A 57671-nucleotide genomic window follows, 5' to 3' on the forward strand; every position below is an offset into this window, starting at 1 on the left:
GTTCGTTATTTCCAATACAACCGAATCAGGATTGAAATATACGTATGCGGACTATATCGAGGGTGAACCCGTCCAATCATTTCCGGGGAAATTAACGGTTTTCCTGCATCAGCGATATTTGAAATTTGATGGTGATCCATCCAGAGGTTTGATTCATCTGCCATGCGAGCTGCTTGAAGGCAATGGTGATGTGCTGCGCAGTTGTGTCCTCCGTCATAGTAAGGATTATGGGTATTCGGATGGCTTCCGTTCATGGATCGAGAACCATAATCACTTCCTGAACAATCTGGTAGATCGAATCGTAACAGGTGCGCCGACCCAGGAGGAAGCCGATTCCCTGACGAATCGCTGGGGGTATGAGGACCAGTTGATTAATACGGCAGAGCCATATCATTTTTGGGCCATTCAGGGTGATGAATCATTGGACAAAAAACTTCCTCTCAAGCAGGCAGGTCTCAATGTACATTGGGTGAAAGATCTGAAGCCTTTTCAGGTACGCAAAGTTCGTATTTTGAATGGGGCGCATACCTTAATGTCATCTCTAGGCATTCTGCAAGGCAAGCAACATGTGAGAGAAACGATGGAAGATCCACATTTTGGCACATGGATCAGGGAAGCTGTGCATCAGGAGATCGTACCTGCTCTGGATATGCCCGATCATCAGCTGGACCAGTATGCAGAAGAAGTGTTCGAACGGTTCCTTAACCCATATATTGATCACAAATTGCAAGATATTTCTTTGAATACGATCGGAAAATTCAAGGTGCGTGTGCTGCCAACACTTCTGTCTTACGAGCAAAATCAGGGAAGTTGGCCAGAACGTTTAATTCAAGGGTTTGCTGGATTATTGTGTCTCTATCGTCCGGTAAATACGCCAGAAGGTTACAAGGCACAACGACTGAATGGAGAGGACATTTTGCTGCGGGATGACCCGGATGTCCTGGCTACTTTGGCTGCACACTGGGACGGTTATGACACGCTTAACAGGGATCAGAACCAACTGGATAACCGGGTAGCGGCTGTGTTGTCAGATACCCTGATCTGGGGCGAAAATCTGGATGCAAGAGAAGGGCTGCGTGCAGCACTTGTTCGTGAAATCGGATTGTTGGAAGGTGAAGGGAAATGAACACAACAAGTACAATCAATGACTGGATTGCCATTCAACCACAGGATGATGTCATTATAGCGCTTCGGGATTATGCGAAAGGAGAATGCATTACCCTGCCAGACGGTGTTTCTTTTACCTTGCTGGATGACGTGCCCAAAGGGCATAAGATTGCTGTGCATACCCTGGCACCGGGTGATGATGTGATGAAGTATGGTTTCTCCATCGGGATTGCCCAAGAGCAGATTGAGCAGGGAAGCTGGATTCATAGTCACAACCTGAAGACGGGTCTGCACGGATTGCTTGAATATGAGTATCAGCCGGGCGCGCAGGTTCAGACGGACATGCCTCCGGAACATCTGCGCTCATTTGATGGATATTTGCGCCCCAATGGTGACGCAGGTATTCGTAATGAGATCTGGATTGTGAATACGGTTGGATGTATCAATAAAGTTTGTGAAGCTTTGGCACGTATGGGGCAGTCCCAGTTTGGAAGCCGGGTAGATGGTGTATTTCACTTTCCGCATCCATTCGGGTGTTCACAGCTTGGTGATGATCTGAAGTATACACAACAGTTGCTGGCCTCCTTGGTGGAGCATCCGAATGCAGGAGGCGTGCTCGTCATCGGTCTGGGCTGTGAGAACAATCAGGTCGATGAATTCCGTGAGTGTATTGCTCCGGAATACCGCGGTAAAGTACGGTTTCTCAAAGCACAGGAAACGGATGACGAGCTTGAGGAAGGGCTTCGACTGATGGAAGAACTTGTGGAGATCGCTGAACATGAACAACGGCAGCCGCTTCCGCTCAGTAAACTTAAAATTGGTTTGAAGTGTGGCGGTTCCGATGGTTTATCTGGCATTACAGCCAATCCGCTGGTCGGTGCAGTTGCTGATATGTTGGTTGCTGCCGGGGGTACGGCTATTCTGACGGAAGTTCCGGAGATGTTTGGTGCGGAGACGATCTTAATGAACCGGGCTGCCAATGAGCAGGTATTTCACGATTTGGTGGACCTCGTGAACGGCTTCAAGCAATATTTTGTGAACCATGGCCAGAACATCTATGAGAATCCTTCACCTGGGAATAAGGCTGGTGGCATCACAACGCTAGAGGAAAAGTCACTTGGATGTACGCAAAAGGGAGGACGTTCTTCCGTAGTCGACGTTCTACGTTATGGCAAACGTGTAACTCAAACCGGTCTGAACATTGTAGAAGCACCGGGTAATGACCTGGTATCTGTAACGGCACTGTCTGCGGCGGGTGCACATATTGTGCTCTTCACAACAGGGCGGGGGACTCCCTTCGGAGGTCCGGTACCTACCGTCAAGATTGCGACCCAATCCGATCTGGCGAATCGCAAAAAACACTGGATTGACTTCAACGCAGGCCAGCTGTTGGAGGGGCAGACGATGGATGAGGTGAAAGTGCAGTTGTTCAGCCAGCTGATTGACATTGCTTCAGGACGGTCACACACACTCAGTGAGCAGCATGGATTCCGGGAGATTGCCATATTCAAGGATGGCGTAATTCTCTAAATCCATTGTCGATGGGGGCTGTTGATCGTCTGGGTTACATTATATGGTGAACCACAGCCAATTCCGGTTGAAATTTGCACTACAACCGGGATTGGCTTTATTTAGATTCCACGGATGCCAAGCGCTTTGGAGATGCTTGATAATGCTGCAGGTGAAGCATGTTGTTGTAGTTGCACAATCAATAGTTCACGTGCCTCTTCTATGCTGCCTTCATATGGCTTAATGCCGTGACGTTCCATCCAGTGACCAGCAGTCTCGTATGCGGAGCTGTTCCAGGCGACTTTGCCTTCTGCGAGCCCTTCTTTTTCTTTGGTGCCACTGATCACAATGGCTGCACAGCCCTGAAGGTCCAGAAGTCCACGGTCAAATGTTTTTTTGTCCTCTTTTGCCCCGAAACCGGCTTGTGATCGCAAGGCACGCCCATCGATGCCTTCTTGTTCTGCAACTAACGCATGAAGTTTGAACGCTTCACGGGAGAGTAGACCCGCTTCATACTGTTCCTTGATGGTTCTGGAATCGGCAAGCAGTCGGTGTACCCAAGGGAAGTATTCAGATGAGACAAGAAGCGCTTTCTTTTTGACAAATTTTCCATATGCAGCAATGCCCTCTTCAGCCAGGCGTGAACGCCATAACCAAGGATCGAATTCATCATCCTTGTGCCAATGTTCTTTGGGGGTTAGCGATGACAGAGAAGGATAATCGGCAAATAGTGGTGCCAGAGGCAACAGCCCTATAGACTGGATACGCTGTACTGCTTCTTCGTACGTTATAACGGCTTCATATGTCATGATATCAGTAGGCTCCTTTTTGTGTGTAGTCAAGCTACGACTTGGTTGAAGCAAGGTATCTCCGGCTCACTTCCTCGGCATGCTGACGAATCTCACTGCGAAGTTGGAGAGGTTCAATCACTTCGGCTTCACGTCCTAATCGGTAAAAGAATCGTACGGCCCAGTCCCATTCCCCTGGTGGACAAAGGAATGATAATTCCCAGAGATCCGGGGCAATTTCAGTCATCTTTTCACCAATATGCTCGTCCTGTTCAGCTTCAATCATTCCCCGATAACTCAGTTGTACCTTAACCAGGGTTGGCGGCTGTTCTGGAGGGGTCGGCTTACTCTGCTGTTGCTCTGCCTGTTCATTAAGCATCTGTGCATCCTGTGGTTCGATCGCTTTGACTTCGATAATTCGGTCAACCCGGAACAGCCGTTGTTCAACATGTTCGAGGGAATATGCTTCACAGTACCAGAAGCCAGAGGAAGCATATACCCGTGTGGGACAGATATGCAACCAACGCTGACGTGATGCGGAGCGATACAGCACACTAAGCCACCCGTGTTCGGGTATACATGCCAGCAGTGCGTCCAGATGAGGAAGAATGTAATTGCGGTCTGGAATATGATGATGCAGTTGTTTGAGCATGGGATCAATTCGCGACATAATATCATCCGGAATGATAGCCTTAACTTTGTTCATCAGGGTCCAGCGTTTCTCATGAAAGGGTGTGTCGGCGTAGCGACTTAGACCTTCAAGAGCGAATAAGAGCGTCGCTGCTTCTACCGGGTCCAGCTGTAATGGGGGTAATACGTAACCCTCCATAAGACTGAAACCGCCTCCCGGACCGGAAATGGCAATAATGGGCACATTCATCTCGGAGAGGGATTGAATATCCCGAAGAATCGTGCGACGGGAAACCTCAAATTTCTCACCTAATGAGTGTGCCGTTTCGTGACCATGCTGTAATGCCATTACAATGGCAGCAAGCCGATTTGTTCTGTTCATGTCAGCCACTCCGTTTCGATCTGCGCCGCCGGAAAGTGATGTCGTAGTATATTTCAATTGTAACAACGAATAAGTGACATCATGAGTGTCACCAATTTTTCAACTGTTCATTATTTTATAATGGATCAGCATCAGGATTCACAAGCATGTTCCGGCAGGCGTTGTTAAAATGTGTTTCTCGTCCAATTCGCTTTGCATACTGATATTTCCTTCTATCAAAAAGACCACAGATCATGCCAAAAACCCGTATCCGGTGTAGACGGATACGGGAAGTAGCAGCTTTTGGCTTACAGAAGACGATAAAGGTCTGAAATCTATACCAATATCCTCGCTGAAGACAATAACAAGTATAAAAGGAATGAATATGTGACACTTTGTATCGCGGGAATTTCTATCACATTATATTATTCCGAATGATTTCAATTAAGCGAAATCGCTTATTTCATTTCGAGCAATTGCACTCCACGGGCTTCAATCTCAACACTTCCCGAAAGCTCACGATTGGTGAGCAGATCATGTGCCTTAGCTGTTCCCAGATCATAGGATTGTGTGGTTGCGTTATGGTTCATGACAAACAGGTAGGGTTTGCCGTCTTTGGTTCGTGCGCTTACTTCAACACCTTCTGGTGTCTCAAGCAAGGATTCTACGTTCTTGGCTGCTGCAAGCTGTCCCAGCAAACCATCCAGGAAGTGCTCATCCGGGTCGGATGCAACGTACCAGGCTTCACCTTGACCAAAGGTATTACGTGTCACAACAGGCATGCCTTTATAAAAGTCGTCTCCATACTCCGCAATGATTTCGGCTCCTTCACTGTGCAGCAGGTCACACAGCATACCGCACCCATACTCTCCTTGAAGATCACCGTAGGTTTCTTTAAGGACAATGCGGTTCTTTTGCTCAGGAAGCAGGGCATCAATCTCTTCCACCCAGATTCCGAGCAGTTTACGAAGTTCTCCCGGATATCCACCTGTGGTCACGAGATCGTTCTCGTTGACAATGCCGCTGAAGAAGGTCGTCAGGAATGTTCCACCTGCTTCAACATACTTCTCCAGTTTGGCGGCAAACCCTGGTTTAACCATGTAAAGAACAGGGGCAAGGACAATGTCGTATTTGCTCATATCCGTATCCACACTGACGATATCTACCTGTATGTTGCGGCGGAAGAAGGCTGCGTAGTATTTATGGATCTGATCCACATAGTTCAGGGCAACCGTAGGTCCGCTTGATTTTTCGATGGCCCACCAGTTATCCCAGTCGAACACAATGGCTACTTTGGATTCAACAGATGCATCCAGCGTGGTATCTCCAAGGATCTGCAATTCCTTGCCCAGCTCAGCGACTTCGCGGAATACACGTGTATTCTCATGCCCAGCATGCTCAATAACTGCACCGTGATACTTCTCACAGGCACCAATGGAGCGGCGAAGCTGGAAGAACATGATGGTATCGGCCCCGTGCGCAACAGATTGATAACTCCACAGACGCATGACACCTGGACGTTTCAGTGAGTTATACGGTTGCCAGTTCTGCTGACTTGGTGTTTGCTCCATCAGCATGAACGGTTGACCATCCTTCAATCCGCGCATAAGGTCATGAGCCATTGCCGTGAAGCTGACGGGTGTTGCGAGACCAGGATAACTGTCCCAGGAGACGATATCCAAATATTTTGCCCATTTGAAATAGTCTAATTGCTTGAAGAATCCCATCAGATTGGTAGTAACAACGGAGTCCGGAATATGTTTTTTGATCGTATTGTATTCCAATAGATAACAATCCAGCATGCTGTCGGAGTTGAAGCGAGAGTAGTCCAGCGAGATTCCCTGGAACGTTGAATTGTTGTTACCCCAATGTTCGCTCAGGTTGCTTGGTAATACAATTTCGTCCCAATCGTAGAAGGTATGCCCCCAGAAATTCGTATTCCATGCTTTGTTGACCTGTTCCAGAGTCTGATAGCGTTCTTTCAGATACACGCGGAACGCTTTCTCACAGTTGTCACAGTAGCACTCACCGCCATATTCGTTGGAGATGTGCCATACGAGAACCGCGGGGTGATCCTTGTATCGTTCGGCCAGTTTATCCGCAATCTTCTCAGCGTATTTGCGATAGGTCGGGCTGTTGGGACAGGAATTATGGCGCCCACCGAATTTTCGTTTGCGTCCATCGGCATCTACACGAAGCACGTCTGGATATTTCTTTGCCATCCAGGCCGGATGGGCAGCAGTGCTTGTTGCAAGGCATATATAGACACCGTTTTCATGTAAACGATTAATCAGTTGGTCGAGTTCTTCAAAACGGTAAGTAACTTCATCAGGCTGAATCAGTGCCCATGAAAATACGTTGATTGTGGCAATATCAATGCCTGCCAATTGGAACATGCGCAGGTCTTCAAGGTGGGTTTCGTGATCCCACTGTTCCGGGTTGTAATCGCCCCCGTAGAACATTTTGGGCAGTTTGTTACTAATCAATGTGTTCACCTCTTGTATAAGAATAATCCTATACTATATGATACATATGACTTTTAAAATATAATAAAAGTAATGACTCATATAAGAATACGGAAGTTTACTTCAACTTATACCCAAGGAGGCATCCCATGTTTATCTCCCCCCGACATCAACGATATTTCATGACGTCACGTGATCAGCCGTTGCCCCTTTATATTGAGAGCCTAGGTTATAACGGCAATCAGGAGAAGGTGTCCAGACCTGTGGGGTATCCCTGTTACCATTGGCTTCAGACAGTAAAGGGAGCCGGAGAATTCAAGTTTGCCGGGTCCACGGTCGTACTTGGGGAAGCATCAGGTATTTTGCTGCCGCCAAATGAACCGCATGAATATGTGCGCGCCCAAGGAGAGTGGGAGACATTCTATATTACATTTGGCGGTTCCCAGTGTCCGGCAATCTTGGAGTCACTTAGTCTGGGTGAAGCAGCGTTGCATCAGTGGGAGCAGAGCAGTCCGTTCAATGATTACGGCCAGGAAGTGCTGGATTCGATCAGAAGTGATCAGGATTTGTCGGGACTCGAGGCGTCAGCGGATATATATCGATTTCTGATTTTGCTCAAAAAACATGGCATGACCGGCAATCGCTCTTCGATCTCTCATGCTGTGGAGAGACTCGCTCCGCTCATTGCATTCATGGAACAGCATTATGCGAATCCTGAGATTGGTCTCGAACATATGGCTGACGTCACGGGGATCTCATCCAGACATCTGAACACCTTGTTCAAGCAGTCCTTTGGCATGACAGCCTACAGTTATTTCATTTTGCTGCGCATTCGCAAAGCCAAGGAAATCATGACCGGGGATACCGCCCTGACGATTAGGGAGACTGCAGTTAGGGTAGGGTTTCGAGATGCTAGCCATTTTGTAGCAACTTTTCGCAGGATTGAGGGGGTAACTCCTGAACAGTTCCGTAATTTGTACTAACATGTACCCAAATGATCAAAAAGTGATGCCAGGAAGGTATTGATGCGTTAGGGTCATTACCGTTATGATGGTATCGATTCCTGAGATTCGAAAACGTTTAAACGGACCCATGTATCCGTTCTACTTGGAGAGGATGATTGAAGATGACAACAACTATACCCTTATGGGATCATGCTGCACCTTATGCATCCCAGGGTCATGAAGACGAGATGCCACATTTGATTCCATTTATTCAGCCCGGTTCCGAGAGCGCTGTCATTGTATGTCCAGGGGGCGGCTATGGATTCTTGGCTGATCATGAAGGTGCTCCAATAGCGGAATTGTTGAACCGTGCAGGTATAAGTGCATTTGTCCTGAATTATCGGGTGGCGCCTCACCAGCATCCTGCACCGATAACAGATGGTCAGCGTGCCATACGTTATGTTCGTGCTCATGCTGAGCAGTATGGCATCAACCCTGCTAAGATTGCAGTACTTGGTTTCTCCGCAGGCGGACATCTCACAGCAACACTGGGAACGCTGTATGACGAGGGACAACCGGATCATGAGGACCTCATCGAACGCCAGAGTTCACGCCCGGACCGAGTTATTCTCTGTTATCCGGTCATTACGATGGAGTCCTATGGACATGCCGGTTCCCGTGAGAATTTGCTTGGGTCGGACGCCTCTGCCGAGCAGATCAAGGCTTTCAGTGCGGAGCAGCAGGTAAGAGCGGATGCTCCTGAAGCGTTCATCTGGCACACCAGCGATGACCAGGCAGTGCCTGTAGAGAATAGCTTGCGTTACGCACTTGCATTGGGTGCGCATGGCATTCCCTATGATTTGCACGTTTTTGAGAAAGGGTCACATGGACTTGGATTGGCTGAGGACAACCACGCGGTTCGGGTATGGTCAGATCTGTGTCTCACATGGCTCAAGAATCAAGGCTGGTAATCACTGATTGGATAACAACTTAACGGTCTGATTAATCAATTATTCTTATATTAGCGCCTTGGAGCGAAGGAGAAAATAACGATGAAATTGCAAAAAAATGACAAACTTCTGTTTATCGGGGATTCGATTACAGATTGTGGTCGGGAACATCCTGTAGGCGAAGGTAGTTCCGGTCTGGGACATGGTTACGTAGCGCAAGTCTATGCCCTCTTGCGGTCCATCTATCCGGAATTGATGTTGCGTGTCCAGAATGTGGGTAATGGTGGAAATACGATTCGTGATCTGAAACAGCGTTGGGATCGTGATGTGCTTGACCTTAAACCGGACTGGCTGACAATCATGATCGGTATTAATGATGTATGGCGTCAGTTCGACAACCCATTGTCAACAGACTCACATGTGTTTCTTGAAGAATACGAATCCACATTGCGTGAACTGGTGGCTTCGGTTCGTCCCAACCTGAAAGGTCTGGTGCTAATGACACCTTATTATCTTGAGGCTAATCCTGAAGACCCGATGCGGGCAACGATGGATATCTACGGAGAAGCGGTACGCAGGGTAGCGAATGAGTATGATGCGGTGTATGTGGATACACAGGCTGCATTTGCTCCATTTTGGGATCATTTCTATACGTCTGTGCTGACTTATGACCGGGTACATCCGGATGCAACGGGCCATATGGTACTGTCCAAAGCATTCTTGGATGCCATCGGATTCGAATGGTCAGGCGGCGTCAAATCTGAATAAGGACGTGATGGCATGAGCGACGTAACTGTAGCAGTACAAACCCCGGCATTACTGGGGGAAGGTCCAAGCTGGGATGCGGAGAACAATCGATTGTTGTGGGTAGATATTGAAAGCTTCAAGGTGCATGTGTATGATCCAGCTACAGGGCAGGATCAGGCTTATGATGTCGGTGAACATGTCGGGGCTGTTGTTCCCTATCGTGGTGACGAAGTTGTGGTTGCTTTACGCAGTGGATTCCATACGTATCACTTGCTTACGGGTGAGCTGCAGGCCATTGAAGACCCTGAACAAGATAAGGATACCAATCGTTTTAATGATGGAAAATGTGATGCGAAGGGCCGCTTCTGGGCAGGCACGATGAGCATGAATAATGAGAGCAAAGCCGGATCGTTGTATTGTTTGGAGCAAGGGCAACCCGTTCGCACAATGGTGCAAGGTGTGTCTACATCCAACGGTCTGGGCTGGAGTCTGGATCGGCAGACCATGTATTACATTGATACCCCGACACGTTCTATTGACCGATTTGATTTTGATTTGACGGCAGGTACGATACAAAATCGGACAAGTGTCATTCACATACCGGAGGAATTCGGTTTTCCGGATGGGATGACGGTTGATGGTGAAGGCATGCTGTGGGTTGCGCACTGGGGCGGAGGAAGAGTCACTCGTTGGAACCCGCATACATCAGAACTGTTGCAACAGATCGAGGTGCCGGCAGATCAGGTAACATCATGCTGTTTTGGTGGACCGGATCTCGAAGAGTTATACATTACAACAGCACGTATAGGGATTAAGGAAGAACGTCTGAAAGAGACACCGGATGCGGGCTCACTTTTTGTCATCAGACCGGGAGTTAAAGGGCAGGAGACTCACACTTATGGTAGCCAGAAATAAACAGGTTCCAGTCATGTAGTGAACCTTAGTGAACCTCTGCCTGGTTTGCCAGGAAAGAAACGATTCCATTTTTTAATCTTATATAAAATGTCGAAAGGTGCTGTTCTAACAGCATCTTTTTTTGTTGCATAAACGAGTTTAAACACTGAAAATATTTTACAAAAATCGGAATTTCGACAGAGGGGTTTGGTGATTGCCAGCGAATGTTATTTATTGAAAGTATTATCCAGATAACCGCGAATCAAGAACAATTATGTAAGCGCTTAACATTATGACTGGAAGGGGGTGAGGCTTCTTGTATCAAGGGATGCATTGATTCGTCTGGCACGCCATCATCAGCACGATGAGACAGCGGGGATAGACCGAAATGCAGTAACGAAGTAGAAGAGGAGGATAAGTTGATATGAGAACGTTTATGGGGAAATTGCGAATGATGAGCCTGACGGTTGCCGTAGTAACCGCCTCGCTGGGAGGACTTGCTGGAACGACAGTGGCGGCACCAAGTGAAGCCTATGAGTGGAAAAATGTGGTGACGGGTGCAGGAGGCGGGTTTGTACCGGGCATTATTTTCAACGAGTCGGAAAAGGATCTAATCTATGCCCGTACGGATATCGGGGGAGCCTATCGCTGGAATGCGGCTGACGAGAGGTGGATACCCTTAACGGATTTTGTCGGCTGGGATGACTGGAACAAGAATGGTGTGGACGCACTGGCTACGGACCCGGTTGATCCCGATCGGGTGTATATGGCAGTTGGGACGTATACGAATTCTTGGGACCAAAATAATGGCTCCATCTTGCGCTCTACGGACCGGGGAGATACATGGCAGACCACAACACTTCCGTTCAAAGTGGGCGGCAACATGCCGGGACGTTCAATGGGAGAACGCCTGACCGTGGACCCAAATGATAACAGTATTCTGTATTTCGGTGCACGAAGTGGTCATGGGTTATGGAAAAGTACCGATTACGGTGTGACCTGGAACGAAGTCACAAGCTTCCCGAATCCGGGAAATTATGTGCAAGACCCTTCGAATGAATATACCAGTGACATCGTGGGTCTGGCATGGATTACATTTGACAAAACAACAGGTTCGGCAGGGCAAGCAACCCAGACAATCTATGTGGGTGTTGCGGATAAAGATCAAAGCGTATATCGCAGCACAAATGGCGGCCTGACCTGGTCAGCTGTTGCTGGTCAACCTACAGGTTATATTCCGCATCATGGTGTGTTTGATTCAGACGGAAGCCTCTATATTACGTACAGCGATGGTGTTGGACCCTATGATGGGGCAAAAGGTGACGTGTGGAAACTGAATACGTCTACAGGTGTCTGGACCAACATCAGCCCTGTTCCAAGCAGCAGCACGGATAATTATTTTGGATATGGCGGATTGGCTGTTGATGCACAGAATCCCGGTACATTGATGGTTGCGACATTAAATTCCTGGTGGCCGGATGCCACCTTGTTCCGCAGTACAGATGGCGGAGCGACTTGGACACGCATATGGGAATTTGAAGGATATCCGAATCGGAAGTTACGTTATACACAGGATATTTCGGCAGCGCCATGGCTCACATTTGGCACCAATCCTGCTCCACCCGAAACAACCCCAAAACTGGGCTGGATGATCGGTGATCTGGAGATTGATCCGTTTGATTCGGATCGCATGATGTATGGAACAGGTGCTACGATCTATGGAACGAAGAATCTGACAGACTGGGATGATGATGAAAAAATCAATATTTCAGTGATGGCGAAGGGGGTTGAGGAGATTGCCGTACTGGATCTGGTCAGCCCGCCAAGTGGTGCACATTTGATAAGCGGATTGGGAGATGTCTCCGGATTTCGTCATAACAATCTGGACCAGGCTCCAGCTACCATATTTACGAGCCCGAACTATCCTTCCACAGAAAGTCTGGATTTTGCAGAGTTAAGTCCAAATACGATGGTTCGCGTAGGTAAAGCAGATTATGCTGCTGATCCAAATGCAAAATCCATTGGTTTGTCCAGTGACGGAGGTACTACGTGGTATAAGGCCAATGCAGAACCTGCCGGCACAACCGGAGGAGGGACCGTAGCCATCTCTGCGAATGGTAACCGACTCGTATGGAGCACATCAGATAAAGGCGTACATTATTCGACTGGCGGCAATTCATGGACGGCAAGTACGGGCATACCTGCACAGGCAAAAGTGATTTCGGATCGTGTCAATCCAAACAAATTTTATGGATTTGCAGCGGGTAAAATCTATGTGAGTGTGAATGGTGGTGCTACTTTCACGGCATCATCTGCGACCGGACTTCCAATGGAAGGAAATGCCGATCTGGATGCCGTTCCAGGTGTTGAAGGCGAACTCTGGTTTGCAGGTGGTAGTGAGGAAGAAGGTCCTTACGGATTATGGCATTCCACGGATTCAGGAGCGACATTCACAAAGCTTGCGAATGTAGAGGAAGCAGACAGTATCGGATTTGGTAAAGCGGCCCCTGGGCAGAGCGTTGTTGCGTTATACACGGTTGCACAGATCGATGGAACACGTGGATTCTTCCGCTCCGATGACGGTGGTGCCAATTGGGTTCGTATCAATGATGATCAGCATCAGTATGCTCGTGTAACCACAATTACGGGTGATCCGCGTCTGTATGGAAGAGTATATCTCGGAACAAATGGCCGCGGAATTTTGTATGCTGACCGTGTTGGAGGTAACAATGGCGGAGGAGACGGCGGAGGTACTCCAGTGACCAACTCTGCGATTACACCGGTTACAGCCGAATTTGATCGCAAAGCAGGCAATCAGGTTAATATTCCAGTCACGTTAACACTTAACGGGAATACACTTGCATCCATTCGCAACGGGAATGCAACGCTGGTTTCAGGTACAGATTACACGTTGACAGGCAATGAGGTCGTATTAAGTAAAAACTACTTGGCTTCACTTCCCAATGGCGCAGCGACGCTAACCTTTCAATTCAGCGCAGGTGCTCCTGCGACCTTGAATCTGCTCATTAAAGACACAACAGCTGCACCTGTTGGAACCATACGCATTGAGATGTTTAACAGCAACACTTCAGCGACGGGCAGCTCGATTAGTCCCAAATTTAAACTGACAAACACAGGTACTACAGCCTTGAATCTGTCTGATGTGAAAATCAGATATTATTACACGATAAACGGCGAACAGCCTCAGAACTTCTTCGCTGACTGGGCGACTGCTGGCAGTGCGAATGTAACAGGCACGTTCAGTGCACTCAATCCAGTTCGGACAGGTGCTGACCACGTGCTTGAGATTGGATTCACAGCTTCCGCTGGAACTCTGAATGCAGGACAAAGCACAGAAATCCATACGCGCATCTCCAAGAACAATTGGACCAACTATACGCAAACGGATGATTATTCTTTTGCAGGTAGCCAGACTTCCTATACGGACTGGTCCAAAGTCACTGGTTATATCGCGGGAAATCTCCAATGGGGAATTGAACCATAAGTGAGTGATTTAACGAAATAAAGGATTGAAATAAGGGTCCTGATTCGCCAGATGATCAAATGGCGAGTCGGGGCTTCTTATTTTGTCGAAATATAGTGTAAACTATAGATAGTTACCATTGCTTAAAGGATCGTTTTAGGATATAAAAAGATGTACAATTAATTTAGAATTAATGTAACCGCTAACACTGGAAAGTGTTTATAACCGATATATAATAGTTGGTATAGCCTGTACAGATATAGAGGAAAGATTAGACAAGGGGGTCGCGATCATGAACCGGTTGTGCAAGGTGCTGATTGTTGACGATGAGTTTCTGGTAAGACAGGGCATAAAGCACCATATGAACTGGGAAGCGGAAGGATTTATCATTGTGGGTGAAGCTTCCAACGGTGAAGAAGGATTACAGCAGGTCAACCTGTTAAAACCGGATATTGTGATCACCGACATTGTCATGCCTGTCATGGATGGGGAAACATTTGTCCGTACACTAAAAGCCAGTAATCCGCAGATTGAAGTTATTGTACTTAGCAGCTTCAGTGAATTCGAGTATGTACGTTCAACGCTTCAGCACGGGGCAGCCGATTATATACTGAAACCCAAGCTGGATACGAATGAATTATTGCAGGTCCTTCAACGAACAGCGGGTAAAATTCCGGAGCTACAGTTCGAGCCGTCGCACGATGGCTGGAGACTTGGGCAACTGATGGAAAAGATGCTGTCCGGATTTACATTGGATGAAGATAGTGAAATGCCGATCATTCGAGATACCTTTCCGTATGAATCCTTTCGCTTGCTGGTGTATAAACCCGTGGGTGCTGGAGGGAATCCACTGAAGATGGATCAGGAGCAGATTGAGTCCAAGCTCCGCAGTGATCTGCCTGAAGTAGAATGTGCAATGGTTCCCGCAGAGGGTACATTACCTGTGATGCTTCTTAATGTCGATCCTGCGAGAGATGAATGGATGCTTGAACGGATCAGACAGTTGGCCAGTGAAAATGCAGCAGGAGAAGGCAGTCCTGGTTGGGTGCTTAGTGAAAGCTTTACTTCATTTGAACAGATGGGTGTTGTTTACCGGGAACGCCTGATTAAGCTGATTGAATATCGCTTCTATTATAAGAATCGACCAATCCTGGTGTATGGTGAACTGCCTCCAATGCATCCCGCAGGTTACCAGTTTAATGTGAATATGTTTTTGCAGCATGTGAAGCGTAACCGGGTCGAAGCGGCAAGGGAGTATTTACAGGATCATGCAAAAACACTTGGACGGGATTATATTGCCGATGTGTTTGAGATCAAATCATTTCTCGGTAACTTGATCTTTAACGTGACCATTACCCTCGCGGATATGGATGTTCAGTCTGCCGGGCTGGAAGAGAGCAAATATACGTATTTTAAAAATGTGGACGGCGCTTCGAGTCTGGACGAAGTCATGACCGTGCTTGATCAATTCATGACGGAAGTTCAGGAGTGCACCGTTGGTGCGGGTGGAAAACGAAGTGATCCCAACATGAAGATGTTGCTGGATTACATGCATGAGCACTTTGATCAGCCGCTCGGGCTTGCTGAAGTAGCCAAGCACTTTCATTTTAATCCATCGTATTTATCCAGTTATTTCTCATCTCACAAAAAAGAAGGATTTAATGAATACTTGAATAAAATTCGGATTGAAAAAGCCGAGGAACTGCTCCGATCCGATGATGTAACGATCTCTGAGATTAGCAGTATGGTAGGCTATTCCGATCATAGTTACTTTTGCAAAGTGTTCAAAAAATTCACCGGATTATCACCAAGCCGATACCGGCGCAAATTCTGGGCATAAAGTCAGAAGGATAAGATCATGAAGAAATGGATGAACCAATTATCTCGTCTCGGATTGTTTCCTAAGTTGTTTCTGGTTATGGTGGTCAGTATTGTCCTCGTTTCTGTACTCATCTTATGGACGACCATTCACATGTCAACCAATCTGTTTACTGAGACGTTCAGTATCACAAACTCCAAGGTGCTTAATCAGATCAAAACAAATTTTGAATCCTTTAATGAGGCCATTGCTGCCGTATCGAATAATGTGACGCAGAGTGGATCGATCCGAGGATTCCTGTCCGAAGGAGATGCCGATTCCCTCACGATGGCCAAATCCTTCTATAATATGAGGGAAACCATGGATCGAATTCAATCCATCACAGAATCCTACGAAGTCGGGATAACAATTATCGGGATTAATGGACGGAGCTATTCCACGAATCGTGCTCACCTTCAGTTGTCCGTGGATGAATTGAAGCAGGAGCCAATTACGATGGAAGCAGCTGAGACGCCGAGTCGTCTTATCTTTGATGTTTACCAAAACGAGTCAACGCTCGGGAGTCAGCAGATGATCTCTGCGACGAAAGCGTTGACGGACCGAACACGCAGCCGGATATACGGTACGCTCTATGTCACGATGAGAGAAGACATATTCCGGCAATTTTACAGCAGCTTTACAAGTCGTGGCAATGATGTGGTCATTATGAATGAAAAAGGTGAGATTGTATCATCGAATCGTGAAGACTGGATCGGAACAACTCAGCTGGATTTGCTATCGTATGCCCGGGATATGAACAACAACTCTCCGAGAAGTATTAATGCTCGTGTGATGGATCAGGATAGCGTTGTGTTATCCGAGTATTTACCGTTCTATCGGTTTTATATTGTCAATGTAGTGGATAAGGATCTGGCGATGGGTCAACTTATCGACATGAAGACGGTTGCCCTGATCTGTGCAGCTATCGTTGTGGGGGCACTCATCCTTGTGTTTCTCATCACCAGCCAGATTACCAAGTCACTGCGCAGACTTGTGAAGCAGATGTCCAACATTACAAAAAGTGATCTGGACAACTATATTCCGGTGAGCGGAAGCTACGAGAGCAGGCAGCTTGGTCATGCTTACAATTACATGCTTGATGAACTGCATGATTATGTGGATCAGTTAGTACAGACACAGCATGAACAACGGAATGCAGAGCTTGCGGCATTACAGAGTCAGATTAATCCTCACTTCTTGTACAATACACTTGCATCTGTCAAAGTTCTGGTGCAACAAGGCAACAAAGACAGGGCTGCGGAGACGATTAATGCATTAATTGGATTGCTGCAAAATACGATCAGTGATGTGAGTCAGACGGTTACAGTGGAACAAGAAGTCGAGAATTTGAAAAATTATGTCTTCATTAATCACGTCAGATATGGTGGCCGGATTAAAGCAGCTTTCTACGTTGCTCCGGATTGTACACACTATCATGTACCCAAACTGGTGATCCAGCCGTTTATCGAGAATGCATTTTTCCATGGATTCATCAAGAAAGAAACGGGTACGATTCATGTCATGGTTTCCAGAGCGGGAGAATCACTCATCTGTGAGATTATGGACAACGGGGATGGAATTGAAGGACTTGTCATGGGAGAAACGTTGCCCAATCCAAAGAACAATCGTCAACTATTCAGTGGTATCGGTATTCGCAATGTCCATGACCGTATTGAGTTATTATATGGTTCACCTTATGGTGTCACCATTATGAGTACGGTTGGGGAAGGAACGAGAGTCACCGTTACACTACCTTTAATCACGAGTTGAATCGAAACCCGATTCCATTAAATACACTTAAAATCGAGATCCCTCGCTTCTGTTTTCTACAGAGTCGGGGGATTTTCACGTGTCAGAGGTAAAGCGGGTGAAATCATTTTTGTACTATTTCAAGATCAAGAAATTACAAAATCAAAAGAAATTACAAAAAACTAAATTTAATGCAAACGGTTTCTGTAAAGGTTTTCATTGTGGCAATAAGATGACAAATCCGTACAAAATTATTACTAACGAATGGAGATATGGGAATGATAAGATGAATACATCGAAAGCAACCGCTTTCAGAAAACGTAAACAAATTACACACAAAGAGGTCGAAGGGGAGTTGAATGTTTTGAAAAAAATGTGGGTATTGATGCTCGTTACAGTACTGCTGTTGTCCGCATGTTCATCCGGTGGCGGAGGTAAATCCGCTAGTGGTGGTGACGAAAAAACAAACGAAATCACGGTCTGGGCTTGGGACAAAGCTTTTAACGTAGCTGCAATGGAAACAGCAAAAGAAGCATATCAAAAAGCAAATCCTGATGTGAAAATTAACATCATTGAATACGCTCAAGCTGATATCATTCAGAAACTGAACACAGGTCTTAACTCCGGAACTGCGAGTGGTCTTCCAAACGTAGTTCTGATTGAAGACTATCGTTCACAAAGCTTCCTGAATGCATATCCTGATGCGTTCAAAGATCTGTCTTCCAGTATCACGGCTTCCGATTTTGCAGATTACAAACTCGGACCAACAGCGTTTGATGGCAAACAATACGGAGTACCATTTGACTCCGGCGTTGCTGGTTTGTACTACAGAACAGATCTGCTGGAGCAAGCTGGCTACAAAGCAGCTGACCTGCAAGACATCACTTGGGATGACTACATCCAAATTGGTAAAGACGTAAAAGCTAAAACAGGTAAAGAGCTTCTTTCTCTTGACCCGAATGACCTTGGTTTGATTCGTATGATGATTCAAACTGCAGGTAAATGGTATTCCGCAGAAGATGGTAAAACACCTGACATTGCTAATAATGCTGCTCTGAAAGAAGCGTTTATTACTTACAAAGCAATGATGGATGCCAACATTGTTAAATTGCACTCTGACTGGAGTCAATTCGTTGCCAACGCCAATAACGGTAGCGTAGCAACAATTCCTACAGGTAACTGGTTCTCACCATCTGTACGTCAAGAAGCTTCCCAATCCGGTAAATGGGCTGTAGCTCCAATACCAAAAATGGCTGGTCAAGCAAACTCTGTTCACGCATCCAACTTGGGTGGTAGCTCTTGGTATGTTATGAACAACGTTCCTGGCGCAGATCAAGCAGCTGATTTTGTAGCAAAAACATTTGGTTCTGACAAACAATTGTATCAAGATCTGTTGAACAACATCGGCGCAATTGGTACGTACAAACCAGCAGTTGATGGTGACGCGTATGCCAAAGCAGACGAGTACTTCGGCGGACAAAAAATCTTCACAGACTTTGCAAATTGGACGAAAGAAATTCCAAGCGTAAACTATGGTATCAACACATATGCCATTGAAGATATTCTGGTAGTAGAAATGCAAGCATTCCTGAACGGTAAATCAATCGATGACGTTCTGGCTGATGCACAAAAACAAGCTGAAGCACAATTAAACTAAGATACCCAAGGTAACTTATAGAACCCTAGGAAACATCGGAGCCATCTCCCATGTCCGGCGCAAGTCGAACCGGATATGGCGAAGGGCTCCGTGGGTTCTACCCATGTTCCATGGAGAGAGAGGAGCCATACTGTGAAAGCCATGAATACAGGAGACAGTCTCCAAAAGAAAAATAATTTGACTGGATGGGCTTTTGTTTTGCTGGCTGTTATCGGGATTGTTGCATTTTACTTCTACCCGATGATCCAAGCGCTGCTCTTATCGTTCAAATCTGGTGTAGGAGCCAACCTTGAATTTTCGGGCCTTTCTAACTACAAAAGATTGTTAGTTGATACAACGTTCCGTACAGCATTATCGAATACATTTATCTACTTGATTATTCAAGTGCCTGTAATGATTATCCTTGGTTTGTTTATTTCCGTATTGCTGAATGACAGCACACTACGTTTCCGGAGCTTCTTCCGTACAGCGATTTTCTTGCCTTGTGTAACTTCATTGGTAGCGTACTCTGTTGTATTCAAATATTTGTTCGCACCAGATGGAATGGTGAATCAATTCCTGATGGGCTTGCACATTATTGGCGATCCAATTCAATGGATCACAGACCCGTTCTGGGCTAAAATTACGATCATAATCGCCGTTACTTGGCGTTGGACCGGATATAACATGATTTTCTATCTGTCATCCCTGCAAAACATCGATCAATCGATCTATGAAGCTGCAAGAATTGACGGAGCGAATGCTTTTACACAATTCTTCAAAATCACTGTACCTTTGCTTAAACCGATTATCCTTTTCACGTCCATCACATCAACGATTGGTACATTGCAAATCTTCGATGAGATCATGAATATTACCAAAGGTGGTCCAGGTAATGCGACCATGTCGATTTCACAATACATCTACAACCTTTCGTTCAAATATTCTCCGGACTTCGGTTATGCAGCAACAGTGTCGTATTCCATCGTAATCTTGATTATTGTATTGTCCATCATCCAGTTTAAAGTGGCAGGTGATAATAAAAATGGCTAAAGCTAAAGCAAAACGGATTTTCACGTATGTGTTCCTATCCATCGTCGCCTTTGTATCCATCTTCCCTTTCTTCTGGATGCTGGTCAGTTCAACGAATGCATCTGTCGATGTCACCAAGGGTAGACTGCTGCCCGGTTCAGCTTTTATTGATAACTTCAACAAACTGATTGATTCGACAAATCTGGTACAGGCTCTCGGAAACTCGGCGATTATCTCTGTGGTCTCCACTCTCTTGGCACTGTTTATTGGTTCCATGGCAGGTTATGGTTTCGAGGTATATCGCACGAAGTCTCGTGACATTGTGTTTAATATCCTGTTGTTATCCATGATGATCCCGTTTGCAGCGATCATGGTACCACTGTATCGTATGTTCGCAACAATCTCGGGAGTTGCACCGGTTATCGGAATCAACACGATGGCAGCAGTGATCCTGCCAACCATCGCAACAGCGTTCCTGATCTTTTTCTTCCGTCAGAACACCAAAATGTTCCCGAAAGACTTGCTGGAAGCTGGACGTATTGATGGTTTGAGTGAACTCGGCATCTTCTTGAAGATCTATATGCCAACCATGAAAACAACATATGCAGCGGCAGCAATCATTACATTCATGAGTAGCTGGAACAACTATCTGTGGCCACTCATTGTATTGCAAACACCTGACCAACAAACGATTCCACTGTTGATCTCAAATCTGGGTGCTGGTTATTCTCCGGATTACGGAGTAATCATGACAGCAATCGTGATTGCAACACTGCCTACAGCAATCGTATTCTTCATCATGCAGAAACATTTTGTTGCAGGTATGGTAGGTTCCGTGAAGTAATGAAAACAGCATAATCCGTGCAAATGACGGATGCAGGAAAGAAGAGAGGGCGCTGTTATGGCGTACCTCTGTCTTTTTTGTTTATGTAAAGCAAAAGGAAATCCAGCGTAAACCTTGAATAAGTCAAACTATAACGTTTTAAAGGGAGAGAGAGCCGATGAAAGCAACAAAGGCAGATATCAACTGGTTGGGGGACGTAAGTGTATTTGAGGTGAACCGTCTTCATGCCTATTCCGATCACCGTTACTACCAAACAATGGACGAGGCTGTAGGTTCAGGCGCGATGTCCATGCGTTATGATCTGAATGGTACGTGGAAATTCAACTATGCAATTCGTCCAGACAGCCGTTCTGAGTTTTTCTATACATCCGATTTTTCCAGTGAAGGCTGGGATGATATTGAAGTTCCGGGGCATATCCAACTACAAGGATACGGACAGATTCAATATGTAAATACACAATATCCTTGGGATGGACTGAACGAAATTCGTCCGCCGGCATTGCCGCAGGATAAAAATCCGGTTGGAAGTTACATTCGCACATTCCACCTGCCGACAGGTTGGGAGTCGAATCCGGTATATATTTCTTTCCAGGGTGTAGAGTCTGCATTCTATGTATGGCTTAATGGACAATTCGTAGGATACGGGGAGGACAGCTTCACGCCATCTGATTTTGACCTGACGCCATTCCTTCAGGATGGAGAGAACAAACTCGCAGTTGAGGTGTATCAACGCAGCACAGGCAGCTGGCTGGAAGATCAGGATTTCTGGCGTTTCTCCGGCATTTTCAGAGATGTGTATCTGTATACCGTCCCAACTGCACACGTTCGTGATGTTCATGTTCGCACAGATCTGGACAAGTCCTATACCAACGGTACGTTGCAACTAGATTTGAAACTGGAAGGAAAAGCGGTTGCTGGAGCGCGAGTAGAGGCTGAACTTCGTGATCGTGAAGGCAATACCGTTAAAACGTTTGAGTCCAAAGTTAACGATGGACAAGTAAGTCTTCGTGAAGACATCGGCACAGTGAACCTGTGGAGCGCAGAGATTCCATACTTGTACCGTCTCTATATTCGTGTATATGATGCTGCGGGTGCACTGGTTGAGGTTGTTCCTCAAGCCGTTGGTTTCCGTACATTTGAAATGATCGATAAAGTGATGCACATCAACGGTAAACGTATCGTATTCAAAGGTGTGAACCGCCATGAGTTCAACCCGCGTCGTGGACGTGCAGTTACGAAGGAAGACATGCTGTGGGATGTTCGTACGATCAAACAGAACAACATGAATGCCGTACGTACGTCACACTATCCAAACCAAAGTCTTTGGTATGAGTTGTGTGATGAATACGGACTATATGTTATTGACGAGATGAACCTGGAGACACACGGATCTTGGCAGAAACTTGGTGCTGTTGAGCCTTCATGGGTTATTCCAGGTGACAAACCGGAATGGCATGATATCGTTATGGACCGCGCTGTATCCATGGTGGAGCGTGACAAAAACCATCCGTCTATTCTGATCTGGTCTTGTGGTAATGAATCACACGGTGGTGAAGTCATCTACAAAGTATCCCAATACTTCAAATCAGCTGATCCAACACGTCTGGTACATTACGAAGGTGTATTCCATGATCGCCGTTTCGATGAAACAAGTGATATGGAGACTCGCATGTATGCCAAACCGGCGGACATTGAGGAATTCCTGAATGCAAACCCGACGAAACCTTATATTAGCTGTGAGTACATGCATGCCATGGGTAACTCTATTGGCGGTATGCACAAATATACGGAGTTGGAAGACAAATATCCGATGTATCAAGGTGGATTCATCTGGGATTACATCGACCAATCCATTTATAAAAAAGATCGTTACGGCAAAGAATTCCTCGCTTATGGCGGAGATTTTGGTGATCGTCCATCAGACTATTCGTTCTGTGGTAACGGGATCGTCCATGCTGACCGTAAAGTAACTGCGAAAATGCAGGAGGTCAAATTCCTTTACCAGAACATCAAGCTGTTCCCGGATCGTGAAGGTGTTAAAATCGTGAACGGTAATCTGTTCGCAGATACATCTGCGCTGGAACTGGTATACAGCCTAGAGCGCGAGGGACATGAAGTGCTGCGTGGAACATTGGAAGTCAACGTGGATGCCCAAAGCGAGACGGTAGTGAAACTTCCGCTTGGTGCAGAAGCTCTGGCGGGCGGCGAGTACGCTGTGAACACTGCATTTGTGTTAAAAGAAGCTACAATATGGGCTGACAAAGGCGAAGAAGTGGCATTTGGACAGTTTATTTTCACACAGGATCAGGTAAATGATGCAGCCGAGACGGACCTGAACCTTGTAAGTGATGTACACGTTATCGAAGGTGACGTTAACATTGGTGTTCGTGCTGGCAAGACACATGCGCTGTTCTCCAAACAGTTTGGGACACTGGTTTCCCTGAAATTGTCCGGTCGTGAGACGATTGCTGTGCCACCTGCACCGCTCTTCTGGCGTGCAATGACGGATAATGACAAAGGTATGGCGATGGGCTTCGAACTGGGCGCCTGGTATGCAGCGAGTCTGATGCCACGTTCTGTAGAGTGGAAAGCGGAACAGAAACCGGATCAATACCGGATCGAGTTCACGTACAAGCTCAACATTTCGGAGGATGTACAAGTGAAAGTGGTATATACCGTTCATGCAGATGGAAGCGTGCGTGTGCATAATGCGTACAAAGGTACAGCTGGATTGCCAAACTTGCCAATTCATGCATTGTCCTTCAGAACATCACCTGACTTCGAAAACGTGGAATGGCTGGCGATGGGACCAGAAGAAAACTATGCAGACCGCGCATTTGGCGCACGTCTCGGTATCCACGGCAGCAAGGTAGCTGATACCATGGCTCCATATCTGGTACCACAGGAATCAGGCAACCGTACGGGCGTACGTTGGGCCAAATTGACAGACAACGCGGGACGTGGCTTCAAAATTGAAGCATCTGGAACCCCGGTTGAGCTGAATGTTTCACCATATACGGCATTTGAGCTGGAGAACGCACAACATGCGTACGAATTGCCTCCTGTACACTATACGGTCGTGACTGTAGCAGGTAAACAAATGGGTGTTGGCGGTGATGACAGCTGGGGTGCTCCAGTTCATCCGGAATACCTGATCCCTTCGGACGGCGAACTGACATTTGAATTTGTCATTCGTGCTCTGTAAGTAAAAGAATCGTACAGAATAAAGAATGTATTCTATAAAGAACAGAGGTCTTCGCTATCGGAGGCCTCTGTTTTGTTATGTCAACGAACAGCTTGAGAGGCTTGGTATGGAACCGTTCTCTCTCCAACCTCGTAATGTACGAGACAGGAAACATAAGAGGGGGGTTCAAGATGAGTAAAAAAGCAAAGACAGGTATATGGGTGACGGTGTTGGTCTTCTTGGGCATCATAGTTGGATGTTTCATATGGTATTTCAATACCGCTTCAGGTGAACGTGCACTCAAAACAATGAGGTCCAATAACTCTGGTGGCCTGGAGAGGGTTGTTAAAGTGTACAGCAATAATGGTGAATTGATTCAGACCTATGATGGCAAAATTGACGTGGAAGATACGGAATACGGGAATAAAGTATTATTTGATCTCAATGGGAAACGTGTTGTGATCTATAATGCAACGATTGTTGTTGAAGAGAAGTAAGCGTAATTTGCCAGTCTTGACGAAGCGCTGGTTTGGAATTTGGAATGACACCTTATCTCTTATATGGTAAAATTAAGGAAATGATATAAGGGTCGGGTGAGATTTTTATGGTGGATATGTACCTCATAATCCTAGTTGCTATCTTGGGAATGATCCTGTTCTATAGCTTGATCGCTTATTTCTTGATTCGTTTCATTTCGAAAAAAGCATTCAAGCTGACGTTAACCAAATATGAAATGATGGAGATTATGACTTGGCTCGCCGTGTTGTTTATTACCTTCATGATGATTAAGAATGGTTCGGTGAATCTTCTCTTGCCGGTTGTTTTACTTATCATTCCATTGATCAATTTGCGACTTTCCAATCGGAAACATAGAGAGCTGAACTCGTAAGCTCTTGCTACGTTGGGGTAAGGTACAAGAAGGATGAACATAGGAAAGGTTGACGGAGATTACATCACTAGTCAACCTTTTCTAGTTGTATGATTATGAATGGTGAAAATGAACGGGAGGATTTCAATAATGATCTTCGGAAAATCAACGGATACTTCAGGTGTAACGCAGGTTGCCAATCTTTCGGATGAGTTGCAGTCTGTTTTTGATCAAGCAGAAAGCAAATATAAAATAGTTGATATTGAACTCTTCTTTGTTTTCAGGTGTCTTCCTGAAGAATATGAGAGGAAGTCGACGGTCAGACATGTGAAGAAGGAGAATGTCATCTATTTTGATCTGGTGGTCAGCGAGGATCGTTATAAGACATTAAGCAAAAGCAAACAACGGTATGTCTTAAGCCATGAGTTTTATGCTTTTTTAAGTGAAAAGATCCAGAAATACAAGATTGAACATTTAAAAGTGAATGAGTTTATCGCAGATATGGGCATGTGGCTGAGGGAGATTGAATGGTTGCAGACCGAAGAGGAAGCAGAAATAAGTGAATTTGAAGAAAAGTATATCTAGTAAAATAAATTAAAACATAAACAACAAAAAGAAGCCCTCTTTCGAGAGCTTCTTTTTCATGGGAGAGGAGAAACCGGACGAAGAGCTTATGGGGAAACGTAAGTCTTCTCCGCGGTTGTCTACGACACTTGTGATGTCGATAATTATAGAATCGCCCGATTGTTTCCTTTTTATACATATGCGTCAATAATTCGTCAACAATTTTCCAAGGAAAATGAAGACCGCACATTTTTCAAACTGAACCCGAGTGTGGTACGATAGTCGTATCAATAAACTTACATAGAGAAAAGGTGACTCGTCAAGTGAGAGTGGTATCTGGGAGTGCAAAAGGCAGGCCGCTGAAGGCTGTTCCTGGCACGGGTACGCGGCCGACCACCGACAAGGTGAAGGAAGCGTTATTTAGCATGGTTGGTCCTTATTTTGAGGGCGGCACAGCATTGGATCTGTTTGCAGGCAGTGGAGGTCTCGGTATTGAGGCGCTGAGCCGCGGCATGGACAAGGCTGTTTTTGTTGATTTGGAATCGAAAAGTATTGACGTTATCCGCATGAATCTGAAGGCGACCAAGCTGGAAGACCAGGCGGCTGTATATCGTAATGATGCAGGTCGAGCATTGAAGGCACTCGCCAAGCGAGGCACAACGTTTGATCTGGTGTTTCTCGACCCGCCATATCGCATGAAGAACGGGCACGAGTTAATGCTGACCATGCACGAACTGGAACTTTTGGAACCCGAAGCAACCATCGTGCTTGAATATGAATCCAAACATGATTACCCTGAGCAATTCGGCCCGTTTGAACAAACGCGCAAGGCTTTGTATGGGGAGACGGCAGTATCCATCTATTATTATGCGCCTGAAGCAATTGAAGATGGAGAATCCATTACACCGGAAGAGGAGGCTCCTCATGACTGAAATGATACATCGACAGGAACGGATCGCCGTATATCCTGGAAGTTTTGATCCCGTAACGATGGGGCATCTGGATATTATCGCCAGAGCGTCGAAGCAATTTGATCGCGTCATTGTGGCTGTGTTGAACAATATGAGCAAAAATCCGCTGTTTACGGTGGAGGAACGCAAGGAACTGATTACGGAAGTAACCCGCCATCTACCGAATGTCGAAGTGGACAGTTTCCGCGATCTGACAGCCAATTACGTCCGGCAAAAGGAAGCTCAGGTCATCGTTCGTGGTATACGCTCGGTAACTGATTTTGAATACGAGTTGCAATTGGCGTCGACCAATAGCAAGTTGAACCCGGATGCGGAAACCATATTTATGATGACAAATCCGAAGTATTCCTATTTAAGTTCCAGCATCGTCAAAGAAATCGCTCATTATCATGGGGATGTTACAGATCTTGTCTCACCTGAAGTGGAAGCTGCGCTCCGTCAGAAAATCAGCGAGAAAACCGGCGGTTAAACCAGAAGGTAAGACCTGATAGGCTAATCATGACTGCAAGAAGTAACGCAAGTCCCATGCATGCAGCAGGGAAGATGCTCCAAATGGTGTTGATCGTGTATGTGTTACCTGGACTATGTATGAGTAGCCAACCAAATGGTGTCGAGAGGTCTTGCTCTGCATTCGTCTGTAATGTGGTCCAGACTTCTGTGCTATAACGGCTGAACGGCATCCATAGGAACAGACTGATGAAAAAGGCGATTAATCCATGAGTCAGACGAACTCCGGCAAAGTACAACATCGATTTGCTGCCCGGACCAGTTGTTTTCAAGACAGCAGAGACTTGCAGATGGGAGCATAAACCACCCCATCCCAGAACGGCTGCAAGTAGAGACATGAGCAGCATGGGTGTTAATGAAGTCTGGCTCAAATGATAGGTGCCGAGGTGAACCTCAAAGAAGGCTGGCCACAGCGCAGCAGAGGACCCAGGAGTTAGATAAAGGGAGACCAACCGGATAAATACGGCAAAACCGATCATGTATCCCCCAGTCATCATTAAGGTCTGCACAGCTTGGGATACGGTGTCACCGAGCAGTTTGCCAAATCCTCTTCCATCACGACTATGTGCTTCCCTCGCTGCAATCATCATATCAGACCATATACTGCGTCGTTTGTTCGTAGCATGGTGGGGGGCAGATGAGCGACTTGTGGAACTTGCAGGACTTGCAGGCTGAGAATCAAGAGTGTTCTTATCTGCTTGTAAGGCTGTCGAGCCAACCCTGTCTTTCTGTTTACCCGGTGCTGGCAGGAGACGTGTGGCAAGAATGGCAGCAATCCAGCCGCTGATCCAGTGGACCACGAGTAGAAAATATCCGGCCGCTGGCTGGTGGAGAAAAGCAGCACCAACGACCAGTATGATCATCATTGGATTGGCAAAATGAGATGCCGCCGCAAGGACAACCGCCTGCTTGGCGGTAATTTGTCTATCCTGAAATAAACGGGATACCGCATCTGCTCCTGCGGGGAATCCGCCGCACATGCCAACGGCAATTGCCAGACCTGCGTTGCCTGGGAGTCTAAACCAGCGTTGCATTAACGGTCCGAGCAAGGCGCCGATCGCGTGGGTGAAGCCAAACGCAGTGAGCATTTGGGATAACATGAGGAACGGGAGCATGGCAGGGAAGATGATTTTCCACCATATATCCAGACCTTGAATAGAGGCATCAAACGCTTGTTTGGGGGACGCAACTACCGCAATGACCAACATTAAAGCGCCGGTACTTAGGATTATCGTTCGTAACGGGCCAGAATCTCTAACCTCGCTCTGTAATGTCATCGTTTCACCTCATATCAGATAACGCCGATTTGGCATCTGAATCGTTATGGACGGCCGAATGACGCCCGAAGGGCGGTTCGGCCTTGACCGGACAGGCTATTGTATACAGCGGCCTATCCGGCCTGTACCATTGTATGCACAAGGACCAGAGTGTTAGACTTGAAAAAATGATTAAACAAGATGGAATTACGATCGCTGATTAGTGTAGAGTTCAGCTTATATAGAGATACAAAGAACGGAGGCTCATGCGATGAATCGGATTCGGAAATCTGGCGGATTCAGAGCTTCGATCTTTGTGATCGTGGTGGCTCTGGTCGTCTATGTTGCCGTGTACATGCCAACGCCATATATCATATATATGCCTGGCAGTGCAGATGAAGTAAAACCAATGGTAACCGTTAAGGGCGGAGACCAGGAAGAACACGGTGTGTTCATGATGACAACCGTGTCGGCAACATATGCCAATGTGTTTTTGCTAGGAACCTCTCTGTTCAATAAAAATGCTCAAGTGGATAAAAAGGAAGACCGACTGCGCGGCAAAAGCGAAGCGGAATACTCTGCCGAACAGGTGTGGTTCATGAGTGACTCACAATCCTCCGCAATGGAGGCTGCATATGAGCAGGCTGGTGTGACTTACTCTATTGTACCTGAACATATCTTTGTATTTGGACTGTCTGAAGATCCAAAACCGGAAGGAGACATTGCTCCGGGAGATATCATTCTGGGAGTGAACGGAACAGCTACGCCGGATAATACGGTGCTTTCTGCCGAGTTAAAAGATAAAAAGGTCGGAGATACGGTTGAAATGCAACTGGAACGTGGTGGAGAGACCATTAGCCGGGATGTGAAACTGATTCAGGTAAAAGACAATAAAACAGGTGAAACCCGCCCGGGACTCGGAGTAATGATTGGTACGGTTCAGAAGGTGAAAGCTGAAGAGCCAGACAAACAGATATCCTTTACCGATACTCAGGTTGGTGGTCCGTCTGCCGGCTTGATGTTTACGTTGGAGATCTATAACCAGTTAACACCTGGAGATCTGACCAAGGGGCATCGAATTGCGGGTACAGGTACCATTACCAAGGAGGGTGTGGTGGGTGCCATTGGTGGTGTAGTACACAAGATTGTAGCCGCTGATCGAAAAGAAGCGGAGATCTTCTTTGTACCTAAAGATAACTATAAGGAAGCAGCAGCCAAGGCTGAACAGATCGGCACCAAAATGAAACTTGTGCCTGTGAGCACGGTGGATGATGCGCTGGCTTATTTGAAAACCTTGTCCGTGAAATCATAGGTTATAATAGGGCGGGAAGAGATCGAGCCAACGTTGAACCGGATGGATAAAGAACGGATAAAATCGGAATAATTGATTACAGTGGAATGAAGTGTGATCAAGAGATTTGAGAAGATCAACAGACTCACTAGACCCAAAGGGGTAGAGATACCCAAAAGATTTAAGAGAAAAAGAATTAAGAGAACAAGAGAAGTGAATAAGGAAATCCCCTTGTTGCGAGGTGCCCTGAGCGGCGCGCAGCAAGGGGATTTTTTAATTATATAGTTGAGTGTCGAATAGTGGATATCAATGATCTGTTTGATGATGGAATAAAAAGCTCTATAGAGATGAAGCTTATGGTCAAAAGCGGATTACAGTCTTACAGGCGACTCATAGTAGTCACTAAACATCTTGCGTGTGTCCTTATGCTCGCAAGCGAGCCCATACGCAACCTGAGCTTGTATATCCAGTTCAAGTTGATTGTGTGTGAACGTCGACGGTTTCAGTACAACAGGAAGCGACGCAGTCTTCTTCATTTGTTTAAGTAGGCTCTGCCCTTGAGCATTAAATCCGAGGACTCGGAGATATCCAGGTCCGGCAGCCAATTGCTCTGGTGAACACTCTGCTTTGGTGTGATTCAGGAGCAAGTGGGCGAGCATACGCTGGAGCTTGGTGCGTGTGTATCGTTTGGTCTTCAGTGCATTCAGGAGTGCTTCGACTGAAGGCTCCGGGAGCTGAGCGAGTGTACGGCTCAGCCGGTGTTCCAGGCCTTCCGTGACTTCGGCGATGCGTTCCAGCTCGGAGGCACGGCGGGTGGCCGCGAGGTGCAACAGCGGCTGTGCAAAGCGCTCCCAGTGTATGGGAGCGCGCCCTTCCTGCCATTCGCGATGCAGAATGGCAAGGGTTGCCGCCGGCACGTATGGCGCGGCGGCATCGGGTCCGTCCGCCATCAGCAGGCGGCGGACGGCTGTTGCACTGGCGATCGCCCCCGGCCCGGGCGTCGCCTCATGATACGCGGCACCGGTACGCGCCGCCGTAAAGGGCTGGATCGCGCTGCCAAGTCGTTGCAGCGCGATCAGGTAGTGCAGCCCAAGCGAATTGTTGGGCTGCTCCAGCAGTGCAGCGGCGTCGTGAGCATCGACGCCGCCGGGCGCCAGCGCCGCCGCCGCGCCTGCGTACGCGGCGGGGTAGCTGGCGCCTTCCCGCAGGCGGCGCGCGATGTCCTCGCGCATCCCTGCGGGCTCCACAGCCAGCACGCGCGCAATGCGCTGCAGGCTGTCCAGGTCGCCGGACTCGCTGCCAAAGCAGAGCGAGTCCACAACGCCGGTGCGGTGCAGCAGCGATACCGCACCGAAGGCAAACCACTCGGCCGGTTGGACCGCGTACGCAACCGGCAGTTCAAGCACGAGATCCGCGCCTGCGTGCAGCGCCATCTCGGTGCGTGCCCTTTTACCCACGATGGCGGGTTCGCCACGCTGGAGAAAAGGGCCGCTCATAACTGCGACAACGGCGTCTGCTCCGCTTAACCGCCGTGCTTCCTGCAAATGATAGACATGCCCATTGTGCAAGGGGTTATATTCAACAATGACGCCTACGGCTTTCATGATTAGACGTACTCCTTTCGATTGGATAACCGAGTATGTATAACATCCATTCCATCATAGGGGATGTCATGTATTAGATCAAATCAAGCACCAATTCAGACAAGAAAAAGGCACAATTCCAACATCAGCAGATGTCAGACTGTGCCTGCAAATCTATTGTATATTACAGATTTTCGATATTCGGAGAACGGCTTCTTCAACTTAATAAATCAGCACGCTTTAGACACTTTCCGGCGCGGGAGATAGACTTGCTTTTGGCCCAAAAAATTCATAATGAATGTTGTCCGCTGCAACACCAAGCGCCTGAAGTTCCGTATACACTGCCCGCATGAACGAAACCGGTCCGCACAGATAATAAGTGGAATCCAGTTCATCGATTACTTGGCGAAGCCAGATCGCATCCATATAACCTTCCTTATGAAAATACTCATTTTCACGATCAGCATCCTCAGGTTGAGTATAACAATAATAAGCTTTAACGCCCTGATTACGTTTGGCCAGACTGTTCACATGATCACGGAACGCGTGCGATTGACCATTGGGACTTGCATGCAAAAATGTAATGTTGCGATTTTCATTCAAGTTAACCAGCGTATTTAACATACTGATCATGGGCGTTAGACCGACACCACCACTCAGGAGAACAACAGGTCGTTTATCGTCTGCATTCAGCGTGAAGTCCCCAGCAGGAGCGGATAGCTCCACCAGACTGCCTTCTTCAATGTGATCGTGGAGATACGTAGAGATAACTCCGTCAGGACGCTCTAATACACCTCGCTCACGCTTAACGGAAATGCGATAGTGGGGTTTACCCGGGGTATCTGAAAGGCTATACTGACGAATCTGGGTAAATGACTGTGCCTCTGGTTTGATTTTGATACTGATGTATTGTCCTGGTTCATAACTGGCAATGGGCTGACCATCGTCTGGAACGAGGTAAAAGGACGTGATGATTTCACTTTCCTGCACTTTCTTGGCAACCTTGAAGGTACGGAACCCTTCCCAGCCACCCGTCTGGTTTTCCGCTTCTGTATACATGTTCTGTTCGATCCCGATAAAGGCGTCTGCAATGACATTGTAGGCTTCACCCCACGCCGTGATAATTTCATCCGTTGCCGCGTCTCCAAGTACATCTTTGATGGCTTGAAGCAGATAGGTGCCAACAATCTCATATTGCTCGGGAACGATACCCAGGCTGCGATGTTTATGTGCAACTTGCCGGACGGCAGGCAGGATGGAGGACAGATTATCGATATGCAGGGCAGCGGTGTATACCATATTGGCGAGGGCGGCTTGCTGTCGTCCCTGTTTCTGATTTGCGTGATTGAAAATATTCAGTAGTTCCGGATGAGCTGCGAACATCGTTTCATAGAAATGGCGTGTGATCGCTTCGCCGTGGACTTCAAGTACGGGTACTGTAGATTTAATGACTCTAATTGTGTGCTCACTTAACATACATTTTCCCTCCCGATATAATATGAAATAGTTGGATAATAAATCGGTCATGGAGCTGATCATGCTTCGGTTTATAGCAAGTATAGATAGGGAGCAAGCGGGTCTGTGTGACATAGATCACACTAAACGTTAACGAAATGTGACCGCTATTTGCAAGGAACTACAACTAAAATGACGACTTGTGATTTATCTTAAAGTGAGTCTATAATAGACCAGATGGAGTAAACGGTTCTGAGCCATTGGTTTTAAAATAGGGTGTAAAGTTAAAAGTGTTGACAAACGTCTTGAAAAATCGGTATAATGATTTTTGTTTGTTAAGTCAATTTCATAATACTTTTAACGAAGATTCGTCAGAATACATACAGTCAGGATTTATTGCTTTACAAAAGCAGGCTTGACCTGTATAACTGTCGTGATACGTTTGATACGAATTATGAAATTGGTTTCGTTTGGAGTGATGGAAATGTTAATGCCATTTCGCAAAGTGGCTACCAGTGATGGTTCCCTGAAGTTTAACGAACAGTGGGAGATCAAGGAACTGGTTTCTAACCGACAAGATATCACAGCCGTTACCCCGCTGACTGCGGACTTATCTGCAGAATTCAGAGAAGGTGACGTTGTGGATGTTCATGGCAAGCTGACTGTAGGAGTGGACATGTTGTGCTCCCGTTGTCTTAAGCCGATCAATGAACATTTTCATATTGATTTTCATGAGCAATTCAAGCAGGGAAAACAGCCAGAGGGATTACACGAAGACGATGATACGCTCTATGTGGATGGAGATAGCGTTGATCTGAAGGGTTATGCCGAGGAAGCTTTTCTGCTGGATCTTCCGTTTATACCGCTATGTAGCGATACATGCAAAGGGTTATGCCCCAAGTGTGGCCATGAGCTGAACGAAGGTGACTGCGGTTGTGATAACGAGGTTATTGATCCGCGGCTTGCAGGGCTCAAGGATTTTTTTAAATGAGCATGATTGAAAATCGAACATTTTAAGACTACCTGCAAAGGTTGATTTTGATAAGGAGGTGGGAATAATGGCAGTACCTCAACGGAGAACGTCCAAGACGCGTCGCGACAAACGTCGCACTCACTTTAAATTGGCTGTACCGGGCATGGTGAAATGTGAACAATGTGGCGAACTTAAACTTAGTCACCACGTGTGCAAAGTGTGCGGAACGTACAAAGCAAGAGAGATCATCTCTCAATAATAGTTGGACATTAAGTAGCACTTCATTTCGATGAGGTGCTACTTTTTTTGGATTAGAGAGTGTAGGTAGAGTGAGCTAACAAGCATGAAATCCTTGTACCAGAAGGGTGAATTGTTTTTGTTAGGCCAGTCTTTCTTTTTGACACGGGATGAGATATACTATAGTTTAGTACCAGGTTCTAAGATTTGACGTTACATATAGATGAACCATAATCCGTTTGAGAACGACCCTGGTGACCAGGGATGCAACTATAGAAGCAACACGAAAGAATGGTTGAACTGGCCGGACGGGACGGTTTCGTAAACGATACAGCGGGGGGTGTCAGGCATCGAACGTGTACCGAAGAGACAGAGGCAACAGCAGTTAACCAGAATGATAGAAGAGAACCCGTTTGTGACGGATCAGGAACTTACACGCCAATTGAAGGTGAGTATTCAGACGATTCGTCTTGACAGGCTGGAACTTGGAATACCCGAACTTCGGGAGCGGATGAAACTGATGGCAGAGCTCTCGTATGATCAGGTACGCTCGTTGCCCTTGCATGAGATTATCGGTGATATTGTGGATCTGCAACTGGATAAGAGCGGGATTTCCCTGTTTGAGATTAAGGAAGAACACGTGTTTTCCAGAACAGGGATTGCACGCGGACACTATGTCTTTGCACAGGCCAACTCCTTAGCTGTAGCGATTATTAATGACGAGATCGCGTTGACTGCATCAGCAGACATTCGCTTTGTCCGTTCGGTTCATTTGGGAGAGAAATGTATTGCAAAGGCTTATGTGAGATCGATTCCGGGTCAAAAGGGCAAAGCCAAAGTGGAAGTATTCACTTATGTAGGTGAAGAAATGGTGTTTCAAGGCAACTTTGTAATCTACCATTCAGGTGGAGAAGACAGCGGAGAAGGAGGTCATTTGGAATGAAAATCGTCATTGATGCCATGGGAGGCGACAATGCACCTGCATCAACGGTACAAGGTGCGATTGCCGCAGCCACGGAATGGGCGGATACACAGATCGTACTGATCGGCGATGAAGCCAAGCTGGAACCTCTTTTGAGTCAGTCAGGTGTGAGACCTGTCAATCTTACGGTCCGGCATGCTTCCGAAGTTATTGGTTCGGATGATGAACCCGTCAAAGCAGTGCGTCGCAAAAAGGATGCCTCCATGGTGGTCGCAGGCCGCATGCTGAAAGAGGGCGAAGCGGACGCGATGATCTCGGCGGGCAATACTGGAGCGCTCATGACAGCGGGTTTGCTTGTTGTAGGTCGCATGGAAGGCATTGAACGTCCGGCGCTTGCGCCTATGATTCCAACGATTGATGATGTAGGTGTGCTTGCGCTGGATCTAGGAGCGAATATGGATGCCAAACCGGAGCACCTTGCACAATATGGCTTGATGGGCAGTTTGTATCGGCAAAAAGTACAGGGCATTGAGTCCCCACGAGTGGGTTTGCTCAATGTAGGAACAGAGCCAGGCAAAGGAAATGAGTTGACCAAACATGCATACCCTTTACTGGAACAACTCCCAATTCGTTTTGTCGGTAATGTTGAGGCACGTGATGTGCTGACTGGTGCTTGTGATGTGCTTGTATGTGACGGTTTTGCAGGGAATATCCTGCTGAAGTCGCTGGAAGGCACAGCAGGTGCCATTTTCGCCTTGCTTAAGGAACAATTTTCATCTTCTCTCAAAAGTAAACTGGCTGCAGCTGTACTAATGCCTGAGCTGCGTGGGTTGAAACGAAAGCTGGATTATACGGAGCATGGCGGAGCGCCACTCCTCGGTTTGAGCAGACTGGTTGTGAAAAGTCATGGATCTGCTGATGGCAATGCCATCAAAAATGCTGTGCGCCAAGCTCGGATTGCAGTGCAGAATCAGCTGGTAGAGAGCATATCTAAGGAAATTAGCGGGAAGTGAGTGAGGATATGAATAATTTGCGCCCAGTAGGGATTATTGGTACAGGGAAATATGTGCCTGAGAAAATTTTGACAAATAGCGATCTGGAGAAAATGGTCGATACCAATGACGAGTGGATCGTCAGTCGTACAGGAATCAAAGAGCGTCACATCGCTGCACCGGATCAGGCAACTTCTGATCTGGCATATGAAGCGGCTATTAAAGCCCTTGAATCTGCAGGTATGACAGGCAGTGATCTCGATCTGATTATTGTTGCAACCATTACCCCGGATTCTTCGTTCCCATCGACAGCCTGCATCTTGCAGGACAAATTGGGTGCAAAAGGTGCCGCGGCATTTGATCTGTCGGCTGCTTGTTCCGGATTTGTATACGGTTTGGCTAGTGCTACGAGCTTCATCCAAAGCGGTATGTACAACAATGCACTTGTTATTGGTGCGGACTGCTTGTCACGTATTACGGATTATACAGACCGTAACACATGTGTCCTCTTTGGTGATGGAGCAGGCGCGGTAGTTGTTGGTGAAGTTCCGGAAGGTCGCGGATTCAAAGCGTTCGATCTCGGTGCCGAAGGTGCTGGCGGTAGTCTTCTTCAGATGGAAGGCGGCGGTTCCCGTCTGCCTGCTACTGCAGAGACCGTTGAAAATAAAAAACATTACATCAACATGAACGGTCGTGAAGTGTTTAAGTTTGCGGTACGTGTCATGGGGACGGCTACCATTGAGGTATTACGCAAGGCTGGTATGGAGCGTACGGATGTGGATCTGTTTGTTCCTCACCAAGCGAATATTCGGATTATCCAATCTGCGATGCAACGACTTGAACTTCCTGAAGAAAAGGTTGTAGTCAACGTGGATAAGTATGCAAACACATCTGCTGCTTCCATCCCGCTTGCTCTGGTAGAAGCAGCGGAGGAAGGCCGTATGAAAGCCGGAGATACCGTTCTGATGGTTGGATTCGGTGGCGGTTTGACATGGGGTGCATCGGTACTCGTTTGGTAAATTAGACATCTGGGAGATGAATGAGATGGGTAAAATAGCATTTGTATTTCCCGGACAGGGATCACAGGCTGTAGGCATGGCCAAGGACGCGTATGAGTCCGTGCCTGCCGCAACCGAAATTTTTCGCACAGCAGATGAAACATTGGGTTTCTCGCTGAGCAACCTTGTATTTGAAGGACCGGAGACCGAGTTAAAACAGACATCAAATACACAACCGGCTCTGTTGACAGCAAGTATTGCCTTGCTGGAAGCTTTCAAAGAAAAAGGAATTCAGCCTGACTATACGGCTGGACACAGTCTGGGAGAATACAGTGCACTGGTGGCAGCGGGCGTTCTTTCGTTTGCAGACGCAGTGAGCACTGTGCGGGCACGTGGTCAGTATATGGAACAGGCAGTACCGGGTGGACAAGGAGCGATGGCTGCTGTGTTGGGTGCGGATCGGGAAGCGCTGGGGGTGCTTTGCCGTGACGTATCTGAAAGCGGTCATGCGGTTGAACTTGCCAACATTAATTGTCCGGGACAAATCGTCATTTCTGGTGTGAAGGAAGGCGTAGCTGCTGTCGCGGAACGAGTGAAAGAAGCAGGCGGTAAACGCGCCATTGCATTGGAAGTAAGCGGTCCGTTCCACTCCTCATTAATGAAGGGTGCAGCTGAGAAGCTGGCAGAGAAACTGAAAACCGTTACGTTCTCACCGGCAGCGGTCCCTGTAGTCGCTAATGTGACTGCAAGACCTGCAGAGGATGGACAGGTTCAGGATTTGTTGACAGCTCAGGTCTATTCTCCTGTATTATGGGAAGACAGTGTGACATGGCTTATTGAGCAAGGTGTGGATACGTTCATCGAGATTGGATCTGGCAGTGTATTGACCGGTTTGATTAAAAAAACAGATAAAACCGTAAAACTGTACAATGTGAACAGTCTTGAAACGCTCGAAGCAACGGCAAGTGAATTAGAAGGAATTATATGAGTTAAACTAAACTTTTTACACGAGAACGGAGAGGACAGAAAAAAACTGAAGAAGCGGAGCGTTCGCCTTTATCACCGGATTTTCCCTTTATAAAAGGGAATCAAAAAAATCTGGGGATAACAGCGATGGGAAGTTTATTCTGTCATCGGAGTGGCAAGTGTAAACATTCTTTGGTTGAACTGATATAGATTTGGGGAAAGGAGGAATGATTATGTCTAAACCATTAGAAGGTAAAAATGCACTTGTTACCGGGGCATCCCGGGGCATTGGGCGCAGTATTGCACTGGCACTTGCAGAAGCTGGAGCGAACGTAGCCGTGAATTATGCGGGTAGCCAAGCGGCAGCTGAGGAAGTGGCAGAAGCGATTCGTGCCAAAGGAGTCAAGGCGATTACACTTCAAGCCAATGTTGGCCTGATGGATGAAGCTGAACAAATGGTCAAAGCTACACTCGAAGCATGGGGCAACGTTGATATTCTGGTGAACAATGCTGGAATTACCCGTGATAATCTGATCATGCGTATGAAAGAGGAAGAATTCGATCAGGTTATTGAAACCAATCTCAAAGGTGTGTTTAACTGCCTTAAGGCGGTTACACGTCCAATGATGAAACAACGGTCGGGAAGAATTATCAATATCTCCTCGGTTGTAGGTGTGCTCGGTAATGCTGGACAAGCGAACTATGTTGCTGCCAAAGCAGGAGTCATTGGCCTGACAAAGGCATCTGCTCGTGAACTGGCTTCTCGTGGAATCACAGTTAACTGTGTTGCGCCAGGTTTCATTGAGACAGATATGACAAAAGAGTTGTCCCAGGAGCTGGTGGACGGTATGCTAAGTGGTATTCCGTTGTCCCGTTTGGGTCAGCCGGATGAAATCGCTGGTGTAGTCACTTTCCTGGCTTCACAGGCTTCATCTTATATGACAGGGCAGACGTTGCATGTCGATGGTGGCATGTACATGTAATTCTTCCCGGACTTGATCAATAGTCGGGGAACAGGCGCTGGACGATCCGAAATGCCGGAAAAAGGCCGGGTTCCCCGGCCGGGAGCCGCATATGTCTTCTATGGCATTTTGCCTGCGATTCTCGTATAATACCAAAGAAGGAGGTGAACCGGATGTCCGATGTATTGGAGCGTGTAAAACGCATCGTCGTCGACCGCTTGGGCGCAGACGAAGCTGAAGTTACACTTGAAGCATCTTTCAAAGAAGATTTGGGTGCTGATTCTTTGGATGTAGTGGAATTGGTCATGGAATTGGAAGATGAATTTGATTTGGAAATCTCTGATGAAGATGCAGAAAAAATCACGACCGTAGGTGAAGTTGTAAACTACATACAATCTCATACCTAAAGTCATTTTTAGTCCCGCACATGTTTTCGAACAGGCGGGACTTCTCATCATTCATTGGTTTTTCTCATTCCGCATGCAGCTCTACTCAAGCAGGCTATCTTGGTTGAGTAGATGTCTGTTTGCGGATATTCCCACAAAATACTTGCGTAATGCAGTCGATATAGAGGTGACTCGGTTTGAAACAAAGAGTAGTAATTACCGGAATGGGCGTAATGACATCGCTCGGAAAAGATTTGGAAACGTTCTGGGGCAGTTTAATGGCAGGAAAGTCCGGAATTTCTCAGATTGAGGCGTTTGATGTTAGTGAATACACGACACAGATTGCAGCCGAGATCAAGGATTTCAACCCGGAAGAATATATGGATCGCAAGGATGCTCGCAAAATGGACCGTTTTGTACAGTTCGCTGTGGCAGCCGGCTTCAAAGCCGTTGAAGACAGTGGTCTGAAAATTAACGAGAATATTGATGCAGAGCGTTTCGGTGTATCCATCGGATCAGGTATTGGTGGATTGGGTACGTGGGAGGACCAACATAATGCATTATTGCAAAAAGGTCCAAAACGGGTAAGCCCATTCTTTATTCCCATGATGATCTCCAACATGGCTTCAGGCCAAATGTCGATTTCCCTTGGTGCCAAAGGTCCTAACATTAACGTTGTTACCGCTTGTGCAACAGGTACACACTCCATCGGAGATTCCTTCAAGCTGATTGCTAATGGTGATGCAGATGCCATGATCTGTGGTGGTGCGGAAGCAACAATCAGACCAACGGGTCTTGCAGGGTTCTGTGCGATGCGCGCAATGTCTACACGTAATGATGATCCTGCGAAGTCAAGCCGTCCTTTTGATACAGAACGTGATGGTTTTGTTATGGGCGAAGGCGCTGGTGTTATGATTCTGGAATCCCTGGAACATGCTCAAAAACGTGGTGCACGCATTTATGGTGAAGTGATCGGTTACGGTCTGACAGGTGATGCACATCACATGACAGAACCAGATCCGGATGGAGCAGCACGTTGCATGAAGATGGCACTTCGTAATGCAGGTATTGAGCCTGAAGAAGTGGACTACATTAATGCACACGGAACTTCGACGCCTGTAGGCGACAGATCCGAAACGCTTGCGATCAAAAAGGCGTTTGGTGATCATGCGTACAAGCTCGCCGTGAGTTCCACTAAATCCATGACGGGCCACATGCTTGGCGCTGCTGGTGGTGTAGAAGCGGTTATCTGCGGATTGTCACTGACACATCAGACACTGGCTCCAACGATTAACCTGGAAAATCAGGATCCGGAATGTGATCTGGATTATGTACCAAATGTTCCACGTCAAACCAAAGTTAATATTGCCATGTCCAATTCATTTGGATTCGGCGGTCACAATGCCACCATTATTCTCAAAAAATTTGAAGCATAAGGGGCTAGTTCGTTTGAGTGAAGATCTGAAGCAGTTACAACATAAACTTCAAATCAAATTTGACAACAGGCAGCTTTTAAAACAAGCGTTTACCCATGCTTCTTATGTAAACGAACACCGGTTCAGTCAGCATCAGGACAACGAGCGTCTGGAGTTTCTGGGCGATGCCGTGCTGGAACTGACTGTATCGGAGTACTTGTATCATTTGTATCCTAACCGTCCGGAAGGTGAATTAACTAAGCTGCGGGCATCCATTGTCTGTGAGCCTTCCCTCGTCAAATTTGCTGAAGTGTTGGGTTTTGGGCAGTATGTACTTCTTGGTAAAGGTGAGGAACTAACTGGAGGACGGACACGGCCGGCTCTGCTGGCGGATGTGTTTGAATCTTTCATTGGTGCATTATATCTGGATCAGGGGCTTGCGCCTGTTCGGACATTTCTTGATCAGCATGTCTTCCCATTAATCGTATTGGGCAGCAAGCTGCAAATGAGTGATTACAAAACGGAACTGCAGGAACTTACTCAGCATCACAATATGGGAGCTTTGGAATACCGTATCGTTGAGGAACGGGGACCTGCCCATGAACGTGAGTTTGTCTCGGAGGTCCACATGGGTCAAGAAAGGCTTGGCAGAGGTACAGGACGTTCCAAAAAGGAAGCGGAACAACAGGCTGCATCTGCAGCACTTGATCGACTGAAGCTTCCGGAAGCCGGAGCTTAACCGATAGCGCATAGACAAACGAAGAGCAAAGAGCAGCCCGCGGGTCCGCCCCGGCGGAAGTAATCGGCCGGACTGCTTTTTGCTCTTTTTTTTGTAGAGAGGTTCAGGAGAAGGTTACCTGATCGTTAACTAAATAAGTGAACTTTATTTTGGTTCAATTTATTTAGGCGCTGGAATGCAATACTTGAAATTTGCAAGAGGAGGTGACGAGAAACCCTATGTTTTTAAAACGGATTGAATTGGGTGGATTCAAGTCATTCGCCGACAAAACGGAGATGGAGTTCGTTCGTGGCATTACGGCTGTTGTAGGTCCGAACGGAAGTGGAAAGAGTAATATATCGGATGGAATTCGCTGGGTTCTGGGGGAACAAAGTGCTAAGTCGCTGCGTGGTGGCAAAATGGAAGATATCATCTTTGCAGGTAGTGACGCACGGAAAGCCGTTAATTTCGGTGAGGTGTCGCTAACACTTGATAACGAGGATCACGCACTTGCATTGGATTTTGGTGAGGTGACGGTGACTCGTCGTGTACATCGCAGCGGAGATAGTGAATATTTTATCAACAAACAATCTTGTCGTTTGAAGGATATCACGGAGCTGTTTATGGATACCGGCATCGGTAAGGAAGCCTACTCGATTATTGGACAGGGGCGAATCGAAGAGATTCTGAGTACCCGTTCAGAGGATCGCAGAGGTATCTTTGAAGAAGCTTCAGGTATCGTTAAATATAAATCCCGCAAGCGGGATGCGACGCGCAAACTGGATGAGACAGAGCAAAATTTGCTGCGTATTCATGATCTGGTGACTGAACTGGAAGATCAGATTGGACCGCTAAAGGAACAATCGGAGAAAGCGATCCACTATAAGGAACTTCGTTCTCAGCTCAAATCGCAGGAAATTTCCATGTATGTGTACCAGATCGAACAGATTCATGCGTCCTGGAGTAAAGCGAACGAGCGCCTGCAATCGCTAAAACAGGAAGAGGTTGGACTGGCGGCGATTGTCTCTACGCATGATGCCAAGCTGGAAAATGACCGGAATGCGTTGCGTATCCTGGAAACAGAGACAGAGCAACTGCAAGCTGCTTTATTGCAATTCAGTGAAGCGACGGAGAAAAGTGAAGGGCTTGGAGAATTGCTCAAGGAGCGCTCGCACCATCTGCAAACGAATCAGGAGCAGCTCAAAGTAACGCTTGCCGCCAGTGAAGAGAGACATCGCGAACGGGAAACCGAGCTGCTTGCACTGCGTGAGAAGTTTGGCAAACTTGAGCATGAACTGAATGATGTGAGAAATCAGTTGTCCCAAGAAGAAGCCAAACTCATCGGTGTCACAGGTGGCATTAGTCAACAGCAAGAGGAAAGCCTCAAAGGCAACTTGCTGGAACTGATGAATCAGATGGCTCAGACACGAAATGAAATTCGTTATGTGGACCAGCAGAAAGAAACGCTGGAGCGCAGAATGAATCGCGCGGCTGAGGAATCGGGCAAATGGGAAGATCAAAAAGAGACACTGGAAAGTCGTAAAGCGGACATTGAGAAAAAAGTTGTTCGTTTGGGCAAAGAAATCAGTGATCTACGTGGTGGATACATTACGGAAAGTGAACGACTCCAGTCGCTGCAGAAGCTGCTTGAAGAAAGTCGGGGTACGGTCCGTAAATGGGAACAGAAGCGTGAAGCTCAAGTTTCCCGCCGCGATACGATGAAAGAGATGCAGGATGATTTTGACGGATTCATGCTGGGTGTCAAGGAGGTTCTCAAGGCTTCACGTAAAGGTACGCTGAGCGGTGTTCATGGAGCTGTGGCTGAACTCGTAAAAGTTCCCGAGAAGATCGAACTTGCGGTAGAAACAGCAATGGGAGCATCCTTGCAGCATGTGGTCATGGAAAATGAATCAGTTTCCAGACAGGCAATTGCTTTTCTGAAGCAACGCCAGTTGGGGCGTGCAACGTTCCTGCCTCTGGATGTCATTCGTCCTCGTGCCATTGGAGCGGCTGAACGTTCTATGATTGAAGGTATGGAGGGTTTTGTGGGGATCGGTGCTGATCTTGTACAATTCGAATCCAAGTATGCTTCAATCATTGGCAGCTTGCTCGGTAATGTTATTATTGCCGAAACGTTGGAGGTCGCCAATAAAATTGCGGCTCGCTGTCAGTATCGTTTCCGGGTTGTGACGCTTGAAGGTGACGTGGTCAATGCGGGTGGTTCCATGACAGGTGGTAGCCAGCACAAGAAAAATGTGAGTCTGCTCAGCCGGAAACGGCAGCTGGACCAGCTCGACCAGGATATTTTGGATACGGAAAATCAAATCGTGAAACTGCATCGCAGTGTGGATGATGTAAAAGTCCAACTGGAACAGTGTCAGGACAAACTGGATGAACTTCGTCAGTCCGGTGATGATACCCGAAATGCAGAACAGCAGGCTTCGATGGAAATGAAACAGGTAGAGCATGAGCTTCGCCATGTGCTTGAACAGGTTGCCGTTGCCGGGCAGGAGAAGAGCGGCTTTACCGAAGAGATCAAAGAGCTGGATACGGCTCGGATCGTCGCTGTGAAGAAGCTGGAGCAGCTTGAAGAGGAAGAAAAAGCGACTCATCGTGCCATTCATGCAGCTGAGTTTGCTCGGAAAGCCAATGAATCCGCGAAGGAAGAATTGCAGAGCCAACTCACCGAATTGAAAGTGCGTGAAGGCAAGCTGGATCAGGAGCGATTCTCCAATGGAGAACAATTGCGACGTCTGGAGCGGGAAGTAGAGTCGCTGGTGAAAGATCTTCGTCAGAATCGCACGTTGCTGGCTTCGATGGAAGCAGATCTCAAGAAAACACAGACCGAGAGTGTTAAACAGATTGAAGATCTGAACCAGTATAAGCTGAAAAAAGCGGAAGCTTCTCAGGATCTGGACTTCAAACGTGCTGCCCGAAGTGAGTTGTCGAAAAAGCTTGAGCTTGCCGAGAGCGAAACGAAGGAACAGCGCACGCAGTTAAAAGCTGTGGAAGAACAGATGCGACAGACGGAAATTTCCGTGAACCGGTTGGATGTTGAGCTGGAAAATATACTGCGAAAGCTGACGGATGAATACGAACTGGGCTATGAACTGGCCAAAGAGCGTTATCCTGTACCGGAAGACGTGGAGCATACACAGGCAGAGGTACAGAAGCTGAAGCGCAGTATATCCGCCCTGGGTGATGTGAACCTGGGAGCGATTGAGGAGTTCCAGCGAGTCAATGAGCGATACGAGTTCCTGAGTGAACAGAAGAATGACCTGGTGGAAGCTAAAACAACGTTGTATCAGGTTATTCGGGAAATGGAAGACGAGATGGCGAAGCGATTCAAGATTACGTTTGATGCCATCCGCCGTGAGTTCGGTACCGTGTTTAGCAAGCTGTTTGGCGGGGGACGTGCTGACCTTGTTCTGATGGACCCGGAGCGCTTGCTTGAAACGGGAATAGATATCGTGGCTCAGCCACCAGGCAAGAAACTGCAAAACCTGCAACTGTTATCCGGTGGGGAACGGGCTTTGACGGCGATGGCTTTATTATTTGCTATTCTGCATGTCAAACCGGTACCATTCTGCGTGCTGGATGAAGTTGAGGCAGCGCTGGACGAAGCTAACGTGGTACGTTTTGCCCAGTACTTGCGTGAATTCTCCGAACAGACACAGTTTATCGTTGTTACCCATCGTAAAGGTACGATGGAAGAGGCAGATGTGCTGTACGGTGTTACAATGGAAGAGGGCGGTGTATCCAAGCTCGTTTCGGTTAAACTGGAAGATGAGGAAGCAGTAATTGCCTGATCTGATCCAAACCTGCGAGACAAACGAACTCATTGTAATCATTGAAAATCATTCAGATTGAGCATTTTTGCAAAACCGCTTAGATTATGTACACGATGGAGGGGCTTTATGAGTTTTTTTAAAAAGCTTAGAGACAGCATTGCAAGCAAAACGGAGTCGGTCACCAAACAGTTTAAGGATGGATTGGAAAAGACACGTAAAGGGTTAGTGGAAAAAGTGTCGGATCTCGTAATCCGTCGCAAAAAAATCGATGAAGAGTTCTATGAAGAACTGGAAGAGATTTTGATCGGAGCAGACGTTGGTGTGAATACAGTCATGAATCTGATCGAAGACCTGCGCGTTGAGGTGAAAAAACGCAAAATTGAGGATGCGGCTGAGCTGCAGCCTGTATTGTCCGAGAAACTGACGGGTCTTCTTCGCGGTGAACAGAATAACGAATTGAAAATGAACCCGGATGGCATTACCGTCATTTTGTTTGTTGGTGTTAACGGTGTTGGTAAAACAACAACGATTGGCAAGCTGGCACATCGATTTAAACAACAAGGTAAAAAAGTCATCATGGCAGCTGGAGATACGTTCCGTGCCGGAGCCATTGAACAGCTGGAAGTATGGGGGCAACGTGCCGGTGTCGATGTGATCAAACAGCAATCTGGTTCTGATCCAGCAGCGGTTATGTATGATGCGGTACAAGCAGCGAAACAACGGGGTGCGGATGTTCTGCTCTGTGATACAGCAGGTCGTCTGCAAAACAAATCTAACCTGATGGACGAGCTTAACAAGATCTATCGTGTCATTCAGCGTGAAATTCCGGATGCTCCGCATGAAGTACTGATGGTACTGGATGCAACAACAGGTCAAAATGCTTTAAACCAGGCTAAACTTTTCGGTGAGAAAAGCGGTGTAACTGGCCTCGTACTGACGAAACTGGATGGAACAGCCAAAGGGGGGATCGTTGTTGCGATCCGTCAGGAGCTGGACTTGCCTGTGAAGCTCGTAGGACTGGGTGAGAAAATTGATGATCTGCAGCCGTTTGATTCGGAGCAATTTGTGCATGCCTTGTTCGCCGGATTGATCCAAGAACAGCCAGCGGAAAGTGCTGAAGAAGAGGAAGCTAATTCCTAGAATCATTAATAATAGAATGAATTAATAATGTTAACCGTATTGCCAGTGATATACGTGATAAGTGTCACGTGTAATGTCACTGGCAATACGTGTATAATGGAGGAATAAAGCAGGCAATGTTAAAGGGTTAGAAAGGACGGTTGAAAATGGCCAATACGTATACCTATTCTCGCCGTGAAGAAGTCGCCAATGCGGTGACACATGGAATCGGCGCTGCACTCAGTGTAGCTGCACTGGTGATATTGATTGTATTTTCAAGTATGAAAGGCACGGCTTGGCATGTGGTCAGTTTCACGATCTACGGAATCACCATGCTGTTGCTCTATACAAGTTCTACACTCGTGCATGCATGGAAAGATGGAAAAGTGAAAGATTTATTTGAGATTTTCGACCATTCTTCCATTTATTTATTTATTGCGGGATCGTACACTCCGCTTTTGTTTATTGCTGTTCGCGGTACACTTGGATGGACCCTGTTTGGCATAATCTGGGGTATCGCATTATTCGGCGTGATCTTTAAGGCATTTTTTACGAAAAAGTTTCTATTCATGTCCACGATTTTCTATATTGCGATGGGCTGGCTGATCGTTATTGCCTGGCAACCTCTTATGGCGGCCATTCCTACAGGCGGCATTGTGTTGCTGGTTGCTGGAGGCCTGATGTATACACTTGGTACGCTCTTTTATGTATGGCGTGGATTTCCGTACCACCATGCGATTTGGCATCTCTTTGTGTTAGCAGGCAGTATTCTTCATTTCTTTATGGTACTGCTGTACCTGACACCACTTCGTTAGAACACCATAGACGGATGCATCTCCACGGACTGAGACGCATTCGTTTTTTCTTCTACATAGAGGTGGGTCGCAGGGACACAGATAGAATTTGCTTGTAGTGAAGAAGGGCATAAACTACCCGTTAAACATCGAAATAACGTATCATCAGAGCTGTTTTTATTGTGACAAGTATTTTTGCTTGACAACCTGATTTGTTTTAGGTATTATTAGGAACGTTGCAAGAGTGTAAAGTGTTTTTCCTTGACGAAGGGAGTGCCCCGATGTGAGTCAAGAAAATCGGCTTGAGAAGACAAACCGGATTAACTTGCTGTTTGCTTTTTATGAATTGTTACTTACCGAGAAACAGCAGACTTTTCTAAAGTATTACTTTCATGACGATTTCTCACTTGGTGAAATTGCAGCCGAGTTTGAGATCAGCCGCCAGGCGGTATACGAGCATATCAAGCGTGCCGAACAAGTGCTGGAAAATTACGAAAGCAAGCTGGGCTTGCTGGAAAAGCATGAACGGCGTAATCGCAATCTTGAAGATTTGCAAAATGCATTGGAACGCGCAGGCGTCTCCATTGATAACAACAAACAAATACACGATATCGTTGCTCAGCTTAGTGAATGAAATATTGGCTGAGCGGAACGTATCGGTCTTGCAAACAGTATTAAAGCTTAAGGAGGTGGGATCATGGCATTTGAAGGATTAACGACCCGATTACAGAATGTGTTCAGCAAGCTGCGCGGCAAAGGCAAGGTGTCTGATGAAGATGTAGCCGAGGCTATGCGCGAGGTACGTCTGGCATTGCTCGAAGCGGATGTAAACTTCAAAGTGGTCAAGGAATTCATCGCCAAGGTGAAAGAGAAGGCTGTTGGCAAAGAAGTGATGGAGAGCTTCACGCCAGGAATGGTCATCATCGACATCGTTAACAAGGAACTAACGGATTTGATGGGTGGAAGCCAAGCGAAACTGGCTAAAGCGAACAAACCGCCTACGGTGCTGATGATGGTTGGTTTGCAGGGTGCTGGTAAAACAACCACATCGGGTAAACTGGCTAAAATGCTGCAAAAGCAAAACAGCAGACCATTGCTTGTTGCAGGAGATATTTATCGTCCCGCAGCGATCAAACAGTTGCAAGTACTTGGCGAGCAGATCAAAGCGCCGGTATTCACACTGGGAGATCAGACAAGCCCTGTTGAGATCGCACGTCAAGGTCTTCAACATGCGAAGGATAACGGTAATGACTATGTTATTATCGATACAGCTGGACGTCTGCATGTTGATGAAGAACTGATGGAAGAACTTCGCCAGATTCACAGCGTAGTGAATCCGGATGAAGTACTGCTTGTTGTAGACAGCATGACAGGTCAGGATGCGGTTAACGTAGCAGAACACTTTAACCAGCAGCTTAATCTGACCGGGGTTGTCCTGACCAAGCTGGATGGAGATACTCGTGGTGGTGCTGCGCTTTCCGTCAAAGCAGTTACGGGTTGTCCAATCAAGTTTGCTTCCCTTGGAGAGAAACTTGACGCTTTGGAGCCGTTCCACCCGGAACGTATGGCTTCACGGATCCTCGGTATGGGTGATATGTTATCTCTGATTGAGAAAGCACAATTAAACATTGATACCGATAAAGCCAAGGAAATGGAACGGAAGATGCGTAATGCAGAATTCACGTTTGAAGATTTCCTGGAGCAGATGGATCAAGTGAAAAAGCTGGGACCAATCGACCAGATCATGGATATGATTCCCGGCATGGGCAAGATGAAACAAGCCAAGGATCTGAAGGTTGATGATAAACAGATGGGCCGGATCGAAGCGATCGTTTACTCAATGACGACCGAAGAGAAACGTAACCCGGACATGATCAACCATAGCCGCCGGAAGCGTATTGCTACCGGAAGCGGAACATCTCTGGCTGAAGTAAATCGTCTGATCAAGCAATTTGATGAGATGCGCCGCATGATGAAACAGTTCTCGGATATGATGGGACCTAAAGGCGGCGGTAAAAATAAAGCTATGAAGCAGCTTAAAGGTATCGGTAAAGGAATGAAGTTTCCTTTCCGTTGATTTAAGCGAAGCTGGATCATATACAGATTTCATTGAAGGAGGTGAATTTTCAAATGGCAGTTCGTATTCGTCTGAAACGTATGGGTGCTCACAAAGCTCCTTTCTACCGCGTAGTGGTATCGGATTCCCGTTCCCCACGTGACGGTCGTTTTATCGAGGAGATCGGTTACTACAACCCGGTTGAACAACCGGCTGTTGTTAAGATCGATGAAGATAAAGCATTGGCATGGCTTCAAAACGGTGCACAAGCATCTGACACTGTCCGCAACTTGCTTAGCAAAGCGGGCGTGATGAAGAAGTTCCACGAGTCTAAATTATCTAAATAAAGTGCTGATTCGGAGGGTCATCTATGGAAGAATTAGTAAGCATAATTGCTAAGGCTTTAGTCGATCATCCGGAAGATGTGACGGTTCGGACGGTTGAGAAAGACCGGCTTGTCGTTTATGAGTTAACCGTTCATCCTGACGATGTCGGGAAGGTAATTGGTAAACAGGGACGAATCGCGAAATCACTTCGTACGGTCGTCACATCAGCAGCAGTTAAGATGGATAAACGGGTTACCGTTGATATCATATCTTAAAGATATACGAAAGGGGGTTAGGATGCATGTCCTAGCCCCTTTTCGTGCATGCTGAAACTTAAATAATATGATTGAAATAGCTCGTTAAGTATGATTATTTGCGGAAGTAGTGAAGGGTACGGAATCGATTCTGAAGAAGCGTCAGCGCTCGCCTTTATCACCGGATTTTCACCTTTAAAAATAATTAAAAAAATTAGGGGATAACAGCGATCCGAAGAACGATCCGTAACCGGAACGGTCGCATGGAGATCATCAAATATGAGTACCATATGAATGGATTTTAGGAGGAATTATGGCAGAGTTTATGAATGTAGGTAAAATCGTTAATACGCATGGAATTCGCGGTGAGGTGAGAATCATGCCTATAACCGATTTCCCAGAAGTGCGTTTCGCGAAAAATGCAGAGTTGTTTTTCTTTACACCAGATAATCATCCAGTCATGGTTAACGTGGAATCTGCACGTTTGCATAAAAATATGTATATTCTTCGTCTGAAAGAGTATGGCAATATTAATGAAGTAGAGAAGTTTAAAGGCGGTATGGCCAAAGTGTTAAAAGAGAACCTCGCTGAGCTGGAGGAAGGTGAATACTACTTCCATCAAATCGTTGGGTGTTCGGTTATCACCGAAGAGGGTGAAACGCTTGGAACTATCTCTGAAATTTTGACTCCGGGTGCCAATGATGTATGGGTTGTCAAAACGCCAGCAGGTAAAGAAGTGCTGATTCCCGTTATTGATGATGTAGTACTTGATGTGGACATCGAACAGCAGCAAGTGAAGATTCACCTGATGGAAGGGCTGCTGTAACATGAAAGTGGATGTATTAACACTCTTCCCGGAGATGTTTGATGGCGTATTCGGAGCAAGCATTCTGGGTAAAGCCCAAACGAAGGGGCTGGTGTCCCTCGGTGCAACCAACTTCCGTAATTATGCCACAAATAAACATAATACGGTCGATGATGCTCCTTACGGTGGGGGTGGAGGCATGGTGCTAAAACCAGATCCGATTTTTGCTGCTGTTGAAGATGTACTGGAGCAACGCGGAGAAGCCGCGGCAACCATGAAAGCTCCACGTATCATTTTAATGTGTCCGCAAGGTGAGACGTTTACACAGAAAAAAGCAGAAGAACTTGTACAGGAAGATCATTTGATTTTTATATGTGGACATTATGAAGGTTACGATGAGCGAATTCGCGAATTTCTCGTGACGGATGAACTATCCATTGGTGATTACGTGCTCACTGGTGGGGAATTGCCTGCTATGGTTGCGATCGACAGCATCGTACGCCTTATTCCCGGTGTGCTTGGCAATGAGACAAGTGCTGTGACGGATTCATTCAGTACTGGACTCCTCGAATATCCACACTACACACGTCCACCCGAGTTTAGGGGCATGAAAGTACCGGATATGCTGTTGTCGGGACATCATCTGAACATTGAGGCATGGCGCAGAGAACAGTCGTTGCTTCGTACGCTGGAGCGCAGACCGGAGATGTTGGAAACGGCTGATCTGACGGATAAAGAACGTATTTGGTTGAAAAAGATACGCTCAAACCGTAAACATAGCACAGAATAAGTATATGTATCGTATAAACACGTAAATATATCTTTTTATAGAGTTTGAAAAAGCCAACCTTGATACCAAAGGTTGGCTTTTCTTATGTGTTTTGTAAAGAAAGCTGGATATTCATTGGGTAATTCTATAAAATGGAGGTATATTTTAAAACTAAGTTTCACTAAATGAAACCAAAGGCGGTGTAAGAATGAATTACAATATTATTGATCTTGATCATATTCAGCTCGCAGCACCAGAAGGCTGTGAAGAGGAGGCACGTCATTTTTTCAATAAAGTTCTGGGCTGGACGGAGATTCCCAAACCTGAAATTCTGAGAAAACGGGGTGGTGTATGGTTCGAGTGTGGCAGACACCAAGTGCATATTGGGGTACAAAAAGATTTTATTCCCGCCACAAAAGCTCATCCGGCATTTCATGTACAACATTTGGATCAGTTACGTGATCATCTCATTCATAACCAAATTCATATTGTCGATGACGAAGCAAGAGTAGATGAAGGTGTAAGACGTTTTTATATAAATGATCCTTTTGGCAATCGTCTTGAGTTTTTAGAGTGGGCTTAAAATCATTCGTTTAAATCGTTTAATTACGTAGGCACTTTTTTGCAACTTTGAACATTTTTGCATGACCACATAATAGGGTTGTAAAAAATAGGGGTTTTCTTTATGGTGAACTCAGCTGGATTTGAATAACAACGATAAGCTGAGGAGGAAGATGATGAGCATTCAGCCTTATGAAATCGCCAGTCTAAATATTAGCCAAGCCGGAGAACGCTGCAAAATGCTTTTAGGAGATCTAAACGGGGATGGCAGACTTGAAATGTTGCTGGTACAGGCAGATGGGGGTATAGACGATCGGTATGTCCCGCATCAGGTATGTTGTTTGACTGCGTTTGATCTGGAAGGAACATTACTATGGCAGGTCGGAACTCCTGATCCCGATGCAGGGGGTCCGGGTTCAGACTATCCCGCTCAGGTCGCAGATTGGGATGGAGATGGAAATAATGAAGTGTTGTGTGTGATGGACAAACAATTTCTCGTGTTGGATGGCCGGACCGGAGAGATCAAAGAAACACGTGATCTGCCAGGTGATGAAGCACATGACTGCATTATTCTCGCCAACCTGACGGGTAACCAGCATAGAATGGACATTATACTGAAAGACCGCTATAAGACGTTGTGGGCACTCGACCATGATTTTAATTTGTTATGGAAGCATGAAGGGAATCCAGGACATTTTCCATGGGTATACGATATCGATGGAGATGGGAAAGATGAAGTGATGGCCGGATATGACATGCTGGATCATGATGGGACATTATTATGGTCTTGTCAGAATCTCGATGATCATGCTGACTGTATATGGTTTGGCGACGTTGACGTTGATGGGCAAGTCGAGGTTGTCATTGGTGGCAGTGTTACGGTCATGATGGACCGCTACGGAAATGAGAAATGGCGTTATGAAGATTCAATTGAATCACAGCATATTGCGTTAGGCCATTTTTGTACTGGAATGGAAGGTTTACAGATTGCAGGTCTGGACCGGATTGTCCGGGGGGATGAGCATGGTAAGGATGGAATGTTCATGCTGGATAGCGCTGGTAAAGAAATTTGGAAAGAAAACCGCACAACTCGGGGCTGGTTAACCATTATAGAGCCTGTGTGTAACTGGGATGAGGGTGGACTCGATTATATTTTGGCGTATCGCCGAGGGGGAGATGTGTTGCCTTCTTTGGTAGATGGAGATATGAAAACGGTTACTGAATTCCCGAAAGAGGGATATGCGGTACATGCAGACCTGGTTCAGACGGGGAAAGAGCAGATCATCATCTATGACGCAGAGGAAGCAGTGATTTATTCCAGCTCTCCGATGACATTATCACTTACCGATGCAAAAAGAGCCAAGCCTCAGCTCAAAAGGCTGTATAGCTCGACTCTGTATCCGGGCGGTGAAGTTAAAATCTAGATTTTACTGATCATTCTCCGATGCAGGTAATTCGTTCTGCGGATTGGATTTGGGTTGAAGCAACGTCGCCAAATCAGTACCTGTCGTGACCGTCAAGCGAGGCAGCCTCATGGGATGATCTCCTGGATGCACAAATCCAGACTTTACGGTAAAGGCCATGCGATATCCATGTTGTTGTAACTTGTAGATCATCTGTGTGCTGGTATAACCAAAAGGATAGGCCAAATAAGGTGTGTCTATTCCGATTTCCTTCATTTGCTGGATATCATCATCCAGAAGACTGGTGTCCAGACCGACAGGTACGCTGGTCCCACAGCGCATAAATCCCTTATGATGCAGGTTATAGGTATGGCTGTTGAACTCAAATACGTCGGTTGCTGCCTGCATCTCTGGCTTGGAGATGAAACTGTTGATGGCGGGCTCAAATACCGAAGGTTGATCCTGAATTTTACTGCCTATGACAAACAGCGAGGCATGAAAATTATATTTCTGAAGCACAGGGTAAGCTAAAGTATAATTGTTCTGGTATCCGTCATCAAAGGTAATCACAATGGACTTCTGTGGCAGGGAAATCTTCCCGCTAACATATTGTTCAAGCTGATTCAATGTAATCGAGCGGTAGCCTTCATCATGCAGGTATTTCATATTTTGCTCAAAATCCTCCAGATTAATGATGGATTTATTATCTGTCTCGTGATTATTCAGTTTGGGCTCTATGTAATGATACATCAGCACAGGAACTTCTGTAGCGGTACCTTGTTCAATCCTAAAGTTAGAACGATCCAGCGCAGATTGGCTAGAGAAGTCAGTGTGTGACAGCTCGAATGCTTTGCGTTTGACTATGTCCCAGGATGTGCAGGCTTTGTGTGACAGTGCATTCGTTGGGTGAGTTACGGCATATGAATATAGTGTAATGGAGCATGTGAGCATGGCGAGTAGGGCAAGTGTGATCTTTTTCCAATATTTCATAAGTCTTGGGATTCTCCTTTTAAAGTGGTCAATAAGTTATATCATAGACGATATTACTACACTGGAAGTTACAGTATTTTTTCCTGTATTAGGTTGACTTGCAGATGAGAGCGTTGATTCACTTTCCATACGGGAGAATGTATTTTAGAATGAAGTTAACATGTGATGGATGAGTTTCAGAGTGGCAGATTGAACAATAGGCATTTGTTTAATTTCTCTTGTGTTTTGATATGCTGCGTGATACAATAAGTCTGTTATGTGGAATACGGCGGTCCTCTATGGATGATGAAGGAGACAAGGTGATCTCTGGAAGAAGTATGAACGCCTGTATGGAAGGAGGGAGTCATAGATGAATATCGTTCAAGCGATTACACAAGAACAACTTCGCAAGGATCTTCCGAGTTTTCGTCCTGGTGACACTTTGAAAGTGCACGTTAAGGTAATCGAGGGAACTCGCGAGCGTATCCAATTGTTCGAAGGTGTTGTGATTAAACGCCGTGGTGGTGGAATCAGTGAGACTTTTACAGTTCGTAAAATTTCTTACGGTGTAGGTGTGGAAAGAGCTTTCCCGCTTCATTCCCCTAAAATCGATAGAATCGAAGTGGCTCGCCGTGGTAAAGTTCGTCGTGCGAAGCTTTATTATCTTCGTGAACTACGCGGTAAAGCAGCGAGAATTAAAGAAATTCGTTAATATAACGGATACCGGGAAGGGCTTGGAGACAAGCCCTTTTCGTTTTTGTCCGGGAAAAGTTGAACCGGAGGTACACTTCCGAGTAAAATGGTATGGCAACACATGCGGGGAATAGTCCGGGAGGCTTGTAAAATCAGTTATTGATAACATTTGAATTGTGGATTAAATGTACTGTAATGCTTGGTGTAAGATTACATAACTGATGTGAATGTTTTGTATCCATCCATTGAGTTATTGGAACGATACAGAATGCTGGATGTGTGTACTGCTATAAACATGTACTGTGAAGAGAGGAAGATCTTGAATGGAACAAGAAGTTCAACATGACCGGGGCAATCCTGCCGAAGAGAAAGATAGTCGATCCAAAAAAGCCAAAAATGAAATTGTTGAATGGCTTAAAGCCATTGTTATCGCATTAGTTCTCGTCATTCTCATTCGGTGGTTGCTCTTCAAACCGTTTGTTGTGGACGGTCCGTCCATGCAGCCGAACTTTGAAACGGGTGAACGTGTGATCGTCAACGAAATCTTATATGATATCAGAGAACCGAAGCGCGGTGAAGTTATCGTCTTCCACGTACCATCCGAAGGTCGAGATTTCATTAAACGTGTTATTGCTGTAGAAGGTGATACCGTTGAGGTTCAAGACGATACCGTGATGGTTAACGGTAAAAAGGTTGATGAAACGTATATTCAAGGAGCCATTGATGCAGCTGAAGCAAATGGTGGAACCTATAATGTGAAGGATTTCCCGAATGAACAGTTCCCTGATGGCAAAGTGCCGGCAGGTCATGTGTTTGTCATGGGAGATAACCGTCCAAATAGTACAGACAGCCGTATGATCGGTTATGTTTCGTTAAAAGATATTATTGGTCGTGCAGATGTGATTTTCTGGCCGATCGGTGAGATTAAGTGGATCAACCACTGAAATTGAAGTAAATAATGAGGTGAAGACAAGTTGACGATACAATGGTTTCCAGGTCATATGACTCGAGCCAGACGCCAGATTCAGGATAAGTTAAAGCTCATCGACGTGGTCATCGAACTATTGGATGCCCGTCTGCCTGTCTCCAGCCGTAATCCAATGATTGACGAAATATTGCTGGATAAACCCCGGATGATTTTGTTGAACAAATCGGATTTGGCAGATGCAAAAGTGACGCAAGAATGGATTGAATATTTCAAAAAAGAAGGAATTACCGCTTTTCCTGTAGATGCTTCGACGGGAACCAATGTTAAAGATATTCCCGTGCAGGCCAAGCTTCTTCTTAAAGAAAAAATTGACCGTCAAATTGCTAAAGGGATTAATCCTCGTGCGGTTCGCGGGTTGATCGTAGGGATTCCCAATGTAGGTAAATCCACACTGATTAACCGATTGGCTGGACGGAGTATTGCGTTAACAGGAGATCGTCCTGGTGTGACGAAGGGGCAACAGTGGATCAAGGTAGGCAAAGAAATGGAGTTATTGGATACTCCAGGTATTCTTTGGCCTAAGTTCGAAGATCAAAATGTAGGTTATCGTCTTGCCGTAACTGGTGCGATCAAAGAGGAAATTTTGAATGCAGAGGATATCGCCTTTTTTGGAATCAGTTACCTGATGCGTTATTACTGGGACGCCCTTGAAGAGAGATACGGACTTCAGGAGTTCTCCAAGGATGCAGATGATTCAGACAGTGTTATTGCGATTATGGAACAAGTCGGCCGTATACGTGGTTGCATTGTAAGCGGTGGACGTATTGATCTGGAAAAGGCATCACGAGCATTTCTGCGTGAACTGCGAGCGGGTAAAATGGGACGTTTCTCTATGGAAGCTCCCTATTAAAAAAATGGACTCTACACGATGGAGATCATTATCTTTATCTGTTCATTTCATATATACAAGTGCCGAAAGAAGCGGCCGTTACCGGATTACCGGGAGCGGTCGTTTTTTTGTGTATACAAACGTGGAAGTAGAGCTGGAACATACGTCGAAAACGATAAAATGGAAGAGGATTGAAGAACAGTACGCTTTATGGAATTGGCTGACCTATATATCAGGTGCATCTAAATCGTGCTATGATAAATGGTGGTGCAATTTAAATTAGACGAGGTCTGATATATTCAATTTATACCATCAAATACCGATAAATGAAGACATCACTATCTTTATATTGTAAATCTCAAGGAAAAGTTTTACTGAGAGAGACAGGTTGTACAGAACAAAAGACAGAGGATCTACGTCTATATTATAAAAAGTTGTAAGTGATACGTATGCTGAAAAAGCGTGGGTAGAGGAGATGAGCGTTATGGTTGAAAATAATGAAGAGATCGGGTTGAATCTACTGGATACTCCGATTGGACCAAAGAAGAAAAAAGAAGTCAGTGAACCTCGAGATCTGTTGCTCTATGAGCGGGAGTATTGGGACAGTGGATTTGAACGTATTGCTGGTATTGATGAGGTGGGGCGGGGCTGTTTGTTTGGGGATGTTGTGGCAGCGGCGGTTATTTTACCGAAGGATCTCATCCTGGAAGGCGTGAATGACTCCAAGAAATTAACGGAGAAAAAACGGGATGCATTATATGACATCATTATGGAAAAAGCGCTGGCGGTAGGTATCGGGTACGCGGATGCAGAGACAATTGATCGGCTTAATATCAAACAGGCTGCGAGACTTGCGATGAAACGTGCGGTTGAAGCATTGGGAGAAACTCCTGATTATATGCTGGTGGATGCCGAGAAGGTGGATGTGAATGTACCTCAACTGTCCATTATTAAAGGTGATGCTAACAGTCAATCGATCGCAGCGGCATCTATTATTGCCAAGGTAACGCGAGATCGGCTGTGTAAGGAAGAATGGGATACGTTATATCCGGAATATGGTTTGTCGAT

51 protein-coding genes (2 of these 51 cut by a window edge) are annotated in these 57671 nt (G+C 46.4%); 44 read left to right on the top strand and 7 right to left on the bottom strand.

The window, feature by feature from the left end:
- On the top strand, window positions 1-1126 hold the 3' portion of the coding sequence (locus tag CXK86_RS02545; protein ID WP_101313421.1) for a tagaturonate reductase. Its footprint begins 392 nt before the window's first position; the window shows 1126 of its 1518 coding nt (coding positions 393-1518); its start codon lies beyond the left edge, outside the window; the stop codon is at window positions 1124-1126.
- Window positions 1123-2637, top strand: a complete 1515-nt coding sequence (locus tag CXK86_RS02550; RefSeq protein WP_179086417.1) for a UxaA family hydrolase — start codon at window positions 1123-1125, stop codon at window positions 2635-2637. Before CXK86_RS02545 ends, CXK86_RS02550 begins: the two co-directional genes overlap by 4 nt.
- Before the next feature lie 101 nt (window positions 2638-2738).
- Here CXK86_RS02550 and CXK86_RS02555 read toward each other — a convergent pair whose 3' ends face one another.
- The 3 genes from CXK86_RS02555 to CXK86_RS02565 all read right to left on the bottom strand — a co-directional run bounded on the left by CXK86_RS02555 (window position 2739) and on the right by CXK86_RS02565 (window position 6881).
- Window positions 2739-3425 (bottom strand): AlkZ-related protein, encoded by a 687-nt coding sequence (locus CXK86_RS02555; protein ID WP_036670284.1) that lies wholly within the window; start codon window positions 3423-3425, stop codon window positions 2739-2741.
- Between the two features lie 34 nt (window positions 3426-3459).
- Window positions 3460-4416 (bottom strand): helix-turn-helix transcriptional regulator, encoded by a 957-nt coding sequence (locus CXK86_RS02560; RefSeq protein WP_101313422.1) that lies wholly within the window; start codon window positions 4414-4416, stop codon window positions 3460-3462.
- Window positions 4417-4853: 437 nt separating this feature from the next.
- Complete coding sequence (locus CXK86_RS02565; RefSeq protein ID WP_076326840.1) at window positions 4854-6881, bottom strand: beta-galactosidase; 2028 nt, start codon at window positions 6879-6881, stop codon at window positions 4854-4856.
- Window positions 6882-7009: 128 nt separating this feature from the next.
- Here CXK86_RS02565 and CXK86_RS02570 point away from each other — a divergent pair, with 128 nt between their 5' ends.
- From CXK86_RS02570 to coaD, 16 genes are all read left to right on the top strand, one after another.
- Window positions 7010-7843 (top strand): AraC family transcriptional regulator, encoded by an 834-nt coding sequence (locus tag CXK86_RS02570; RefSeq protein ID WP_101313423.1) that lies wholly within the window; start codon window positions 7010-7012, stop codon window positions 7841-7843.
- Between the two features lie 143 nt (window positions 7844-7986).
- Window positions 7987-8775 carry an alpha/beta hydrolase gene (locus CXK86_RS02575; RefSeq protein WP_101313424.1) on the top strand — a complete coding sequence of 263 codons (789 nt, stop codon included), beginning with the start codon at window positions 7987-7989 and terminating at the stop codon, window positions 8773-8775.
- A gap of 81 nt (window positions 8776-8856) precedes the next feature.
- On the top strand, window positions 8857-9522 hold the full coding sequence (locus CXK86_RS02580; RefSeq protein ID WP_076208943.1) for an SGNH/GDSL hydrolase family protein: 666 nt from the start codon (window positions 8857-8859) through the stop codon (window positions 9520-9522).
- A 12-nt stretch (window positions 9523-9534) separates the two neighbouring features.
- A complete protein-coding gene (locus tag CXK86_RS02585; RefSeq protein ID WP_101313425.1) occupies window positions 9535-10416 on the top strand; it encodes an SMP-30/gluconolactonase/LRE family protein in 882 nt (293 codons plus the stop codon).
- Between the two features lie 403 nt (window positions 10417-10819).
- Window positions 10820-13900, top strand: a complete 3081-nt coding sequence (locus tag CXK86_RS02590) for a X2-like carbohydrate binding domain-containing protein (RefSeq protein WP_101313426.1) — start codon at window positions 10820-10822, stop codon at window positions 13898-13900.
- Between the two features lie 271 nt (window positions 13901-14171).
- Window positions 14172-15719: a response regulator transcription factor gene (locus CXK86_RS02595; RefSeq protein WP_101313427.1), complete on the top strand. Its 1548-nt coding sequence runs from the start codon at window positions 14172-14174 to the stop codon at window positions 15717-15719.
- An 18-nt stretch (window positions 15720-15737) separates the two neighbouring features.
- On the top strand, window positions 15738-17507 hold the full coding sequence (locus tag CXK86_RS02600; RefSeq protein WP_101313428.1) for a cache domain-containing sensor histidine kinase: 1770 nt from the start codon (window positions 15738-15740) through the stop codon (window positions 17505-17507).
- A 352-nt stretch (window positions 17508-17859) separates the two neighbouring features.
- Entirely contained in the window at window positions 17860-19143 is a 1284-nt protein-coding gene (locus CXK86_RS02605; RefSeq protein ID WP_235193818.1) for an extracellular solute-binding protein, read from the top strand.
- A gap of 141 nt (window positions 19144-19284) precedes the next feature.
- Complete coding sequence (locus CXK86_RS02610) at window positions 19285-20175, top strand: carbohydrate ABC transporter permease (protein ID WP_101313478.1); 891 nt, start codon at window positions 19285-19287, stop codon at window positions 20173-20175.
- Window positions 20168-20998 carry a carbohydrate ABC transporter permease gene (locus tag CXK86_RS02615; protein WP_036609483.1) on the top strand — a complete coding sequence of 277 codons (831 nt, stop codon included), beginning with the start codon at window positions 20168-20170 and terminating at the stop codon, window positions 20996-20998. The genes CXK86_RS02610 and CXK86_RS02615 overlap by 8 nt, the downstream gene beginning before the upstream one ends.
- 157 nt (window positions 20999-21155) lie before the next feature.
- Window positions 21156-24203 carry a beta-galactosidase, LacZ type gene (lacZ, locus tag CXK86_RS02620; protein WP_101313429.1) on the top strand — a complete coding sequence of 1016 codons (3048 nt, stop codon included), beginning with the start codon at window positions 21156-21158 and terminating at the stop codon, window positions 24201-24203.
- 170 nt (window positions 24204-24373) lie between these two features.
- A complete protein-coding gene (locus CXK86_RS02625) occupies window positions 24374-24679 on the top strand; it encodes a hypothetical protein (protein ID WP_017689244.1) in 306 nt (101 codons plus the stop codon).
- Window positions 24680-24795: 116 nt separating this feature from the next.
- Window positions 24796-25071, top strand: a complete 276-nt coding sequence (locus CXK86_RS02630; protein WP_180361714.1) for a hypothetical protein — start codon at window positions 24796-24798, stop codon at window positions 25069-25071.
- 129 nt (window positions 25072-25200) lie between these two features.
- Window positions 25201-25635, top strand: coding sequence for a hypothetical protein (locus CXK86_RS02635; RefSeq protein WP_101313431.1), 435 nt, complete (start codon window positions 25201-25203; stop codon window positions 25633-25635).
- A gap of 302 nt (window positions 25636-25937) precedes the next feature.
- Window positions 25938-26546, top strand: a complete 609-nt coding sequence (gene rsmD / locus CXK86_RS02640) for a 16S rRNA (guanine(966)-N(2))-methyltransferase RsmD (RefSeq protein WP_101313432.1) — start codon at window positions 25938-25940, stop codon at window positions 26544-26546.
- Between the two features lies 1 nt (window position 26547).
- A complete protein-coding gene (gene coaD, locus CXK86_RS02645; protein WP_085981453.1) occupies window positions 26548-27054 on the top strand; it encodes a pantetheine-phosphate adenylyltransferase in 507 nt (168 codons plus the stop codon).
- On the opposite strand, the gene CXK86_RS02650 is transcribed toward coaD, so the two are convergent.
- Window positions 27032-28369, bottom strand: coding sequence for a nucleoside recognition domain-containing protein (locus tag CXK86_RS02650; RefSeq protein ID WP_101313433.1), 1338 nt, complete (start codon window positions 28367-28369; stop codon window positions 27032-27034). The two genes, coaD and CXK86_RS02650, sit on opposite strands and share 23 nt — an antisense overlap.
- 250 nt (window positions 28370-28619) lie before the next feature.
- Here CXK86_RS02650 and CXK86_RS02655 point away from each other — a divergent pair, with 250 nt between their 5' ends.
- Window positions 28620-29660: a SepM family pheromone-processing serine protease gene (locus CXK86_RS02655; protein WP_101313434.1), complete on the top strand. Its 1041-nt coding sequence runs from the start codon at window positions 28620-28622 to the stop codon at window positions 29658-29660.
- A gap of 350 nt (window positions 29661-30010) precedes the next feature.
- On the opposite strand, the gene CXK86_RS02660 is transcribed toward CXK86_RS02655, so the two are convergent.
- Both CXK86_RS02660 and hmpA read right to left on the bottom strand, forming a co-directional pair.
- The gene (locus CXK86_RS02660) at window positions 30011-31243 is read right to left on the bottom strand and encodes a nucleotidyltransferase (protein ID WP_101313435.1); all 1233 of its coding nucleotides are present in this window, start codon (window positions 31241-31243) and stop codon (window positions 30011-30013) included.
- A gap of 219 nt (window positions 31244-31462) precedes the next feature.
- Window positions 31463-32698: an NO-inducible flavohemoprotein gene (gene hmpA / locus CXK86_RS02665; RefSeq protein ID WP_101313436.1), complete on the bottom strand. Its 1236-nt coding sequence runs from the start codon at window positions 32696-32698 to the stop codon at window positions 31463-31465.
- Between the two features lie 463 nt (window positions 32699-33161).
- Between hmpA and CXK86_RS02670 the strand changes: the two genes are divergently transcribed.
- The 21 genes from CXK86_RS02670 (at window position 33162) to CXK86_RS02770 (ending at window position 53145) form a co-directional block, all read left to right on the top strand.
- A complete protein-coding gene (locus CXK86_RS02670) occupies window positions 33162-33668 on the top strand; it encodes a YceD family protein (RefSeq protein ID WP_101313437.1) in 507 nt (168 codons plus the stop codon).
- A gap of 67 nt (window positions 33669-33735) precedes the next feature.
- Window positions 33736-33909: a 50S ribosomal protein L32 gene (gene rpmF / locus CXK86_RS02675; protein ID WP_017689233.1), complete on the top strand. Its 174-nt coding sequence runs from the start codon at window positions 33736-33738 to the stop codon at window positions 33907-33909.
- Window positions 33910-34281: 372 nt separating this feature from the next.
- A complete protein-coding gene (gene fapR, locus CXK86_RS02680; RefSeq protein WP_047842457.1) occupies window positions 34282-34830 on the top strand; it encodes a transcription factor FapR in 549 nt (182 codons plus the stop codon).
- Complete coding sequence (plsX, locus tag CXK86_RS02685) at window positions 34827-35822, top strand: phosphate acyltransferase PlsX (protein WP_101313438.1); 996 nt, start codon at window positions 34827-34829, stop codon at window positions 35820-35822. Before fapR ends, plsX begins: the two co-directional genes overlap by 4 nt.
- A gap of 8 nt (window positions 35823-35830) precedes the next feature.
- The gene (locus tag CXK86_RS02690; RefSeq protein ID WP_036610885.1) at window positions 35831-36820 is read left to right on the top strand and encodes a beta-ketoacyl-ACP synthase III; all 990 of its coding nucleotides are present in this window, start codon (window positions 35831-35833) and stop codon (window positions 36818-36820) included.
- 25 nt (window positions 36821-36845) lie between these two features.
- Complete coding sequence (gene fabD, locus CXK86_RS02695) at window positions 36846-37787, top strand: ACP S-malonyltransferase (protein ID WP_076249833.1); 942 nt, start codon at window positions 36846-36848, stop codon at window positions 37785-37787.
- Window positions 37788-37998: 211 nt separating this feature from the next.
- Window positions 37999-38748, top strand: coding sequence for a 3-oxoacyl-[acyl-carrier-protein] reductase (fabG, locus tag CXK86_RS02700; RefSeq protein WP_017689228.1), 750 nt, complete (start codon window positions 37999-38001; stop codon window positions 38746-38748).
- Window positions 38749-38900: 152 nt separating this feature from the next.
- The gene (gene acpP / locus CXK86_RS02705) at window positions 38901-39134 is read left to right on the top strand and encodes an acyl carrier protein (RefSeq protein WP_024630176.1); all 234 of its coding nucleotides are present in this window, start codon (window positions 38901-38903) and stop codon (window positions 39132-39134) included.
- Window positions 39135-39310: 176 nt separating this feature from the next.
- Complete coding sequence (fabF, locus tag CXK86_RS02710) at window positions 39311-40549, top strand: beta-ketoacyl-ACP synthase II (RefSeq protein ID WP_036609459.1); 1239 nt, start codon at window positions 39311-39313, stop codon at window positions 40547-40549.
- A 13-nt stretch (window positions 40550-40562) separates the two neighbouring features.
- Window positions 40563-41267 (top strand): ribonuclease III, encoded by a 705-nt coding sequence (gene rnc / locus CXK86_RS02715; protein ID WP_036609458.1) that lies wholly within the window; start codon window positions 40563-40565, stop codon window positions 41265-41267.
- A gap of 218 nt (window positions 41268-41485) precedes the next feature.
- On the top strand, window positions 41486-45055 hold the full coding sequence (smc, locus tag CXK86_RS02720; RefSeq protein WP_076249832.1) for a chromosome segregation protein SMC: 3570 nt from the start codon (window positions 41486-41488) through the stop codon (window positions 45053-45055).
- 108 nt (window positions 45056-45163) lie between these two features.
- On the top strand, window positions 45164-46177 hold the full coding sequence (gene ftsY / locus CXK86_RS02725; protein WP_036609455.1) for a signal recognition particle-docking protein FtsY: 1014 nt from the start codon (window positions 45164-45166) through the stop codon (window positions 46175-46177).
- 146 nt (window positions 46178-46323) lie between these two features.
- Window positions 46324-46971: a PAQR family membrane homeostasis protein TrhA gene (gene trhA, locus CXK86_RS02730; RefSeq protein ID WP_017689222.1), complete on the top strand. Its 648-nt coding sequence runs from the start codon at window positions 46324-46326 to the stop codon at window positions 46969-46971.
- A gap of 262 nt (window positions 46972-47233) precedes the next feature.
- Window positions 47234-47584 carry a YlxM family DNA-binding protein gene (gene ylxM, locus CXK86_RS02735; RefSeq protein WP_017689221.1) on the top strand — a complete coding sequence of 117 codons (351 nt, stop codon included), beginning with the start codon at window positions 47234-47236 and terminating at the stop codon, window positions 47582-47584.
- A 63-nt stretch (window positions 47585-47647) separates the two neighbouring features.
- Entirely contained in the window at window positions 47648-49027 is a 1380-nt protein-coding gene (ffh, locus tag CXK86_RS02740) for a signal recognition particle protein (RefSeq protein WP_076249831.1), read from the top strand.
- Between the two features lie 53 nt (window positions 49028-49080).
- On the top strand, window positions 49081-49353 hold the full coding sequence (gene rpsP / locus CXK86_RS02745) for a 30S ribosomal protein S16 (protein WP_017689219.1): 273 nt from the start codon (window positions 49081-49083) through the stop codon (window positions 49351-49353).
- A 23-nt stretch (window positions 49354-49376) separates the two neighbouring features.
- A complete protein-coding gene (locus tag CXK86_RS02750) occupies window positions 49377-49607 on the top strand; it encodes a KH domain-containing protein (RefSeq protein ID WP_017689218.1) in 231 nt (76 codons plus the stop codon).
- A 292-nt stretch (window positions 49608-49899) separates the two neighbouring features.
- The gene (gene rimM, locus CXK86_RS02755) at window positions 49900-50412 is read left to right on the top strand and encodes a ribosome maturation factor RimM (RefSeq protein WP_036609454.1); all 513 of its coding nucleotides are present in this window, start codon (window positions 49900-49902) and stop codon (window positions 50410-50412) included.
- A 1-nt stretch (window position 50413) separates the two neighbouring features.
- Window positions 50414-51181 carry a tRNA (guanosine(37)-N1)-methyltransferase TrmD gene (trmD, locus tag CXK86_RS02760; RefSeq protein ID WP_036670343.1) on the top strand — a complete coding sequence of 256 codons (768 nt, stop codon included), beginning with the start codon at window positions 50414-50416 and terminating at the stop codon, window positions 51179-51181.
- 187 nt (window positions 51182-51368) lie between these two features.
- A complete protein-coding gene (locus CXK86_RS02765; protein WP_076249830.1) occupies window positions 51369-51743 on the top strand; it encodes a VOC family protein in 375 nt (124 codons plus the stop codon).
- Between the two features lie 154 nt (window positions 51744-51897).
- Window positions 51898-53145 (top strand): hypothetical protein, encoded by a 1248-nt coding sequence (locus tag CXK86_RS02770; RefSeq protein ID WP_076249829.1) that lies wholly within the window; start codon window positions 51898-51900, stop codon window positions 53143-53145.
- Window positions 53146-53148: 3 nt separating this feature from the next.
- On the opposite strand, the gene CXK86_RS02775 is transcribed toward CXK86_RS02770, so the two are convergent.
- Window positions 53149-54114 (bottom strand): polysaccharide deacetylase family protein, encoded by a 966-nt coding sequence (locus CXK86_RS02775; protein ID WP_076249828.1) that lies wholly within the window; start codon window positions 54112-54114, stop codon window positions 53149-53151.
- 349 nt (window positions 54115-54463) lie between these two features.
- On the opposite strand from CXK86_RS02775, the gene rplS reads away from it, so the two are divergent.
- From rplS to CXK86_RS02795, 4 genes are all read left to right on the top strand, one after another.
- The gene (gene rplS / locus CXK86_RS02780; protein WP_017689212.1) at window positions 54464-54805 is read left to right on the top strand and encodes a 50S ribosomal protein L19; all 342 of its coding nucleotides are present in this window, start codon (window positions 54464-54466) and stop codon (window positions 54803-54805) included.
- Between the two features lie 304 nt (window positions 54806-55109).
- Window positions 55110-55730, top strand: a complete 621-nt coding sequence (gene lepB / locus CXK86_RS02785; RefSeq protein WP_036609449.1) for a signal peptidase I — start codon at window positions 55110-55112, stop codon at window positions 55728-55730.
- 30 nt (window positions 55731-55760) lie between these two features.
- A complete protein-coding gene (gene ylqF, locus CXK86_RS02790) occupies window positions 55761-56624 on the top strand; it encodes a ribosome biogenesis GTPase YlqF (RefSeq protein WP_017689210.1) in 864 nt (287 codons plus the stop codon).
- A gap of 463 nt (window positions 56625-57087) precedes the next feature.
- Window positions 57088-57671 carry the 5' portion of a ribonuclease HII gene (locus CXK86_RS02795; RefSeq protein ID WP_083669772.1) on the top strand. The gene runs 118 nt beyond the window's last position, so only the first 584 of its 702 coding nucleotides appear in the window; it begins with the start codon at window positions 57088-57090; the stop codon falls past the right edge of the window.

This window comes from Paenibacillus sp. BGI2013 (assembly GCF_002843485.1).
GTDB classification, from domain to species: domain Bacteria; phylum Bacillota; class Bacilli; order Paenibacillales; family Paenibacillaceae; genus Paenibacillus; species Paenibacillus amylolyticus.

Excerpts from the sequence above, each read along its gene's own strand:
- CXK86_RS02550 (WP_179086417.1), top strand. The coding sequence starts at position 1,123 with ATGAACACAACAAGTACAATCAATGACTGGATTGCCATTCAACCACAG.
- CXK86_RS02555 (WP_036670284.1), bottom strand. The coding sequence starts at position 3,425 with ATGACATATGAAGCCGTTATAACGTACGAAGAAGCAGTACAGCGTATC.
- CXK86_RS02560 (WP_101313422.1), bottom strand. The coding sequence starts at position 4,416 with ATGAACAGAACAAATCGGCTTGCTGCCATTGTAATGGCATTACAGCAT.
- CXK86_RS02570 (WP_101313423.1), top strand. The coding sequence starts at position 7,010 with ATGTTTATCTCCCCCCGACATCAACGATATTTCATGACGTCACGTGAT.
- CXK86_RS02575 (WP_101313424.1), top strand. The coding sequence starts at position 7,987 with ATGACAACAACTATACCCTTATGGGATCATGCTGCACCTTATGCATCC.
- CXK86_RS02580 (WP_076208943.1), top strand. The coding sequence starts at position 8,857 with ATGAAATTGCAAAAAAATGACAAACTTCTGTTTATCGGGGATTCGATT.
- CXK86_RS02585 (WP_101313425.1), top strand. The coding sequence starts at position 9,535 with ATGAGCGACGTAACTGTAGCAGTACAAACCCCGGCATTACTGGGGGAA.
- CXK86_RS02590 (WP_101313426.1), top strand. The coding sequence starts at position 10,820 with ATGAGAACGTTTATGGGGAAATTGCGAATGATGAGCCTGACGGTTGCC.
- CXK86_RS02595 (WP_101313427.1), top strand. The coding sequence starts at position 14,172 with ATGAACCGGTTGTGCAAGGTGCTGATTGTTGACGATGAGTTTCTGGTA.
- CXK86_RS02600 (WP_101313428.1), top strand. The coding sequence starts at position 15,738 with ATGAAGAAATGGATGAACCAATTATCTCGTCTCGGATTGTTTCCTAAG.
- CXK86_RS02605 (WP_235193818.1), top strand. The coding sequence starts at position 17,860 with ATGTGGGTATTGATGCTCGTTACAGTACTGCTGTTGTCCGCATGTTCA.
- CXK86_RS02610 (WP_101313478.1), top strand. The coding sequence starts at position 19,285 with ATGAATACAGGAGACAGTCTCCAAAAGAAAAATAATTTGACTGGATGG.
- CXK86_RS02615 (WP_036609483.1), top strand. The coding sequence starts at position 20,168 with ATGGCTAAAGCTAAAGCAAAACGGATTTTCACGTATGTGTTCCTATCC.
- lacZ (WP_101313429.1), top strand. The coding sequence starts at position 21,156 with ATGAAAGCAACAAAGGCAGATATCAACTGGTTGGGGGACGTAAGTGTA.
- CXK86_RS02625 (WP_017689244.1), top strand. The coding sequence starts at position 24,374 with ATGAGTAAAAAAGCAAAGACAGGTATATGGGTGACGGTGTTGGTCTTC.
- CXK86_RS02630 (WP_180361714.1), top strand. The coding sequence starts at position 24,796 with ATGTACCTCATAATCCTAGTTGCTATCTTGGGAATGATCCTGTTCTAT.
- CXK86_RS02635 (WP_101313431.1), top strand. The coding sequence starts at position 25,201 with ATGATCTTCGGAAAATCAACGGATACTTCAGGTGTAACGCAGGTTGCC.
- coaD (WP_085981453.1), top strand. The coding sequence starts at position 26,548 with ATGATACATCGACAGGAACGGATCGCCGTATATCCTGGAAGTTTTGAT.
- CXK86_RS02650 (WP_101313433.1), bottom strand. The coding sequence starts at position 28,369 with ATGACATTACAGAGCGAGGTTAGAGATTCTGGCCCGTTACGAACGATA.
- CXK86_RS02655 (WP_101313434.1), top strand. The coding sequence starts at position 28,620 with ATGAATCGGATTCGGAAATCTGGCGGATTCAGAGCTTCGATCTTTGTG.
- CXK86_RS02660 (WP_101313435.1), bottom strand. The coding sequence starts at position 31,243 with ATGAAAGCCGTAGGCGTCATTGTTGAATATAACCCCTTGCACAATGGG.
- hmpA (WP_101313436.1), bottom strand. The coding sequence starts at position 32,698 with ATGTTAAGTGAGCACACAATTAGAGTCATTAAATCTACAGTACCCGTA.
- CXK86_RS02670 (WP_101313437.1), top strand. The coding sequence starts at position 33,162 with ATGTTAATGCCATTTCGCAAAGTGGCTACCAGTGATGGTTCCCTGAAG.
- rpmF (WP_017689233.1), top strand. The coding sequence starts at position 33,736 with ATGGCAGTACCTCAACGGAGAACGTCCAAGACGCGTCGCGACAAACGT.
- fapR (WP_047842457.1), top strand. The coding sequence starts at position 34,282 with ATGATAGAAGAGAACCCGTTTGTGACGGATCAGGAACTTACACGCCAA.
- plsX (WP_101313438.1), top strand. The coding sequence starts at position 34,827 with ATGAAAATCGTCATTGATGCCATGGGAGGCGACAATGCACCTGCATCA.
- CXK86_RS02690 (WP_036610885.1), top strand. The coding sequence starts at position 35,831 with ATGAATAATTTGCGCCCAGTAGGGATTATTGGTACAGGGAAATATGTG.
- fabD (WP_076249833.1), top strand. The coding sequence starts at position 36,846 with ATGGGTAAAATAGCATTTGTATTTCCCGGACAGGGATCACAGGCTGTA.
- fabG (WP_017689228.1), top strand. The coding sequence starts at position 37,999 with ATGTCTAAACCATTAGAAGGTAAAAATGCACTTGTTACCGGGGCATCC.
- acpP (WP_024630176.1), top strand. The coding sequence starts at position 38,901 with ATGTCCGATGTATTGGAGCGTGTAAAACGCATCGTCGTCGACCGCTTG.
- smc (WP_076249832.1), top strand. The coding sequence starts at position 41,486 with ATGTTTTTAAAACGGATTGAATTGGGTGGATTCAAGTCATTCGCCGAC.
- ftsY (WP_036609455.1), top strand. The coding sequence starts at position 45,164 with ATGAGTTTTTTTAAAAAGCTTAGAGACAGCATTGCAAGCAAAACGGAG.
- trhA (WP_017689222.1), top strand. The coding sequence starts at position 46,324 with ATGGCCAATACGTATACCTATTCTCGCCGTGAAGAAGTCGCCAATGCG.
- ffh (WP_076249831.1), top strand. The coding sequence starts at position 47,648 with ATGGCATTTGAAGGATTAACGACCCGATTACAGAATGTGTTCAGCAAG.
- rpsP (WP_017689219.1), top strand. The coding sequence starts at position 49,081 with ATGGCAGTTCGTATTCGTCTGAAACGTATGGGTGCTCACAAAGCTCCT.
- CXK86_RS02750 (WP_017689218.1), top strand. The coding sequence starts at position 49,377 with ATGGAAGAATTAGTAAGCATAATTGCTAAGGCTTTAGTCGATCATCCG.
- rimM (WP_036609454.1), top strand. The coding sequence starts at position 49,900 with ATGGCAGAGTTTATGAATGTAGGTAAAATCGTTAATACGCATGGAATT.
- trmD (WP_036670343.1), top strand. The coding sequence starts at position 50,414 with ATGAAAGTGGATGTATTAACACTCTTCCCGGAGATGTTTGATGGCGTA.
- CXK86_RS02765 (WP_076249830.1), top strand. The coding sequence starts at position 51,369 with ATGAATTACAATATTATTGATCTTGATCATATTCAGCTCGCAGCACCA.
- CXK86_RS02770 (WP_076249829.1), top strand. The coding sequence starts at position 51,898 with ATGAGCATTCAGCCTTATGAAATCGCCAGTCTAAATATTAGCCAAGCC.
- CXK86_RS02775 (WP_076249828.1), bottom strand. The coding sequence starts at position 54,114 with ATGAAATATTGGAAAAAGATCACACTTGCCCTACTCGCCATGCTCACA.
- rplS (WP_017689212.1), top strand. The coding sequence starts at position 54,464 with ATGAATATCGTTCAAGCGATTACACAAGAACAACTTCGCAAGGATCTT.
- lepB (WP_036609449.1), top strand. The coding sequence starts at position 55,110 with ATGGAACAAGAAGTTCAACATGACCGGGGCAATCCTGCCGAAGAGAAA.